Below are 57,671 nucleotides of genomic sequence, written 5' to 3'. Positions count from 1 at the left end.
CAAGCGGGTCGAGCTGGACGTGGTGGGCGCCAAGACGAGCGTCGCGGAGCTGGTCGGGGAGGAGCAGCCCGACCTGGTCCTGGTCAACGACGACGACCTGACCTACGCCAAGATCCGCCTGGACGAGCGGTCGCTGCGTACCCTGGTCGACGGCGGCATCGCCGGCTTCACCGAGTCGCTGCCCCGGGCCCTGTGCTGGTCGGCCGCGTGGGACATGACCCGCGACGGCGAGATGTCCACCCACGACTACGTCAAGCTGGTCGTCTCGGGCGTCGGCACGGTCAAGGACATCACGGTCCTGCAGGCCGTGCTCCGGCAGGCGCGGATGGCCGCGCAGCAGTACGCCGACCCGGCCTGGCGGGCCGAGGGCCTGTCGCTGCTGGCCGCCGAGCTGCGCGAGCTGCTCGCCACGGCGGCGCCCGGCTCGGACCACCAGCTCGCCTTCCTGCAGGCGTTCGCGCCCACGGCCACCTCCGAGGCCGACCTGGCGATCATCTCCGGCATCCTGGACGGCTCGGCCGTGCCCGAGGGCCTGACCGTCGACACCGACCTGCGCTGGACGCTCGTCCACGCGCTGGTGGTGGGCGGGCAGCTGGACGGCGCCGACATCGACGCCGAGCTGGCGCGCGACGCCACCGCCACCGGCGAGCGCTCCGCGGCGCTGTGCCGGGCGGCCATCCCGACGGCCGAGGGCAAGGCCGCCGCGTGGGCCTCGATCGTGGGCGGCAAGCTGGCCAACCACATCGCCCGTACGACGGTCAACGGCTTCCAGGACCCGCACCACCCGGAGCTGCTGGCCCCCTACCGGGAGAAGTACTTCGCGGAGATCGGCCGGATCTACCGGGAGTGGACCTTCGACCAGGCGCAGACGTTCACGGTCGGCTGCTTCCCCGCGCTGCTCATCGAGCCGGAGACCGTGCGGGCGGCGGAGTCCTACCTGGAGAAGGAGCAGCCGCCGCAGGCGCTGCGCCGGATGATCCTGGAGGGCGCCGACGGCGTCAGCCGCGCTCTGCGCAACCGCGCGAAGGACGCCTCCTAGCGCACAGCTCTTGAGAAGGGGTCTCCGGTGACGGAGGCCCCTTTTCGCGTTCCCGGACTCTTGACAGCGGCCTGCGGCGGCTTCATATTTTCAGCACTAACTTTATTTCTAAAGAAAGTCGTTCTCATCACATGGCAGGCACTGATCGCGGTGATCTCACAAGGACGGCGATCCTCGCGCTCCTCGGCACCGTCGGCCCGCTGAGCCGCACCGAGCTGGCGCGCGAGCTGGACCTGAGTCCGGCGACCGTCACGCAGCTCACGCGCGAGCTCATGGGTTACGGGATGCTCGAGGAGCTCGACCTCAAGCCGTCGCGCGGCGGGCGGCCCGCCCAGCGGCTCGGGCTGGTGGGCAGCGCGGGCCGCGCGCTCGGCGTGAAGGTGACGGCCGACCATCTGGTGCTGGTCGACGTGCGGCTCGACGGCGAGGTGCTGGGGGCCTGGGAGTGCGCGTTCGACCCGTCGTCCCCCGAGGCGCTGGACCGGCTGGCCGACGCCGTCGAGGCGGTGGTCTCGGGCAGCGGACACGGGCTGACGGCGCGTACGTCCGCCTCGGCCGGCCACGGACAGGCGCCGCCGCTCCTCGGGATCGGCGTCGGGGTGCCCGGCAGTGTGGAGGACCAAGCGGTCGGCACGGTCAACGCGCCGACCCTGGGGTGGCAGGCCATGCCGGTGGGCGAGCGGCTGCGGCGGCGGCTCAAGCTGCCCGTGCTGGTGGAGAACGACGTGAACGCGCTGGCGGCGGCCGAGCGGCTCTACGGCAGGGGGCGGACCCATCGGGACTTCCTGGTGCTGACCATCGGACGCGGCGTCGGCGCGGCGATCGTGGCCGACGGGCGGGTCTACCGGGGGGCCAGGGGCGGGGCCGGGGAGTTCGGGCACGTGCCGGTCGATCCGGCGGGGCCGGTGTGCGGGTGCGGGGCGCGCGGATGCCTGGAGGCGTACGTCGGCTCGGCGGGGCTGCTGGCGGCGGCCCGCGCCAAGAACGGCGGCTCGGCCGGGCCGCTGGCGGCGGCTCTCGCCAAGGACGGCGGCTCGGCCGGTCTTACCGGGCTGGGCGCGGCCGGGGCGGCGGGCGATCCGGCGGCGCGGGAGGTGTTCGCCGAGGCGGGGGCCGTGCTCGGGCGGGCCGCGGCGGGGCTGATCAACGTGGTCGATCCCGAGGTCGTGGTGGTGCTCGGCGAGGGGACGGCCGACTGGCCGCTCTGGCGGGTGGGCTTCGACCCGGCCGTCAGGGCGCAGCTGTATCCGGGGCGCAGGGACATCTCGATCGAGGTCGAGAGCTGGGACGACACCAGCTGGGCCCAGGGCGCGGCGGCCCTCGTCCTGGCCACCCCCTTCGACGCCGCCGGGGCCGCCGGGGAGCAGGGCCGCCTGGTACGGGCCCGCCTGATCGGGACGACGCCATGAGCCGGTTACAGAGGAGCGAGCGCATGACCCTCACCGCCGTCCGGCCACAGGCCGGGGGCACGCAGGAGCGGCGGGCGCCGCGGCGGCGATGGCGCTACGCCGGGACCGTGGCCGTGTTCCTGCTGCCCAGCCTGATCCCGCTGACGCTCTACACGCTGATCCCGATGGTCGCCTCCTTCTGGACGAGCCTCCACGAATGGGACCTCATCACCGAGATGCGCTGGGTCGGTCTCGGCAACTACGTCGAGCTGCTCGGCGACGCCGGGACGCGGGCCGCGTTCCTGCACACGCTGTACTTCATCGCCGGTTACCTGCCCCTCGTCTACCTGGGCGGACTGGGACTGGCTCTGCTGCTGAACAGGGCGATGCCAGGACGCGGGCTGCTGCGCGGCATCTACTTCCTGCCCGTCATCACCAGCTGGGTCGTCGTGGCGCTGATGTGGAAGTGGCTGCTCAACCCGGCCAGCGGGGTCGTCAACTGGGCGCTGGGGCTGTTCGGCGTCAGCGGGCCCGGCTGGTGGACCGACCCGGACTGGGCGATGCCGTCGATCATCTTCGCCTCGGCCTGGAAGGACCTGGGCTTCGTGATGATCATCCTGCTGGCGGGGCTGCAGGCCATCCCTCGGGAGTTCCAGGAGGCCGCCATGGTCGACGGGGCGGGCGCCGTCCGCCGGTTCAGGCACATCACGCTGCCGCTGCTGTCGCCGTCGTCGTTCTTCGTGGTGGTGATCTCGCTGATCAACGGCTTCCAGGTCTTCGACCAGGTGAAGATCATGACGGGTGGCGGGCCCGGCGGCGCGACGCAGGTCGTCGTGTCGCAGATCTACGACCTCACTTTCCGGTACGGCCGGGCGGGCGCGGCCTCGGCGCTGTCGTGGCTGCTGTTCGCCCTGGTGCTGCTCGTGACGATCGTGCAGATCCGGGGGCAGAGGCGGTGGGTGACCTATGGGTAAGGCGATCCGCTATCTGCTGGTGGGGCTCGGCGCGGTGGTCATGCTGTTCCCGTTCGCCTGGGCGGTGATCACCTCGATCACGCCGAGCGACGCCGTGCTGGCCGTACCGCCGGACTTCACGCCCGACAACGCGAGCCTGGACGCGTACGGCAAGCTGCTCGACACGCTGCCCTTCTGGCGGATCGTGGCCAACAGCGCCTGGATCGGGGCGGCCTCCACCACGCTGCAGCTCCTCACCAGCGCGATGGCCGCCTACGCCTTCGCCAGGCTGCCGTTCCCGGGACGCGGCGCGCTGTTCGCCGTCTACCTGGCGACGCTGATGATGCCGCTGCCCGTGCTGGTCGTGCCGCTGTTCATCGAGATGCGGACGTTCAACCTGGTCGACACGTACTTCGCGCTGCTGGCGCCGACGATCGCGTCGGCGTTCGGGGTGTTCCTGCTGCGGCAGGCCATCAACCAGGTGCCGAGGGAGTTCGACGAGGCGGCCGTGCTGGACGGCGCCGGACATTTCCGAATTTTTGTGTACGTGGTGCTGCCGCTGATCAGGCCGGCCCTGGCCACGTTCGCCATCTTCGGCTTCATGGCCAGCTGGAACAGCTATCTCTGGCCGCTGATCATCATCAAGTCGCCCGAGTTCATGACGCTTCCGCTGGGCCTGGCCACGCTGCACGGCCAGTTCACCACCGAGTGGGACGTGGTCATGGCGGGCTCGGTGATCAGCGTGGTGCCGATCCTCATCCTCTACGTCTTCGCGCAGAAGCACGTCATCGCCAGTGTCGCGCAGAGCGGGCTCAAGTAGTTGTGCACAAGTAAAGGAAGTCCCCCCATGTCACAGAAGATCAGGGTCGCCGCCTCTTTGGCGGCCGCCGCGCTGCTCGCCACCGCCTGCTCCCAGGGGTCGGCGACGAAGGCCCCGTCCGGCGAGGGCGGCAAGGTGACGCTGCGGTACTTCACGTTCTCGGCCGCGCCCGACCACGTGAAGGACCTGGACAAGATCGAGAAGGCCTTCGAGAAGGAGAACCCGAAGGTCGACGTGGTGGTGGAGACCGCGCCCTTCGACGAGTACTTCACCAAGCTCCAGACCAGCATCGCCGGCGGCACCGCGCCCGACACCTTCGAGCTCAACTACGAGAACTTCGTGACCTACGCCAGCGCGGGCTCCCTGCTCGACCTGGACACGGTGAAGGGCGACGGCGACCCGTCGGTGTACGCCAAGGAATCGCTCGAGGCGTTCAAGCGCGACGGCAAGCAGTACGCGCTGCCCGCCTCGTTCTCCACGGTCGTGCTCTTCTACAACAAGGACCTCTTCGACAAGGCCGGAGTGGCCCCGCCGACGGCCGACTGGACCTGGGCCGACGAGCAGGCCGCCGCCGCGAAGCTGACGGACAAGAAGAAGGGCGTCTTCGGCGACTTCCAGCCGGTGCAGTTCTTCGAGTTCTACAAGACGCTCAAGCAGGCGGGCGGCGAGTTCCTGTCGGCCGACGGCAAGAAGTCGACCTTCAACAGCCCGGCCGGGGTCAAGGCGGCGCAGTGGCTGGTCTCCAAGGTCGGCAAGACGATGCCGACCGAGGCGGAGATCGGCGGCACCGCCGACTACGACACCAACCTCTTCAAGTCCGGCAAGCTCGCCATGTGGCACAACGGCATCTGGCAGTTCGCCGGGCTGAAGGACGCCGCCTTCACCTGGGACGTGGTCGTCGAGCCCGGTGAGAGCGCCAAGGCCAGCGCCGTCTTCCACAACGCCGTCGCCGCCTCCTCCGGCACCAAGCACGGCAAGGAGGCCTGGGCCTGGGCCCGGTACCTGTCGTCGTCGAACACCGCGGCGACCACCCGCGTCGAGTCGTCGTGGGAGCTGCCGCCGGTCGCCGACCAGGCGGTGCTGTCCGGCTATCTCAAGGACCCCAAGCCCGCCAACCGCCAGGCGGTGTTCGACTCGTTGAAGTCGATCGCGCTGCCGCCGGTCATCAAGCGCCAGCAGGAGATGCAGGACGCCGTGACCAAGCAGCTGACCGAGGCCGCCGCCGGGCGCAAGCCGGTGGAGGAGGCGCTCAAGAGCGCCGCCGCCGAGGTCGACGCCCTGCTCGGCTGAGTTGCCCGCCCACTCATCTCAGGAGATCGGTTCCCGTGACCCTCGTGTCGCACAGCCTCGACGTGATCCAAAGGCTCCAGTCCCCCACCGGCGCCTATCCGGCGTCGCCCACCTTCTCCGCCTATCGCGGCTACTCGTGGCTGCGTGATGGGGCGTTCATCGCCGAGGGGGTGAGCAGGCACGGCGACGCCGCCGGTGCGGACGCCTTCCACGCCTGGTGCGCCAGGGTGATCGGCGACCGGGCGGGACAGGTCGACTCGCTCGTCTCGCGTGCGGGACGCGATGAACCGGTCTCGCCCGCCGAGATGCTGCCGACGCGGTTCACACTCGACGGCGTGGACGGGGACGTCGACTGGTGGGACTTCCAGCTCGACGGGTACGGCACGTGGCTGTGGGCGCTGCGCGAGCACTGCTTCCGGCACGGCCGGGCGGTCCCGGGGGTGGAGAAGGGAGTGCGGACGGCGGCCCGGTATCTCACCTCGTTCTGGGACATGCCGTGTTACGACTGGTGGGAGGAGCACGTCGAGCAGCGGCACGTGGCGACGCTGGGCGCGGTACACGCCGGGCTGCGGGCGGCCGTCGCGCTGGGCGTGCTGAGCGGGCCGGAGACAGAGGCGGCGGGGCGTGCGGTGGAGGGCATCGCGGCCCTGGTGGCCGCCGAGGGCGTCTCGGGCGCCGCCTCCGCCACCTCCGCTACCGCCTCCAACGGCGGGACGTCCGGCCTCGGGACGTCCGGCGGCGGGGCTTTGAAGTCCGGATATCTCACGAAATGGCTGGGCAGTGAGGCCGTGGACGCCAGTCTGCTCGCGTGCGTCGAGCCGTTCGGGCTCTACGCGGCCGATCATCCGGTCGGCGCGGCGACGGTGGCCGAGGTGGAGCGGCAGCTGGCCGTCGATGGGGGCGTGTACCGCTACCTGGCCGACACCTTCTACGGCGGCGGGCGCTGGGTGCTGCTGGCCGGGTTCCTCGGCTGGAACCACGCGCGGGCCGGGCGGCGCGCCGAGGCCCGGCGGTACCTGGACTGGATGGCGGCCCAGGCGACCGCCGAGGGTGACCTGCCCGAGCAGGTGTCCGACCGGCTGCTGGCGCCCGACCGGCTCCAGGAGTGGCTGGATCGCTGGGGCACCGTGGCCACGCCGCTTCTGTGGTCGCACGGGATGTACCTGATCCTCGCCGACGAGCTGAACGGGCTGAACGGGCTGGATGAGCAGGATGGGCTGAATGGGCTGGGGGTGCGGGCATGATCCGGCATCGGCCGTACGGGTCCGGGCATCCGTACGCCACGACCGAGGACCAGCGCGTGCCCGCCTGGCCGATGGACGGCGAGGCGGTGGAGCTACGGGTGCGAGCCTCGGCGAAGGTCGTCTCGGTGGTGTGCGAATGGGCCGCCGACGGTGCGGCGCCGATGGACCTGCCACTGGCCCAAGCCGGGGACCACACCGGTGACGCGGCCGAGGCGGTTGACGGCGGGCACCTGGCCAGCGCGGTTGACGGCGGGGACCTGGCAGGCGCGGTTGACGGCGGGCACCTGGCCGGCGCGCAGGCCAGGGCGGCGCGGGCCGCCGCCGGATCGTGGGTGACGCGCTCGCCCGTGTTGCGCGCCGGGCATCGGTACGCCTACCGATTCCGGGCCGCGCTGGACGGCGGTGGGAGCCGTACCAGCAGGTGGTTCGAGGTGACGGCGGCGGCCTGGGGCCGGACGGGCGGGAAGCTCGTCGTGCGCGGCGCCGACCGGGTGGTGCCGGGGAGCGTGCGGTGGCTGGTCGGCGGCGAGGGGGCGCGGCGGGTGCGGTTCGAGCTGGCGCTGGCCGACGGCGAGCACGTGGTGGGGTTCGGCGAGCGGTTCGACGCGGTGGACCAGCGCGGGCGGCGGCTGGACGCGGTGGTGTTCGAGCAGTACAAGGCGCAGGGGGCGCACGGCAGGACGTACCTGCCGATGCCGTTCGCGCTCGTGGTCGGCGGGGCGGCGAGCTGGGGGTTCCACGTCGAGACGTCCAGGCGGACCTGGTACGACGTCGGCGCGTCCACGCCGGACCGGCTGGTGGTGGAGGCGGAGGTGGGGCCGGACGGCGAGCCCTCGGTCCGGCTCTATGACGGCGCGACCCCGGCCGACGTGCTGCGGGACTTCCTGGACGAGGTGGGGCGGCCGACGGAGCTGCCCTCGTGGGTGTTCCGGCTGTGGGCCAGCGGCAACGAGTGGAACACGCAGGAACGCGTGATGGCCGAGATGGACCGGCACCGCGAGCACGACATCCCCGTCGGGGCGCTGGTCATCGAGGCGTGGAGCGACGAGACGACGTTCACGGCGTTCCGGGGGGCCGAATACGAGCCGTCGGAGGAACCGCACCGGCTGGCGGACTACGCCTTCCCACCGGACGGGCCGTGGCCGAACCCCAAGGGCATGGTGGATGAGCTGCACCAGCGGGATATCAAGGTGCTGCTCTGGCAGATCCCGCTGCAGAAGATGCGCCCGCACCCCCGGCACCAGGCGGCCGTGGACGCCCGGCAGCTGGTCGAGCGCGGCTACGGGGTCAGGGAGGCCGACGGCCGGCCGTACCGGAACCGGGGCTGGTGGTTCCCGCTGGCGCTCATGCCCGACCTGTCCTCGCCCGAGGTCCGCGACTGGTGGACGGCCAAGCGCGCCTACCTGGTGGACGAGGTGGGCGTGGACGGGTTCAAGACCGACGGCGGCGAGCACGCGTGGGGCCACGACCTGCGCTACGCCGACGGGCGCAGGGGCGACGACGGCAACGGCCTGTTCCCCGTGCATTACGCGCGGGCCTTCGGCGAGCTGCTGGAGCGCTACGGCAAGGCTCCGGTGACGTTCAGCCGGGCCGGGTTCGCCGGGTCCCAGCCGCACGGGGCGTTCTGGGCCGGGGACGAGGACTCGACCTGGGCGGCGTTCCGGTCGTCCATCAGGGCCGGGATCACCGCCTCGGCCTGCGGGATCGTCTATTGGGGCTGGGACCTGGCCGGGTTCTCCGGTGACCTGCCCGATGCCGAGCTCTATCTGCGGGCGGCCGGGGCGGCGGCGTTCATGCCGATCATGCAGTACCACTCGGAGTTCAACCACCACCGCCTGCCTCTCAGGGACCGCACGCCGTGGAACGTGGCCGAGCGGACCGGCGACGACCGGGTGCTGCCCGTCTTCAGGCGGCTGGCCAAGGTGCGTGAGCGGCTCGTGCCGTACCTGGTGGGACAGGCCCGCCAGGCGGTCGGCGGCGGGGCGCCGCTGATGCGCGGGCTGTTCTTCGACCACCCGGACGACCCGCGCGTCTGGGAGCATCCGCTGCAGTACAAGCTGGGCGACGCGCTGCTGGTGGCCCCGGTGACGGCGCCCGAGATCGCGGAGCAACCGGTCTACCTGCCCGAAGGCGACTGGGTCGACGTCTGGACCGGCCGCGCCCACCGCGGCGGGCGCGAGGTCACGCTGCCCGCGCCGCTCGACCGCCCGCCGGTCCTCTGTACGGCGGAGCACTGGCCTCACCTCTCACCCGTGTTCGCCACCTGATAGGAGCTCCCCCGTGATCCGGTTACGGTCGGGCGTCATCGTCGCGGTGATCGCCCTGCTGGCCTCCCTCGTGACCGTCCCCGCGTACGCGCTCGACGGCATCTTCCACAACCCGACCGGGATCGACGACCTCTACTCCAGCGAGCCGACCGAACGCGCTCCCCGTGACCCGATGGCCGGGGACGCCGTCCAGATCAACGCCACCACCTGGCCCATCGAGTCCGGCCAGACCGTCTGGGTGACCTGGACCAAGAACGGGACCGCCCAGACCCCGATCGGCGCCGCCTGGGACCACAACACCGGCAACAACAGCTACTGGAAGATCAACCTGGGCACCTTCGCCCGAGGCGACAAGATCTCCTACACGGTCAACGCGGACGTGAACGGGGGCGGGCAGAAGAGCACGGGCCCGTTCGCGTTCACGGTCACCTCGTGGAGCACGGTGACGAACGTGACCGGCTACACCAACAACAGCACGTCGGTAGATGTCACGACCGGTGACAGCGCGGGGAGCTTCACGCCGAAGATCCGCTTCGCCTTCCCGGCACTCGACCGCTTCCGCACGCAGATCGCCCCCAGCGGCCAGGGGCTGAACATTTCCGGAGTGTCCGGCTATACGGTGACGGATTCCGCGAGCACCCTCACCCTCTCCACCACGAACCTGGTGCTGAAGATCCAGAAGTCGCCCTACCGCCTGTCGGTCTACAAGGGCGACGGGACGACGCTGATCACCCGGCAGTACGACCCCGCCACGTTCAGGAACATCGGCTGGGCCAGCGACGGCGCCACCACGGTCACCAAGATCGAGGACCACTTCATGTCGCCGTCGGGCGAGCGGTTCGAGGGCTTCGGCGAGCGCTATGACCGCCTCGACCAGCGCGGCACCGACGTGCACAACTACGTCTACAACCAGTATCGCGACCAGGGCAGCACCCGGCGCACCTACCTGAGCGTGCCGTTCTTCCTGAACTCGGCCGGTTACGGGGTCTACCTCCCCAGCACCCGCTACGCGATCTTCAACCTCAACACCCATCTCAGCGACCTGGCGGGGTTCACCGTCGACACGAGCGGCGCGCTCGACTCGACGCTGGACTACCACTTCTTCGCCGGCACCCCCGCGGAGATCGTGGACGACTACACCGCGGTCAGCGGCCGGCCGCAGCTGCCGCCCAAGTGGGCGTTCGGCGTGTGGATGTCGGCCAACGAGTGGAACACCCAGGCCGAGGTGGAGAGCGAGCTGGACAAGGTCGGGACGTACAAGATCCCGCACACGGCGATGGTGCTGGAGCAGTGGAGCGACGAGGCCACGTTCTACCTGTGGCACGGCGCCACGTACGCGCCCAGCGCCGGCGGCGGGAAGCTCGCCTACGGTGACCTGACGTTCCCGGCGGGCGGCGAGTGGCAGAACCCGAAGGCCATGGTCGACAACGCCCACGGCAAGGGGATCAAGATGATCCTCTGGCAGATCCCGGTCTTCAAGGAGAACTTCGACACCAATCCCCCGACCGCGCCGCAGCAGCATCTCAACGACAAGAGCTACGCCCAGGCGCAGGGCTTTGTCGCGAAAAATCCGTCCAACGCGCCGTATCGGATTCCGACCGGACAGTGGTTCGGCGACAGCATGGTCCCCGATTTCACCAGCGCGGCGGCGACCACCTGGTGGATGAGCAAGCGTGACTACCTGATCAACGAGGTCGGCGTCGACGGCTTCAAGACCGACGGCAGCGAGGCGATCTTCGGCCGGGGCGTCACGTTCGCCGACGGCCGCAGGGGCGACGAGATGCACAACGCCTACCCGAACAGCTACACCAAGGCCTACAGCGACTACGTCAAGGCCGAGAGCGCGGACAACGTCATCTTCAGCCGGGCGGCCACGGCCGGCGGCCAGAAGAACTCGATCTTCTGGGCCGGTGACCAGAACTCCAGCTTCTCCGCCTTCCAGGAGGCGGTCAGGGCCCAGCTCAGCGCCGGGCAGTCCGGCGTGCCGTACACGGCCTGGGACCTGGCGGGCTTCACCGGCGACTTCCCCAGCGCCGAGCTCTATCTGCGGGCGGCGGCGCAGGCGACGTTCTCACCGGTCATGCAGTATCACTCGGAGAAGTCGAACCCGGGCACGTCCGAGGCCCGCACGCCGTGGAACGTCCAGGCGCGCAGCGGCGACACGACGGTCGTGCCGACCTTCCGGAAGTTCGCCAACGTCCGGATGAACCTGATCCCTTACCTGTACACCGAGGCCAAGGCCAGTTCGGCCACCGGGGCGCCGATGATGCGGGCGATGAGCTTCGCCTTCCCCGGCGACGCGACGGCCGCGGCGCAGGACCAGCAGTATCTGTTCGGCTCCCAGCTGCTCGTCGCGCCGGTGACCACGCAGGGCGCGACGACCAGGAACGTCTACCTGCCCGCGGGCGAGTGGTACGACCTGTGGAACGGCGGCCGCTTCACCGGCCCCGGCACCAAGTCCTACGCCACGGCCCTCGACACGATCCCGGTCTACGCCAGGCCGGGCGCGATCATCCCGCTCAACCTCAACACCGACTACGAGCTCGGCGGCGAGATCGGCAACAGCGTCACGAGCTATCCGAACCTGGTCTTCCGGATCTACCCGTCGGGCAACTCCTCGTACTCCTACTTCGAGGACTCGGCGAACGCCAACCGGACGATCAGCTCGGCCGAGAACTGGGCCGGACACTCGGTGACGCTCACCGTGCCCACGCTCACCACGACCAGCACGCTGCAGGTGGCGAGCACGAAGCCGACGACGGTGACCGGCGCGACCGCGCGGGCCACGCTGGCGGCGCTCCAGGCGGCGGCCGAGGGCTGGTGGTGGGACCCGGTGCGGCAGCTCACCTACGTCAAGCTGGCCGCAAGTGCCTCCAGCAGGACCGTCACGCTGAACGGCGTGCACAAGGCCGCGTACGAGGCGGAGTTCGGGACGGGCACCGGCACGACGACCAACACCGACCACGCGGGCTACACCGGCACCGGGTTCGTCGACAACTTCGCGAGCTCGGGTGACGCGGTGACCTTCCAGGTCAAGGCGGACGCGGCGGGCAGCCACCAGCTCAAGTTCCGCTACTCGACCACGGTGGCCGGCACCAGGACCGTCTACGTCGACGGCGTCTCGGCGGGCACGCTCACGCTGCCCGCGCAGGCGAACTGGGACACCTGGGGCACCGCCTCGCTCACCACGACCCTCACCGCGGGCGCGCACACCGTCAAGATCGCCTATGACGCGGCCAACACCGGCGGCATCAACCTCGACAACCTGGTGGTGGGCCGGCCATGAAACGTGCTCTCGTCCTCTTGACGGTTCTCCTGGGCACCTTCCTCGTCGCGGGCGAGGCGCGGGCGGCGGTCCAGCGGGTGCAGTTCACCAGCGGATCGGCCTATCTGATCGTCGAGTTCCTCGACGACGACCTCGTCCACTTCGAGCTGGCCTCCGGGACCAGCCCCGGCACCGGATCCGCGCTGTTCACCACGCCGCAGGTGGCGAAGAAGGACTACACCGGTCCGTCCTCGTTCAGTCAGAGCGGCAACACGCTGACCACGGCCTCGATGAAGGTCGAGGTCACGGCCGGCACGCTGTGCGTACGGGTCTCGGACCCGGTCAGGCAGTTGTACGAGGCGTGCCCGCGCAACCTGACCCAGGCGTGGAAGGGCCTGACGATCACCAAGGGCTCGATCCAGAACGCGTACGGGCTGGGCGAGCAGTTCTTCATGGGCGGCAGCTCCGACGGCGACTGGGTGGGACGCGGCCGGACCCCGGGAGGTCCGTACGGCAACGCCATGGCCTACGACACCGACAACGGGCCGGTGGGCAACGCGCAGATCCCCGTGCTGTTCGGGGTCGGCGCGTCGAACCTGAACTACGGGTTGCTGCTCGACCAGGTCTACAAGCAGGAGTGGAACCTGACCGGCGACCCGTGGACGGTCGACACCTGGGGCGACCAGCTCAGGTGGTACACGATGACCGGGCCGGACCTGCCCGACCTGCGCAAGGACTACATGGAGCTGACCGGCCGGCCGCCGGTGCCGCCGAAGAAGGCGTTCGGCATGTGGGTGTCGGAGTTCGGCTATGACAACTGGGCCGAGATCGACAGCCGGCTGAACGGGCTGCGGGCGGCGAAGTTCCCCGTGGATGGGTTCGTCCTGGATCTGCCCTGGTTCGGCGGGGTGACGGCCGGGTCCGACAACACCCGCATGGGCACGCTTTCCTGGGACACGGCCAACTTCCCCAACCCAGCGACCACTATTTCCGATTATCAGGCGAACAAGGGCATCGGCCTGATGACCATCGAGGAGTCGTACGTCGGCAAGAACCTCGCCGAGCACGCCGACCTCGCCACCCGCGGCTACCTCGTCAGGTCCGGCTGCGCGACCTGCTCGCCCGTCTACCTCACCTCCAACGACTGGTGGGGCCGCGGCGGCATGATCGACTGGACGCAGGACGCCGCGGCCGACTACTGGCAGACGACCAAGCGCCAGCCGCTCATCGACCAGGGCATCATGGGCCACTGGCTGGACCTGGGCGAACCCGAGATGTACGACGCGGCCGACTGGACGTCCGGCGTGCTGCCCGGCAAGCACGCCCACGCCGACTACCACAACGTCTACAACCTCAAGTGGGCCGAGAGCATCGCCAGGGGCTACGCGTCGAGCACCAAGCGGCCGTTCGTGCTGGCCCGCTCCGGCGCCGCCGGGATGCAGCGCTACGGCGTGGCCATGTGGTCGGCCGACATCGGCTCCAAGCTGACCGCGCTGGCCCAGCAGCAGAACGCCCAGCTGCACATGTCGATGTCCGGCATCGACTACTACGGCTCCGACATCGGCGGATTCCGCCGCGAGATGCTCGACTCCGACCTGAACGAGCTCTACACCCAGTGGTTCGCCGACGGCGCCTGGTTCGAGGTGCCGATCCGGCCGCACACCGAGAACCTGTGCAACTGCGCGCAGACCTCGCCGGACGCGATCGGGCACACGGCCAGCAACCTCGCCAACCTCCGGCAACGGTATGAGCTGGCGCCGTACTACTACTCCCTGGCCCACCGGGCCTACCTGTACGGCGAGCCGGTGGTGCCGCCGCTGGTGTACCAGTACCAGAACGACGCGAACGTCCGCGAAATGGGGCACGAGAAGCTCATCGGCCGCGACCTGCTCGTCGGCGTCGTAGCCGGTGCGAACGAGCGCAAACGGGACGTCTACCTGCCGGCGGGCTCCTGGTTCGACTACGCCACGGGCGAGAAGCTCACCAGCACCGGCCAGTGGTTCACCGACCGGCCGCTCTGGGTCGGCGGCGCGTTCCGGCTGCCGGCGTTCGCCAGGGCGGGGGCGATCATCCCGAAGATGTACGTGGACGACAAGACCATGAACGTCGTGGGCAAGCGGACCGACTCCACCACCAGGAACGAGCTGGTGGCCCGGGTCTACGCCGACCCGGCCGCCTCGAACTTCACCCTGTACGAGGACGACGGGGCGACGACCGGCTACCAGAGCGGCGCCGTACGCACGACGCTGTTGAGCCAGCAGCTCAGCGGCGGCACGGCGACCGTCACGGTGGCCGCGGCCGGCGGCACCTACACCGGCGCGCCCGCGAGCAGGACGAACGTGGTCGAGCTGGTCTCGGACACCCAGGCGTCCGCCGTCACGCTCAACGGCACCGCGCTCACCCAGCGCGCCACCAAGGCGGCCTTCGACGCCGCGACCAGCGGCTGGTACAACGCGGGCGGCAACCTGATCGTCGCCAAGTCGGCGAGCACGAGCGTCACGACCGCCAAGACGTTCGCGTTCACGCTCGGGCAGGCGCCGGCGTCGATGACGTTCAGGTGCGACAACGGCACGACCACCACGGGCCAGTCCGTCTACGCCGTGGGCAGCGTCCCGCAGCTCGGCGGCTGGTCGGTGGCGAGCGCGGTCAAACTGTCGCCGACCGCCTACCCGACCTGGACCGGAACGATCGGCAAGCTGCCGCCGAACACCGTCATCGAGTGGAAGTGCGTCAAGCGCCAGGAGACGAACTTCCCCGACACCGCCGACCAGTGGCAACCCGGTGGCAACAGCACCTTCACCAGCCCCGCCTCGGGAACGGGAGGCACTACCACAGGGGCGTTCTGAGCGCCGGATCCGGCGCGTCCATCGAGGTCGCGGTGTTAGCCTCGAAGACGTGCTCGGATCCGGGACCAGCCTCAACGATCGCTACACGCTGATCAGCCGCGTGGGCGGCGGCGGCATGGGCGAGGTCTGGCGGGCCACCGACACAGTGCTGGGCCGGACCGTCGCGGTCAAGGTGCTCATCCCCGCCCTGACCGAGGACCCGAAGTTCGCCCAGCGCTTCCAGAACGAGGCCAGGGCGATGGCCACGCTGCGGCATCCCGGCGTGGTCGACGTCTACGACTACGGCAGCTCCGAAGTCGACGGGCGCCAGGTGAGCTTCCTGGTGATGGAGTTCGTCGAGGGCGAGTCGCTCGACCGCGTCCTGCGCCGCGAGGCGCTCGACCCGGCGGCCACCATGCGGCTGGTCGCCGAGGTCGGCGACGCGCTGGCCGCCGCCCACGCGCAGGGCATCGTGCACCGCGACGTCAAACCGGCCAACCTGATGATCCGTCCCGACGGCAGCGTGGTGCTCACCGACTTCGGCATTGCCCACTCGGTCTCCGCGGTCCAGCTCACGGCCACCGGCGCCATGCTCTGCTCGGCCGGCTACTGCGCCCCCGAGATGGCCACGGCCAGCGACGTCACCCCGGCCGTCGACGTCTACGCGCTCGGCGTGGTCGCCTACCAGTGCCTGACCGGGCAGTTGCCGTTCGATGGCGACACTCCTGTCCAGATCATCTACAAGCACCTGCACGCCCCCGTCCCGGACCTACCCGCCGCCGTGCCGCCGGGGCCGCGCCAGGTCGTGACGCGAGCGCTGGAAAAGACCCCGGACCGGCGCTGGCCGACGGCCACGCTGATGGCCGAGGCGGCGAGGAAGGCCCATGACGCGCCTGACTCGCTGGGCTCATCGGCTCTGCCGCCCACGCCGGACTTGCCGGACCTGCCGCCCACGCCGGACCTGCCGCCGACGCCACGCGGCCGCCGCGCGCTGGCCGCCGCGCTGGCCGTGACCGTCGCGGTCCTGGTGACCCTGGCGGTCGCCGGGTCGGTGTGGATCCGCGACGACCAGGCGGCCGAGCAGAGCGGCAGCGTCCTGCCCCCCGTCACGACCGCCTCGAGCACACACTCGACCCCCGTCACGCCGAGCAAGAAGCCGCTGGCGCCTCCGTCGAAGCACTCCCCCACCGCGCGGCCGATCGTCTCCCGCACGCCGACCGCCACCGCCACGGCCACCGCCCGCCCGACCGTGACCGCCCCAACGGCCACCCCGACCTCCGACGACCCCGAGCCGACAGACAAGCCCACCACACCCGAGCCGACGGCGCCCACGATCGAGCCACCGGTCAGCCAGCCACCGACCGACACCATCCAGTGCATCAAGGCGCCCTGCCACACCTAGCCGCCCTCCCGACGGTCTCGACCGGACAGGCGACTATCCGGTCGTGAGTAGGGTGATCGGGTGGATACCCCTCGCGATCTGCTCGTAGCGCTGGCCCGCCGCTACGCCTTCTCCGACCTCGGGGCGCTGGCCTCATCCGAGGAGATCGCCGACGTGTGCGAGTTCGGCAGCCGGCTGCTCTCGCTGGACGCGGAGGACTTCGCGGTCGAGGCGAAGGCCGTACCCGCGGACCTGCGGCGGCGGGCACGGGCCTGCCACATGCCGCAGACCGCGCGCGAGCAGCCACGCGGCGCGCTGGAGTCACTGCGGCCCGCCTACGGGCTGCTGCTGGAGGTCATCGCCATCCGCTGGCAACGCCGCGAGCTGAGCCCGATGATCGCCGCCGTCCACATCGCCAGCGAATACCTGCCGCTGCTGGCCTACGAGCCGCATCTCGGCCATGCCGGCGACCCCGCGCGCTGGCCCGCGGGGCTGAGCGCGCCGGGCAGCAGGTTCGGCGTGATCGGCGACCGCGAGTGCGACCACACCAAGTCCGAGCAGTCGGCCACCAACCGGACCCTGCGGGTGGCGAGCGAGCCGCCCGAAGGCTGGCGCGCGTACTTCGACCGGCAGCACAGCCAGGTGGCGGGCGCGATGGCCGTCTGCGTCGCCACCTGCCGCAACCCGTGCACGGCGATGCACTGGATCGAACCGGAAGAACGCGCCGACCTGCACGTACGGGCCCGCACCGCGCTGGCGTTCGCGGAGACGCCGCTCGTACGCCTGCGGCACGCGGCGCCCGTCGGCCACGGCTTCGGCGTGCCCTCGCCGGAAGAGGTGCTCGACGCCTGGCAGCGCAGCCGGTCGGCGCTCGACAAGAACGAGATCGGCTCGGCCGCGCTCCAGGATGACGGGTTCCCGCTGCCCGGCCTGCCCGCGCTGTTCTCGGCCATCGGCCGCGCCCCCATCGTGCCCGCCACGCTGCTGGCGGGCGTCAGCGAGCATGTCGCCGGCCTGCTCCAACGCTGACCTCTGGGCCTGGGGTTGCCGTTGCCCCCTGGGCCTGGGGTGGCGGGGGCACCCTGGAAGCCTCCAGGCTGACCGCGTCGCCCGCCTCGCTTGCAAAGGCGGGGTGGGCGTCGCCTACCGCGGGGGCGCAGGCGACGCCCGTTCTACCGCCTGGCGGTGGCCTGCTCACCGAGCATGCCGATGCCGTACAGCAGTCCGCCCACCAGGTCGCCGGCGCTGAACGCCGTGGCCATCGACATGGCGGTCAGCCGGCACGTGGTGTCGGGCAGCCGCCGCCGGGCGTTCTCGCCGGTCACGATCTCCAGGGCCCGTCCGGCGACGTCCACGAAGATCACCACCGCCTCGTCGGCCTCCTCACCGAGCGCGGCGTGCAGCCGCTCGGCGAAGTGCCGCCGCCCACCGACCGGCGCGCCGAGGAAGGCGCTGAAGCGCAGGCCGCTGCGCCGCTCGGCGACGTGGAGCGCCTGCCTGATGTCGTCGGCCTGGGCCGAGGTCAGTCCGCGCATCGCCATCACCATCCCGCCGAAGCGCCGCCGACGCGCCTGCCGGGCTCGGCCGTCTCCGCCATCGCGACCCAGTCGGACTCGGGCGCCGGCGCCCAATGAGCGACCCGGTCGGCCAGCACCAGGCCCGAGGTGCTCACGCCGTGCTCACTCCCGGACGGACCGCCCAGCCACACCGGGCCCGTCTCCACCCTCCGCGCCGAACCCCGCCCCGGCACCATGACCGCCAGGCTGATCAGCACGAACAGAGCGAGCGAAACCCCCAAGAGAAAAGCCAGAATCTCCAGCGCGCTGTCCACACCCACGAACGTAATCCCGGTTCGGCTGTCCGGCCAGACCCGGTCGTGAGAGAGTCTGACTCAAGATCCCCCAGACAAGGTCAACTCAACTGTGGATGCGATCGGAAGGTATCCCGTCGAGCGCGTTCTGGGCTCGGGCGCGTTCGCGACGGTGTGGCTCTGCCGGGACGACCGGCTCGACTCCTATGTGGCGATCAAGGTGCTGGCCGACAACTGGTCCGCCGAACCGGCCGTACGCGAGCGGTTCGTCAAGGAGGCCCGGCTGCTGCGCCAGGCGGACTCGCCGCGCATCGTCCAGGTTTACGACATCGGCGAACTGCCGGATGGCCGCCCATACTTCGTCATGACTTATGCCGACATGGGGTCTTTGGCGGGGCGCGTCCTCGACGGCCCGCTGCCCATACCCGAGGCGCTCCGCGTCCTCGGCGAGATCGCCGAGGGCGTGACGGTCCTGCACCGGCTCGGCATCGTCCACCGCGACCTCAAGCCGTCGAACGTGCTGTTCCGCGCGCTTCCGGGGGGTGGCGAGCGCCTCATGGTGGCCGACCTCGGGGTCGCCCGCTCACTGGCCGACGCCACCAGCCACACCATCGCGGCGGGCTCGCCCGGCTACATGGCGCCGGAGCAGATGCGCCTGGACGGCGCCCCGAACGAGCGCGCCGACGTGCACGGGCTGGGCGCCATGGCCTACCACCTGCTCACGGGCCAACTGCCCGCCTCGGGCTCGGTACGGCTGGCACCGCACCGGTTGCGACCGGAGGTGCCGGTACGGGTGGGGGCGGCCATCATGAAGGCCATCGACCCCGACCCGGACCGCCGCTGGCCCAGCATCACCTCGTTCGCCGATGCCCTCAACACCCCGGACGACGCACCCCTGGGCGACGCGTTCCCGGAGTACGCGCCACCGGGCGACGGACTCCCGGAGAGGGCGCTCCTCGACGACGGACTCCCGGAGTACACACCTCTGGACGACGGACTCTCGGAGGAGGCGCTCCCGGTGGACGGGGCGGGCTCGGAGCGGCGTCCGGGAACCGCGGGCCTCAGACCTGCGGACGTTGAGACCGCCGCGTACAGAGGCACGGGCACTCGCGAGGACGCGGGCGGCCGTGCGGCCGCAGGTGCAGATGCGAATGCGAATGCTGATGCGGACGCAAGTGCAGGCGCATCCGCAGATGCAGGCCCAGGTACGGGCGCAGACCACGGTGATGGCGCGGGAGCGGGTGGCGGCGCAGGAGCGGGTGGCGGCGCGGGAGCGGGTGGCGGCGCGGGAGCGAGCGCAGGTGGCGGGGCCGGACCGGATAGTGGGGCCGGACCGGGTGGTAGCGCGGGACCGAGGGCAGGCGCGGGGGCAGGCGCAGACTCCGGTGGTGGCGCAGGACCAGGTGGTGGCATAGGCGCGGGCGTGGAGATGGGCGCGGGTGCTGGGCGGGGCAAAGCGGTGCTGGCTGGGGTGGGCGCCGTGACTGTCGCCCTGGCCGTGGTCGTCGCGGTGCTCATGCTGCGTCCCACCGACCGGTCGTTCACGACGTCCGGTTCGCGGTCCGGATCCGCGGCGCCGCTTGGATCCACAGGACCGTCCGCGTCCGTAGGGCCGTCCGGATCTCAGAGACCGGTCGGGACGCCGCGGGTGTCCGAGCCGCAGTCTCCGAAGGCGGGGATGGGGTTGCGGGCGGGTACGGACATCCCGCCTCAGTACCGGTCGCTGATCATCCAGGCGGGCACCTGGTGCCACGACGTCAAGGGCCTGTCGCCGGCGCTGGTCGCCGGAGTCGTCAAGGCGGCCAGCGGCTTCGACCCCGACCTGAGCGACCCGGCCGCCGACGAGTACGGCATCGCCAGGTGGACCCCCAGAGTCCTCCAGTACTGGCAGCCCAACGGGATCAACGACCCGATGCCGAAGCCGCCCTTCTCCCCCGAGTTGTCCCTGCCCGCGATGGGCCGCTTCTTCTGCGGGCTCGGTCCTCAGATCGCCGACGTGCCCGGGGATCCGGCCGCCAAGCTGGCCGCTCTCTACGTGTCCGGGGTGGTGCCGGTGAGGCGGGAGCAGGGCGTGCCGTCCAAGTGGAAGGCCCACGTACAGGAGGTCCTGAAATATCGGGATCAGTATCAGTCCTGACGGCCACCACCGACCATCACGCCAGCGCCAGCGGCCAGGACCGCGACAGCGACAGCAGGCCGCAGGTCGCGTACCGGACGAGTCGTCACGGGAGGAGGGCAGGTCGGCGTCCGTGACCAGGTCGAACCGGAGGGCCAGGTTGATCAGCGCCGTCCGCTGCCAGTCGGCCTTGCCGCCCTCGTCCGGCTGCTTGACCCTGAGCTTGGTTCCGGCCAGGTAGTCGATGTGGAAGTTCACCCCGCTTCTGGTCAGATCATGCCCCGCCAGCCGCTCGATCAGCTGCGGCACCGTCGGGACGACCGTGCTGGACGGGTCGTGCAGGCGTGCCTCGCAGAGCGCGACCAGGATGAGGAAGTACTTGGCCGTCCTGTCGAGCGGGAAGACGCCCCTCGTCGTCGCGCCCTGGCCGGGGATCGCCGCCGCCGTGCCGTACACGTGCTCGGGCGCGAACACCAGGAAGCCGGTGGTGCCGTGCTCGGCCGGCAGGATCACCCGCGAGAACTCGAACGGCACCGGCATCCCCGTCCGCAGCGGCGCCACCTTGACGAACTCGCCGCCGCCCTCCGGGTTCTCGACCACATAGGTACGTTCGGCGCTGAGATTGCTGATGAGCCAGTAGTCCTCGACCGCCTGGATGCGCCCGGCCAGCCGCGACACGGCTCGGTCGGCCACCACGATGTCGACCGGGACATCGTCGGCGCCGCGGCCGAACGTGGCGGTTTCGCCAGGCTTGAGGTCAGCTGCCACGGCCGTGTCGGTCTGGATGAGTACGGTACGCATGCGCATGGTTGTAGGTCCTTGTCGGCAATACGACCAGCTATAAGGTTCCAGGGGCTACCAGATCGCCGGTCGCCGCTCGCGCCAGAAGCCGCCCCTGGCCGACTCGATCTGGGCCGACAGTGAGATCAGTGTGCCTTCGGCGCCCAGGCGGCCCGCCAGCATGACGCCGATCGGCAGCCCGTCGGCGGTCCAGTGCAGGGGCAGGTTCACGGCGGGCTGGCCGGTCACGTTGTAGATCGCGGGGAAGGCGGCGAACCTCTTCATCCGCTCGAACGTCTCCTCGACGTCGTCCACGTCCTCGAACCAGCCCACCGGCCGCGGCGGCTGTGTGACGGTCGGCGTCAGCACCGCGTCATAAGCGTTGGTCACCGCGAGCGCCGCCCTGGTGGCCAGCTGCAGAGCGGCCTGGGCCCGCAGGAACGCCGGGGCGGAGGTGGCGAAGCCGTGCTCGCGCAGCCGCCTGGTGAGCGGCCGGAGCAGTTCGACCTGGTCCTCGGCCACGGGGTGCATGCAGGCGAAGGCGTACCACATGAGGGTGAACTCCGGCACGGTCTCCGGCCCGAACGGCGGCTCGATCTCGACGACCTCGTGGCCGAGCGCGGCCAGCGTCGCGGCGGCGGCCTCGTACGCGGCGAGCACGTCCGGATGGACGTCGGCGCCGGGCACGACCGGCCGGGCGTAGCGGGCGATGCGCAGCCGGCCCGGCTCGCGCCCGGCGCACTGCAGGAACGTGCCTTCGTGCGGCGGCGCGAGGTAGAGGTCGCCGGGGCTGTTGTGCGCCATCACGTCGAGCAGCGCGGCGGCGTCGGCGACGGTTCGGGCGAGGGGGCCGTTCGTCGACAGGCCCGCGAGGTCGGGGATGATCGGCGCGAAGCTGATCCGGCCACGGGTGGGTTTGATGCCGAACAGCCCGCACACCGACGCCGGGATGCGGATCGAACCGGCCCCGTCGCTGCCCTGCGCGGCCGGCGCCAGCCCGGCGGCCACGGCCGCGGCGGCGCCGCCGCTCGACCCGCCCGCGGAGGTACGCGGATCCCATGGCGAGCGGGCGGGCGGCGAGAGGGCGGTCTCGGTGTAACAGGGCAGGCCGAACTCCGGTGTCGCGGTCTTCCCCAGCATCACCGTGCCCGCGTCACGCAGGCGCTCGACCACCGTGTCGTCCACCGGCGCGACGAAACCCCGGTATGTCGACGACCCGAACATGATGGGCACGTCCTTCACCAGGTTAAGATCCTTTATGGGGATCGGCACTCCGGCGAGGGGTCCGTCTGGCAGCTCCTTGGCCAGGCGGTGCGCCTGTTCGAGGGCTCTCTCGGCGGTCACCGTCACATACGCACCCACCTGCGGATCGATTCGCTCGATCCGATCGAGGTAGTGCCGCGTGAGCTCGACCGGCGAAATCTCCTGGTCACGGATGGCTTGCGCCTGCTCGAGCGCCGAAAGCTCGTGAAGTTCTCGCACGCTACCGCACATTAGGCATCTCTAGAGAAGAACGTAATAGATACCCGGAAAACGGGCGTAGAACACGGTGAGCTGGGCCATAAAACTATGGACAAGGCAGCACTAGGAATCGACAAGAACCACGGGCTACGGTGAGTTACGTGGACTCCGACCATCAGCGAGAAGACGGTCACAACGCGTCACCCATCTGGGTGAGTGACCGACCCGAAGGCGAGCCGGCCCCCGCGAAGCAATCGGCGCCCACGTCAACGTACGCGCCCATCGAGCGCGCGTCGTTGCGCAGCCTGCTCCAACAGCCACGCTTCCGCCGCATGCGCAACCGCGCCCTGCTGGCGATCCCCGTTGGCGTGGTCGTGGGCATCCTCGTGGGCGACTGGCGGGTAGGCGTGACCGCGGGCGTGATCGCGGCCATCCTCGACACTGTCTACCGAGCGCGGTCCAACTCGACCGTGCCGGCCTGGCGCCGTGCCTCCATCGCGGAGCGCCGCACCGAGGCCCAACTACGCAAGCTCGAACGCAACGGTTATCGCACGCTCCACGCGCGGGCGATCCCGGACAGCGAAGCCCAGATCGACCACCTCGTGGTGGGTCCGACGGGCGTCTACGCGGTCGACTCCGAGAAGTGGGACAAACGGCTGCCCGTACGCGTCCAGATGGGCAAGAAGCTCTTCCATGGGCCGTTCGACATGAAGCCGCGTCTCACCGAGGCCAAGTGGGAGGCGTCGCGGGCCAGCGAGCTGATCAGCGAGGCCTACGGCAAGGAGATCTCTGTCGTGCCCTCGCTGGCCATCTACGGGCCACCCGTGCCGTGGAAGATCATGACGATCCGTGGCGTGGACGTCTACGAGGGCGCCCGTGCCCGCAAGTGGATCACCAAGCGGGAGCGGGCGCTGACCAAGGCCGAGATCGACCGTCTGCACGACATCGCGGCCCAGGTCCTGCCCGCCAGATACGGCGAGGACTGACCGACTGATCTCTGAAGGCACGCCCGCCGCAGTCCCGGCGGGCGTGCCTCTGGCATTCCGGGACCCACCCAGCTCGCCGCCGTACGCGTCCGAGCGATGGACAGTTGTCTCAGCAACCGGGCAAATGGTCGTACGATGTGAGGACTCGCAACGATGGGAGAAGTTCAATGCCCGCCCTCAGGTCTCGTACGGTCACCCACGGCAGGAACATGGTCGGCGCCCGCGCCCTCCTCCGGGCGACCGGCGTAGCCGGGAGTGATTTCGGCAAACCCATCATCGCCGTGGCCAACAGCTTCACGCAGTTCGTGCCGGGTCACGTTCATCTGCGCGACGTCGGCGACGTGGTGTCCGCCGCGATCCGCGAGGCGGGGGCGATCCCGCGCGAGTTCAACACGATCGCGGTCGACGACGGCATCGCGATGGGCCATGGCGGCATGCTCTATTCGCTGCCGTCGCGCGAGCTGATCGCCGACGCCGTCGAGTACATGGTCAACGCCCACTGCGCCGACGCCATGATCTGCGTCTCCAACTGTGACAAGATCACGCCGGGCATGCTGCTGGCCGCCTTCCGGCTCAACATCCCGACGATCTTCGTCTCGGGCGGGCCGATGGAGGCGGGCAAGACGCCCGGCCGCAAGCTCGACCTGATCGACCCGATGATCGCCGCCGCCGACAGCAGCGTCTCCGACGAGGACCTGCTGGAGATGGAGGAGAACGCCTGCCCGACCTGCGGGTCGTGCTCGGGCATGTTCACCGCCAACTCCATGAACTGCCTGGCCGAGGCGATCGGCCTCGCGCTGCCGGGCAACGGCACGATCCTGGCCACGCACAAGGCGCGCAAGAACCTGTTCGAGGACGCCGGGCGCCAGCTCGTGGAGATCACCCGCCGCTACTACGAGGACGGCGACGAGTCGGTGCTGCCGCGCTCGATCGCCACCAGCGAGGCCTTCGAGAACGCGATGGCGCTGGACGTGGCGATGGGCGGCTCGACCAACACGATCCTGCACATCCTGGCCGCGGCCCGCGAGGCCGAGGTCGACTTCGGGCTCAAGGAGATCAACGAGATCTCGCTGCGCGTGCCGTGCCTGTGCAAGGTGGCTCCGGCGACGAACAAGTACCACGTCGAGGACGTGCACCGCGCGGGCGGCATCCCGGCCATCCTGGGTGAGCTCGACCGCGCCGGGCTGCTCCACCGCGACGTGCCGACGGTCAACGGCGCCACGCTCGGCGAGACGATCGCCGCCTGGGACCCCCAGTCGCCCACGGTGCGGCCCGAGGCCCTGGAGCTGTGGCACGCGGCGCCGGGCAACGTCCGCACGGTCAAGCCATACTCGCAGGACAACCGCTGGGACGACCTCGACCTCGACCGGGCTGAGGGCTGCGTGCGTGACCTGGCGCACGCCTACAGCTCGGACGGCGGGCTCGCGGTGCTCTACGGCAACATCTCGCGTGACGGCGCCGTGGTGAAGACGGCCGGGGTCGACGAGTCGATCTGGAAGTTCACCGGGCCGGCGGTGGTGTTCGAGTCGCAGGAGGAGGCGGTCGAGGGCATCCTCGGCGACCGGGTCAAGGAGGGCGACGTGGTCGTCATCCGCTACGAGGGGCCGAAGGGCGGGCCGGGCATGCAGGAGATGCTCTACCCGACCTCGTTCCTCAAGGGCAGGGGCCTGGGCAAGGCGTGCGCGCTGGTCACCGACGGCCGCTTCTCCGGCGGCACGTCCGGGCTGTCGATCGGGCACGCCTCTCCGGAGGCGGCCGAGGGCGGCATGATCGCGCTGGTCGAGGACGGCGACACGATCGAGATCGACATCCCGAACCGGTTGCTGGAGCTCCGGGTCCCCGAGGCCGAGCTGGCGGCGCGCCGTACGCGCCTGCTCGCCGACCTGGGCGGCTACCGGCCCCGCGACCGCAACCGGCCCGTCAGCGCGGCTCTCCAGGCGTACGCGGCCATGACGACCTCGGCCTCCACGGGCGCCTCTCGCGACCTCTCCCAGCTGTCTCGATAAGTTTTCTTTACGGCAGGCACGGTGGGCCCCACCCGCCGTGCCTGCCGACGTCTGTCCAGGGGCACGCTCCTCCGGTTCACCGGCTGAGCGCCGTGACGTGCGTCTTGCCGGCCATGGCTTCCGTCAGTGATGGCGTGCGGCTTCACGTCGCGGCTTCCGTCAGTGGTGGCGTGGCGTCTGACGGGCCTTATTCGTTCGATACAGGGTGCTTACCAGCCGTACAGGCTTTCGAAAACTGTCGGTGGTCGTCTCTATTGTGGGGGTATGGCTACAGGCGTGAACTCCCACACTCGCCCGCTGACCACCGCCGAGATCGCTGCCCTCGCTCTGTCCCTCGCTCATCTGGGGTCCGGTCCGCAGGCCGTCACCGCCAGGCGCGGTCTGCAGCACGCGCTCGAGCATCTGGAGCTCGACGATGACGTCATCTCCACCACCCTCACGACGCTCACCGAGCCGCTGCCCGTGGACATCGCGTCGCGGGCCAGGCTCATCGCGGACGCCATCACCAGCAGGCTGATGATTCGTCTGCACTATCGGGATGCTTCAGGACATGTCACGGCTCGGGATGTCGAGCCGGTGACGTGCCTGGTGCATCGCGAATACTGGTATCTCGTCGGGGTCTGCCGGATGCGGCGGGCCATCCGGGCGTTCCGGTTCGACCGGATTCTCGCGGTCGAGCCGACGCTGACCCCGTCCCGGCCGCACCTGGCCGACCGGTTCCTGCCGTTCCAGCGACGCAAGCGGGCTCGCGCCGCCTAAGCAGCATCCTTCCCGAAGGCCGGGCGGGGCTCGCACTGCCTAGCGAGCACCCCGCCCGCAAGGCTGGGCGAGGCCCGCGTCACCTAAGACATGCCCCGCCGGAAGACCGGGTCGAGGCTCGACCCGTCGCGCCCCAGCTGTCGGCGCGGCGGGTCGGCCTAATGGCCTGCGGCACCGCGGGGCGGGCTTGGGCGGCCGGTGAACCCGGGCGTCAGCCGCAGCAACCCCCGCCGCAACAGCCGCCACCCGAGCGCGGAGCGGCGGCGCCGCCGGTCATCGCGACCGTGGAGAGCAACCTGACGGTGTCGTCGTGCCCCTCGGGGCACGCGGCCGCCTCGTCGGAGGCGGCCATCGGGCGGGTCACCTCGAAGGTCGACCCGCAGGCACGGCAGCGAAAGTCATAGCGCGGCATGCCCCAAGACTACGGCAAACGAGACTACGGCAAAGATCCGAAGGTCACCTGGGCGTAGTCGTAGACGGGCTCGTAGCCGATCGACCGGTAGACGGCGTTACTCGTCGGATTGGCCAGGTCGGCGAAGAGCACCACCTGCGCACAGCGCGTCTCCAGCGCGACCCTGCTGGCGAACGCGGTGACCGCGGCGCCGTACCCCCGTCTGCGACAGGACGGCGGCGTGTACACCGGCCCGATGCGGCAGACGCCGCCCGCCGCGGGCGACAGGGCGGCCATCGACACCGGGACCCCGTCCGCCTCCCACATGAACAGCTGCCGCCCGGCCAGCCGGTGCTCGACCTGCTGAACGGGATCCCCGCCCACGCCCAGACCCACCTCCTCGCCGAACGCCTGGAACCAGGCGACCAGCAGCGGAAAGTCGGCGACACCCGCCAGGCGGCCGTGGCCCGCCGTCTCGGGGACGATCAGGGTGCCGAGACGGTAGAGGCGCTCCGACAGTACGGAGCGGGGCTCGCCGAGCACCTCGGCGAGCGCGCCGGTCAGCTCCAGCGGGCCCAGGACCTCCGTGATCTCGCCCCGCCACGCAGTGACGAACGGCCCGATGGACTCGACCGGCATGCGGGCCAGGCCGATCGGATGCGGCGGTGTACGGAAGGCCGCCCCCCTTACTTCGCCGTCGGTGGTCCACCAGCCGAAGGAGGCGTCATCGGCCGGCATCCCGGCGCGAATGTTGGCCAGCACGGTCAGCGGCACCGTGTTGCCCACGGGGTCGGCGAGCAGGAACGCCTCGGCGGCGCTCGCGTACTCCTCGACGTCGGTGGTGAAGGTCCACATGCCCTGGAATCCTGCCAGGAGCCGTGAAGCACGACAAAGACATTTCAGGCCCGGATCCGAGGGATCCGGGCCCGAAGGTCAGGCAGCCGCTTCCAGGTAGGGCGCCCATTGGGGATCGCCGATGAGCGAGGCGCCGATGAGCCGCCAGTGAGCGCCCCGTGGCACCGCCGGGGCGACGCGCAGCGTCCACCCCAGCTCCTCCAGGAACTTGTCGGCCTTGCGGTGGTTGCACGGCGTGCACGAGGCGACGCAGTTCTCCCACGTGTGGGGGCCGCCCCTGGACCGGGGGACGACATGGTCAATGGTCTCGGCCCGCAGGCCGCAGTAGGCACAGCGGTAATCGTCGCGCCGCATGAGCGCGGCCCTGGTCAGGGGGATGCGAGACCGGTACGGAATACGGACATATCTGCGCAGCCGGACCACCGAGGGCACCTCCAGCGTGCACGTCGCGGAGCGCAGGACCGCGCCCCCGCCGTCACGGTGGACGATGTCGGCCTTCTCCCGCAGCACGAGCACGATGGCTCGATGCAGCGACAGAGTGGTGAGTGGCTCGTAAGTAGCGTTGAGCAGCAGGACTTGGCGCGTCATCGGGCCTCTCCCTGCTGCATGGGTATCAAGGGGGACATGCCGTGGCATGTCCCGGCTGTCGGCCCCTCCTGGGGCACTGGTGCTTCCGTCACGTGGACCTCCGCCGGACGGTCCAGCGGATGGTCACCACGGCACCGTCCTGTCACCAAGTCTGACGTTTACCGCGTGGTCCCCGCCACCCCATAACCCCCAGCCGGAATGACCAGAGGGACGCACGGTACGTTTTATGCCCACTTCACCAGGGCTTTACGCGCCCTGCTTGGCAGTAAGGTTCGGGCATGACGCGAGAGCCCTACCCCACAGCACGCCGCGAGGAACGCGCCGAAATTTTGCACGACACTCCCGTCGCGGACCCCTATCGCTGGCTTGAGGATCCCGACAGCCCGGAGACGCAGGGATGGCTGCTCGCGCAGGCCGACCTGTTCAAGCGGCAGAGCAAGCCGCAGCGGTTCGGGGACCGCATCGCCGAGCTGCTCAGGTCGGGGTCCGTGGGGGTGCCCGCCTGGCGCGGCGACCGCCACTTCTTCAGCCGCCGCACGCCGGACCAGGAGCACGCGGTCTACTACGTCTGCGAGAACGACGGGGCCGGCGGCACCGAACGGGTCCTGATCGACCCCATGGCCATCGACCCGTCGGGCCTGACCACGCTCGACGCCGTCCAGCCCGACAAGGAGGGCCGCCTGCTCGCCTACCAGATCTCGGTGGGCGGCAACGAGGAGTCGGTCCTCTACGTCATGGACGTGGCCACCGGTGCCCGCGTCGAGGGCCCGATCGACCGGTGCCGCTACTCCCCCATCGCGTGGCTGCCCGGCGGCGAGGCGTTCTACTACGTACGCCGGCTGCCGAGCACGGAGTTGCCGGAGGGCGAGTCGCAGTTCCACCGCCGCGTCTACCTGCACCGCGTCGGCACGTCCACCGAGGACGACGCGATGATCTTCGGCGAGGGCCTGAAGATGACCAACTACTACGGCGTCTCGGTCTCGCGTGACGGCCGCTGGCTCCAGGTCTCCGCCAGCGAGGGCACGGCGCCGCGCAACGACCTGTGGGTGGCCGACCTGACCGCGTCCTCGCCCGACAGGCCCGACCTCCAGGTCGTGCAGGAGGGCGTGGACGCCCAGACGGGGCTCTCGTTCGGCCGCGACGGCAGGCTGTACGTCCACACCGACCGCGACGCGCCGCGCGTCCGGATCTGCGTCACCGACCCGGAGACGCCCGGCTTCGACAGCTGGCGCGACCTGATCCCGGAGGACTCCGAAGCGGTGCTGTCCGACTTCGCGATCCTCGACGACCTCGAGCGCCCGGTCATGCTGGTGAGCTGGACCCGCCACGCGATCAGCGAGATCACGGTGCACGACCTGGCCACCGGCGAGCGGATCGGCGAGGTGCCGGCCCCCGGCCTCGGCTCGATCGGCGGCATCTCCGAGCGTCCCGAGGGCGGCCACGAGGCGTGGTTCGGCTACACCGACAACACCACGCCGCCGACCATCCAGCGTTACGACGCCAGGACCGGCGAGACCACGCTCTGGGCCGCCTCGCCGGGCGTGGTGGACGTGCCGCCGGTGCGCACGTCCCAGGTCGTCTACCGGTCCAAGGACGGCACCGACGTCCGCATGCTGGTCATCTCGCCGGTCGACGGCGACGGGCCGCGCCCGACCATCCTGTACGGCTACGGCGGCTTCGGGCTGTCCATGACCCCCGGCTACTCCGCCTCGGTGCTCGCCTGGGTGGAGGCGGGCGGCGTCTACGTGATCGCCAACCTGCGCGGCGGCGGCGAGGAGGGCGAGGACTGGCACCGCGCCGGCATGCTCGGCAACAAGCAGAACGTCTTCGACGACTTCCACGCCGCGGCCGAGCACCTCATCGCGACCGGTGTGACGACGTCCGAGCAGCTGGCGATCTCCGGCGGCTCCAACGGCGGGCTGCTGGTGGGCGCGGCGCTGACGCAGCGTCCCGAGCTGTACGCGGCCGTCGCCTGCTCGGCGCCGCTGCTGGACATGATCCGTTACGAGCAGTTCGGGCTGGGGGCGACCTGGAACGTCGAGTACGGCTCCGCCGCCGACCCCAAGGGGTTCGGCTGGTTGTCGGGCTATTCGCCGTATCACCAGGTTCGCGAGGGCGTGGCGTACCCCGCGACGCTGTTCACGGTCTTCCAGTCGGACACGCGCGTGCACCCGCTGCACGCCTGGAAGATGTGCGCGGCGCTGCAGCACGCGTCCACGGGTGCGGGGCCGATCGTGCTGCGCAACGAGACCGAGGTGGGCCATGGCGCCCGTTCGATCAGCAGGTCGGTCGATCTGTCGGCTGACACGCTGACGTTCCTGGCCCGGCACACCGGCCTGTAGCCGTAGGGGCAGTCAGCGGGGGAAGATGACCGTCCGGTGGCCGTCGAGCAGCACCCGCTGCTCGGCGTGCCACTTCACGGCCCGGGCCAGCGCCACGCACTCGACGTCCCGCCCGATCGCCACCAGGTCCGCCGGGGAGTGGCTGTGGTTCACCCGGGCCACCTCCTGCTCGATGATCGGCCCCTCGTCCAGGTTGGACGTGACATAGTGCGCCGTCGCGCCGATCAGCTTGACGCCCCGGTCATGCGCCTGGTGGTAGGGCCGGGCGCCCTTGAACGACGGCAGGAACGAGTGGTGGATGTTGATGGCCCGGCCCGCCAGCTTCTCGCAGAGGTCCTCCGACAGCACCTGCATGTAGCGCGCCAGCACCACCAGCTCCACCTGGTAGTGCTCGACCAGCGCGAGCACCTCCGCCTCCTGCCGGGGCTTGGTCTCGGGGGTGACGGGCAGGTGGTGGTAGTCGATGCCGTACGACTGCGTCAGGGGCCGCAGGTCGGGGTGGTTGGACGCGACGGCGACGATCTCGATGTCCAGGGCCTTGGCGCGCACCCGGTAGAGCAGATCGTTGAGGCAGTGGTCGAACTTGCTGACCATGATGAGCACCCGCGGCTTCCTGGCCACGTCGCGCAGCTTGATCTCCATGCCGAACTCCGGCGCCAGGGCGGCGAAGGCCGCGCGTAGCTCGTCCTCCGGCAGCGGCGCCGCGAACTGGACCCGCATGAAGAACCGCTGCGCCTCCCGGTCCCCGAACTGCTGGCTCTCGATGATGTTGCACCCGTGCCCGGCCAGCAGGCCAGAAACAGCGGCCACCACACCGGGCCGGTCAGGGCAGGACAGAGTCAGGATGTATTCGGCAGAGCTCATCATTTCACTCTCGCGGACAGGAGATCACAGGGTGGCTTCGGGTTGACCTGGGCAGACTACCTCTCAGCAGCGGACTCCACATCGCCGTACGGCCGACGGGCGGTGCGCGTGGAGCGCCTCTCCCGCTAGACCGCCCCGAATGGGATGGAGTGCCCGCCTTTGGATGCTTCCGTACTGATCGCGATCGCCTGTCTGCTCGCGTTCGTGTCCGGGATGAACGACGGCGGCGCCCTGCTCGCCACCGGGCTCAAACTGCCCGCGATCCGTCCGGCGGTCGGCACCCTCACCCTGGTGGTGCTGATGGCGTTGGTGCCGCTGGTGACCCATCAGGTCGCGCGGACGTTCGTGACCCGGCTGGCCACGTTCCAGGGTCCGGGCGCGAAGATCGCGATGACGGTCGCGGTGGCCGCCGCGCTGATCGTGGTCATGACACTGAGCGCGAAAGGCCTGCCGACCAGCCTCACCCTGGCCATCGTCGGCGGCCTCACCGGGGCCGGCCTGGGCTGGGGGCTGCCGGTCTCGGCCGGGTCGGTCGCCCAGGTGCTGGCCTTCGCCCTGGCCGCGCCCGTCGTGGGCGGGCTGCTGGGCTGGGTGGTGATCCGGCTGCTGCTCCTGGTGACGACCGGTCGGGGGCTCCCACGCTGGCACTGGGCGGGCTTCCTGCTGCAGACCATCGCCTACTCGGCCAACGACGGCCAGAAGGTGCTGGCCGTCCTGATGGTCGCGGGGGGCTTCTCGAACGCGCCGCTCATCTACACCTCGCTGGTGGCGGTGCTGTTCGGCTTCGGCACCGTGTACGGCCTGCCCAAGGCGGGACGCACGCTGGGCCGGGAGCTCATCGTCTTCCGCCCCCTGCACGGCGTGACGGCCGAACTGGCCTCGGGCCTCGCGGTGATCGGCAGCTCGGCCCTGGGTATGCCGGTGAGCATGACCCAGGCCATCGCGGGCGGGCTGATCGGCGCCGGGGTGGCACAGGGCGCCGGCCGGGTCCGCTGGCACGCCGCCGTCAAGATCGTCATCGCCTGGGTGCTGACGCTTCCGATGAGCGCGCTGGTGGCCGCGCTCGCGTCGTACGCGGTGAGGGAGGTGACGGCATGAAGCGGTCGCGACGGGCCAAGGCGCTATGAAGCGGTTGCGACGGGCCCAGGCGCTGCTGTCGGGACGCATGGACAGCGCGCTCACCGAGGCCCTGCTCGGCCAGCTGGCGGCGACCAAGGAGGGCGCGTGGCTGGCGATGGCCATGATCGGCGGGGAGGTGGGCAGGACGGGCGCGCACGAGAAGATGCGGGCGATCGAGCACCTCGGCGACCAGGAGCGGCGCACCCTGGTGGAGGAGCTCAAGTCCGCGCTGGTCACGCCGATCGACCGGGAGGACCTCTACCGCCTCTCCCGCTCGATCGACGACGTCCTGGACTCGCTGCGCGACTTCGTACGCGAGTCGCACCTCTATCGGGTCCCGGACCAGCTCCGCTTCGCCCCGCTGCTCGACCAGGTCATCGATGGCATCGACGCCCTGGAGAACGCCGTCCGCGACCTCGCCTCCCGCCCCTCGGCCGTGCTCCACGACGCGCTGGAGGCGAAGAAGACCGGCAGGTCCATCAGGCGCATGTACCAGTACGAGATCGCCCGCATCTTCTCGGGCGAGCTGACGTCCGACGCGATGAAGCAACGTGAGCTGGTGCGCCGCCTGGAGATCGTCGGCATGGCCATCGGCGAGGCCGCCGACGCCATCGCCGACGGCTCCATGAAACGCTGACCCGGTAGGTCCGTGAGGAGGACGCGTGGAGTCCCACCAGATCAGCAGCGACCGTCCCGCCGCGCGGGTGGTCTGCGTGGACGCCGAGGGCCGGGTGCTGCTCGTGCGCTGGCATGACCACGTCAGTGGCGAGGCGATCTGGGAGCCGCCAGGTGGCGGGATCGATCCCGGCGAGACGCCCCTGCAAGCGGCCGCCCGGGAGCTGACCGAGGAGACCGGCCTGCCGGGGTCGGCGGTGCGTGATCAGTGGGTACCCGTGCGCCGGGACTTCACCTGGCTCGGTGTGCGGTACGTGAAGACCGAGCCGTTCTACCTGGCCCGCTTCCCCAGGAAAGCCCCCGAGGTGGATCCCGGTGAGCTCACGGACGAGGAGACTCGGGCCTACCTCGGCTACCGGTGGTTCGCCGCCGACGAGCTGCCGTACGGCGTCGAGCCGCCCGAGCTGGCCGAGGTGATCGCCAAGCTGACGGGACCGGCCTGACAGCGTGCGGCCGCCCGTGACCGCGAGCGGCCTGACCCGCGCTCACACCTCCAGGGTGAGGCCGCCCGTGGCCACCGCCAGCTCGCCGTCATACGTCCGGGCGGCCGCCGCCAGCGCGGGCTCGGGCGGGGTGTCCGGCCACAGGTGGGTGAGCACCAGCCGGGCCACCCCGGCGCGGGCCGCCGTACGACCCGCGTCCAGGGCGCTCGACAGGTAGGGCGCGTCCTCGTCGGGCACCCGCTCGGGATAGGTCGCCTCCGCCAGCAGCACGTCGGCGTCCCGGGCCAGCTCGGCCAGCTCGGGGGCGGGCCCGGTGTCTCCCGTGTACGCGACCACCCGGCCGCCGCCGGTCAGCCGGAGCCCCGCGTTGGGCACATGATGCGGAAGCGACCAGCTGTCCAGACGGAAGGGCCCGATCTCGTACGGCTTGCCGGGAGCCAGGTCGTACGGCACGAAGCTGCCGGCCAGCATCCGAGCCTTGTCCAGCGCGAGCACGGCGGTGAGGGCCTCAGGCGGCGCGTACACCGGCAGCGCGGCCGGCGGCGCCTCCCCCAGGGCGCGGGCCCGCAGGAGGGGGTTCAGGTCGGCGCAGTGGTCGGGGTGGCCGTGCGTGACCAGCACCGCGTCGATCTCCTCGGCGGCCGTCGACACCAGCAGCCTGGGCAAAGTGGCGTAACCGGGATCGATCAGCACCCGGAACCCGTCATGCTCGACCAGATAGCCGCTGCACGCCTGCCCGGCCGCCGGCCATGCCCCGCAGCCGCCCAGCACCGTGATTCTCACCATGAACAGGGAAATATAGCGGGCTCAGGACGTGTGGCGGTGGCCGAGCTCCGTCAGCGTGGTCAGCATCAGCCCGCGCAGCAATTCCCCCGCCACCTTCTCGTGCTCGCCCTCCACCGGCAGCCCTTCACTCACCCGAGCCTGGTAGACCTCCCGCTCCCCCGGGTCGGTGTAGGGCTGCGCCGTCATCCCCACCACGACCGTCGCCCGGGTGCCGCCCCTGGGGAGCACCGCCACGGCATGCGTGCGCAGGCAGCTCTCGTCCGGCGCGCCGTACCAGCCGCACTTGACCCCGGCCTCCGGCGAGCCGAGCGCCTCGCGGGCGCCGAACGCCTGCTGACCCGTGACCTCGCGCATCCAGTCGAGGACCGTGCCCGCCACCGGGTCGCCGGCGGCGGCGGTCTGGGCGAGCGCCGCGTAGGCGATGGCGACCTCGTCGGCCGCCACCTCGACCGAGCCGAAGCGCGACGGATCCCCGTTGGGCGGCGCCCAGACGACGCCGGTGCGCTGGTAGATGTCGTCCAGGATGACCCGTGGCCCGACCGCGAGCCAGAGGTTGAGCGTGTCGGCGTTGGACGAGACGACCACCGCGGGCTCGGCGTGGCGGCGCCAGCGCTCGGCGTCGGGGATGTGCGCGGCCGCCACCCACGCGTACAGCGGCTTGAGCAGCGAGGCGCAGCGCAGCCGGGCCAGGCCGGAGCGGACGCTCACCGCGCGGGCGGGCGGGCCACCGTAGCCGCGCCTGATGCCCGCCGCCTGAGCGCTGGCTCCTTCCTGGAGGTCACGCAACAGCTCGTCGAAGGCCACGGGTCCAACCGTAGCCGTAGGAGGGGCTCTGCCAGCGCCCTTCGCGCCACTCCGCGTCCGGCGGGTCGCCAGGAAACCCTCCGGGCCCGTCTCAAGGACCGCGCCACCCCTGGATCAAGGACCGCGCCACCACCAGGACACCGCGATCGCGACGAACACCAGAGCCGGGACGCCGAGCGACACGAGCAGCCGCCTCCTCTTGGCGATCTCCGTGTCCGTCGCGAAGGCCGCCATGGCGCCCGCCATCGCGAACGCCACCGCCGACATCAGCACGTGGGCGAACCTGGACGACGAGGACGGGAGCACCTCACCCGCCACCCTCAAACCCATCAGCATGGCGGCCGTCACCCAGGCCACGCGGAAGCCCGGGCGCACCTCCACCCGGTTGAGCACCACAGCGGACAGGGCGAACGTGCCCACGGTGATCACCAGGAGGATGCCGAGCGCCGGAGGCAGGCAGTTCCACGCCTCACAGCCGACGGCCGTCCATCCGATGCGGGCGGTGGCCCACCAGAGAACGCCCAGGGCCGCGTAGACCGCCGCCGCCCTGGCCGCCCGTTGCTTCGGCATCCCTACATACTGGCCGATGCCCTACCTGACCGCGGATGCCCTCACGCTGACCGCCGCTCCACGGGACCGCCGATGCCCTACATGCTGGCCGACCGGAGACGGGCCGCCCGCTCGTCGTCGGCCGCCGCCTCGGCCGGGTGACCCAGGGCGCGATGGACGACGGCGCGGTTGTCGTAGAGGGTCGGCTGGTGCGGTTCGAGGGTGATGGCCCGCGTCAGGTCGGCCAGCGCGCCCACCCAGTCCCCCGACTCATAGCGCAGCACGCCGCGGTTGCCCCAGGCCGAGGCCAGCTCGGGAGCCGCGTCTACCGCCAGGTCCAGCGCCCGGCGGGCCTCGCCCAGCCGGCCGGCCGCGGTCTCCAGCTGGCCGAGCACGACCAGCAGGTACGGGTTGCCCGGCGACTGACCGAGCCCGGCCGTCACATCGGCCCTGGCCTCCTCGTCCCGCTCCAGCATGGCCAGCAGGCCCGCCCGGTTGATGTAGGCGTCGAGGTAGTCCGGGTCCAGCTCGATCACCCGGCCGAGGTCGATGAGGGCGCCGTCGAGGTCGTCGCGTACGACGCGCAGCTCGGCCCGGTTGTAGTACGCCTCGGGCAGCGGCGGCCCGGCCCGCATCGCCCACTCGTAGTCGGCCAGCGCCTCCCCGTGCCGCCCGAGCCGGTAGAGCAGGTTGCCGCGGTCGAGGTAGTAGTCGGGGAACATCGGGTCGATCGCGATGGCCGCGCCGTACTCCTCCAGCGCCTCCTTGACCCGCCCGAGCGTGGCCAGCAGCTGGGCGCGGTTGGCCAGCAGCACCATCCGGTGCACCGGGTGCCGCTCACCCAGCTCACGGGCCAGGTCGAGGGCGGAGTCCACCAGGGCGAGCGCGGCCTCGGGACGGCCCTGCCGCAGCTCGATCAGCGCGAGCCCGTTGCGGTCGAAGCCGAGTTTGAAGGCGCGTTCCATGGGGTCGGGCAGCAGGCTGGAGATGGCTATCGCCTGGTTGATCCAGCCGGTGGCCCGGCCCAGGTCGCGCTGGGCGGCGTCGGGGTGGCGGGCGTCGAGCATGGCGGTGCCGTACGCGCTGGCGGAGTGGACGGACGGATCCTGGCTGGAGCGGCGGGCGGCCTCCCACAGCACGCGGGCCTCGAGCGTCTGGCCGAGCGCGCCGAGCGCGGTCGCGGTGCGCTGCGCGAAGAGCCACCACCGCCGGCTGCCGGGCTCGGTGCGCGCGAGGCCGAGCTGGCCCAGCTCGACCAGCGCGTGCAGGAAGCCCTCCCTCGTGCAGCGGTCGACGAGCTCCCACAGCTCGTCGGCGTCGCGCGAGTCCTCGGGCGGCTCCGGCCCGCCGGAGTAGACCATGATCGTCAGGATGTCCGGCGGGATCCTGCGCATCAGCACGTCGAGCAGTTCGGCGTCGGTGGGGTCGGCGGCGTCGGCGTTGCACACCGCCAGCGCGCAGCCGGGCGGCACCACCGCACGGACGAACTCCGCGATCCCGTTGGCCAGCCGCAGTGAGCGGCGTGGCGCGGGCACCAGGATGCGCTCGTCATCGGACAGGCCCGCGTCCAGGGCCATCCTGCGGAGGGGCACCCGGTCGCACAGACCGGGTGCCACTGCTCGGATCTCGATGTCATGGGCCGCCACGAGCTCCTTGGAGCTGTCCAGGGCGGCTGGGACCAGGTGGTGCAGCAGCGCGGATCCGACGGTGTAGGGCCCCAGGGGCCGTCTGTGCCCGTCGATCACCGGCATCAGCAGATGTACCGCCTCCCATCGGTCGGGCGGGGCCCCCTGAGCCCTGAGATGGGATCTCCCCTCGATCACCCCTTATGTATGACGCTGGAGGTCCCGGCGAGCCTCGCGGTGCCAGGCTTGCGGACGGCGATGCGCTTCATGATGAACCTCTCACTTTTGGGTTTATACACCACTATCGGACACCTCAGCGAATATCAAGATTTCTGGCGAATAAGTGAGCGGTCAATCAATAAGAACCTCTTGTTTTTTGACTGCGATTAGTGGCCTATTGGGACCGAAACCAGCGGGCGATTGACACCGACCTCTTCTGTCCAGATTCCTCGACCAACGCGCACAAACAACGGCCGACGAGACCGTCCGATGGGCAACCGTCGTGAGAAAGGTTCTTCGCTCGGACGATGTTGGTGGCCTGCTCGATCAACCGATCGAGGCTGGGCTCCCTCGTCCCCTTGTGCGAACCCTCGTTCCACGGGCACGCCTCGGGGCGCGCGCAGGCGGTCTTGGCGGGGTACGACACGGCGCGCCGCTCCAGCTTCAGCGGATCGTCCCGCTTGATCTTCAGGTCGGCCAGCACCCTCCTGGCCCTCCTGGTCACCACGACCAGGGCCCGGTCGCCCACCTCTCGCGGCGAGCCCCTGGAGGGCACGGCCAGCAGCATCGCGACCGCCATCAGCCCGCCGCCCACGATCATGCTCAGGCCCACCTGCTCGTGGAACCAGATCACCGCGATCGCCGTCACCCAGAGGGGCTGCGACGACATCAGCACGGCGCTGGGGATGGCCGGCACGTGCGCCTGGCCGTACGAGCGGGCCAGGAAGCCCAGAGCGCACGAGACGACGGAGAGGTGGGCGAGTATCCCCCAGTCGGACAGGGTGGCGGGCACCTCGATCCCGTCGCGCACGGCCAGCACGCCGGCCATGGCGCCGATCGTGGCGAGCTGGATGACGGTGAGCGCGTAGGCGTCGAAGACCTTCTCGCCGCCTGAGAGCCGCGACAGGTACAGCGTGTGGCCGGAGTAGAGGGCGGCGGCCCCGAGCGTCACCCCGAGCGCGAGCAAGGAGATCTCCCGATCCTCTGTGCCGCGCATCAACGTGAATACGGTCATGCCGGCCAAGGCGAGTCCCACGCCCGCCCAGACCCGGCGGAGCACCTTGGCCCGAAACACCACCAGGGCCAGGATCGGGGTGATGACCACGTTGCACCCGACGGCGAACCCCGAGACCGCCGACGGGAGACTGTCGAGCGCGATGGCCTGAGCGCACTGCCCGACGCCGAACATGACCCCCAGGATGACCCCGTTGACCCAGGTCTCACGCGACAGGCGCCGGAGGCTGCGCGGCCGGAGCAGGTACAGGGTGAGCGCCGCGAGGAGGTAGCGCTCGGCGAGTAGATCCTCGACGGGTAACCGAAGGATGAGATCTTTCATCAGCGGGAACGCCGACCCCCAAGCGGCGCTGACGAACAACAGGAGCACGGCTCCCAGGAGGGGCCGGGGAGCGGGCACAACGGCCATGCCAAAAAGCATCTCACTACAATCAGCAGCCATCGGTGTACAGGCAGCAGCCGGTGATGTTCCTCTACCACCGAGAGGAACGGGCCTCACCCGCGGGTGCGTACATCCCTATCCGCAGGAGTCCCCAGGGCCCCATTTCCGTCACATCCGCTCGCCTGAGCCGACAGCGCGACTACGGAGTGTGCCTGCCCGCGCACTTCGGCCCGGGCAGGCACAGGGGTTATGGCTCTACGATTCGAGCGCGTCGGCCGACTCGGCGACCCGCCGGCGGTCACCCTCCTCCGGCACCAGGCGCTTCTCGCCATAGACGACGACGAGGTCGCCGACCTGCCGCCGGGCGATCTCCCGCCAGCCGTGGCGCTCGTACAGCGCCAGGGCGGCCCCCTGGTTGAGCGTCGTGTCTCCGCGGACGACGTGGAATCCCAGCTCCACCGCCCGTTCCTCCAAGGCCCGCAGCATGGTGGCGCCGAACCCGCGCCGCTGGAAGCCCGGATGGACCCGCAGGCGGCACACCTCGGCCGTCTCCGAGTCGATGGGTCTCAGGCCGCCCATGGCCACGACCCGCGAGCCGAACTCGCCGACGAGGAAGTCACCGCCGCACGCCAGGTAGAGCTCCTGGATGCGGGGGAAGTCGTCGTCGTAGTAAACACCGTCGCCCGGCGCCAGTCCCACCTCGGCGAGAGAGATCCGGTGCAGGGCGAGGATGGTGTCGAGGTCAGACCAACGATAACGTCGGATCTTCAGCTTCAAGCACTCCCTTCCCCGGTGGCCAGTTCAGAAGGACGCAGTTCCTCCTGGAACGCGGCCAGGTCGGGATGATTCGCGTCGCGCGCCTTGATCGCCTGTGCGAGCGCGACAGCCGGGCGCATGATGAAATCGGTGCGGTATTCGGGGCCGAGCAGGCGCATCGCCTCCTTGCCCATGGCGATGGCCTCCCCGACGTCCCCCTCGATCAGGCGGCACTGTGCGCGATCCAGCCTGATCAGCGTCTGGTCGATGATGTGATCCTGGTATTTGTCGAGTGCCTGGTCGAGCACCACCTCGGCTTCGAGGGTCTGTCCGAGCTTCGTGAGCACGTCGCCCTGGTAGAAGTAGAGCTGCCGTTCGGTGTAGCCGAAGGCCATGTCCTCGCGTTCGTGCGACTTCATGTGCGAGAAGGCGTTCCTGGCCCGCGCCAGAGCGCGTTTGGCCTGGTCGACGACCTCCTTCTTGCTGTCGACGCCCGAGATCATGGCCAGTGCGCGGGCCTCGACGACCGGCGCCATGGCCTGCGCGGCGCAGGGTGTCTGGCCGGCCAGGTCACGGCTCTTCTTGGCCAGGTTGAGCGCCTCGCGGGCGTCGCCGTAGTAGAGCGGGACGAGCGCCTCGCGGGCCGTCACCCAGGCACGCAGCGCGCGGTCGCCGGTCTCGTCGGCGGCCGTGCGGCCAGTGCGGAAGAAGGAGCGGGCCAGCCGATGGTCGCCGAGGTTGATCATGATCATGCCGCTCAGCCCGGCCAGCTGCGCGGCCATGCGGCACAGGCGCTCCTGCAGGTCGATGGGCTGGCGGCAGGACATGGCGCTGTGCACGGCGCTGAGTTCGAGCAGCACGTCGCACAGCAGCCGCAGCGGCGCGGTGGTGGTGTATTGGCGCCCGAAGGCCAGCGTGGCCTCCTCCCACTGATCGAGCATGGCGGGAGAGACGGTGGCCGAGACGAGCATGGCGTCCATCCGCCGCCTGATGCCCTCGCAGGCGCCCAGCACCTCGCCCTCGAACTTGGCGGTCTGGGTGCTGTTGGACAGCAGCCTCAGCAGGGTGCGGCGCAGGATGTTCTCGTCCTCCTCGTCGGAGGGGGCCGGCGTCGTCTTCTCCGACGACACCAGCAGGTCGCGCTGCTGGCTCGCGGCGGGGAGCCGCTCCTTGACCTCGGCGCCGACCACCCCGGGCATCCGGTGGCCGTGGCCGCAGATGCACGGGCCCTCGTAGCCGAGGGCGCCCGGCTCGACCCGGTAGACCGTGCAGAGGTAGTGGAGATATTCGGGGCCCGGCCGTTTGAGCCCGCTCTCGTAGGCGGACAGCAGGGTTTCGCCGATGCCGGGCTGCGTCTTGCCGTCACGCTCGAACAGGGCTCTGACCTGCTCGATGACGTCGGCCAGGGCGATGCCGTGCGAGAGGCGATGGCTCTTGATCTTGGTCGTGCCGAACTGGGGTCCACAGTGCTCGTGGATCTCCTCAGCGATCTGAGCGGAGGTGCGCCCGGTCGCGAGCCCTCTGGCCCGGATCCGCCGCGCCATCTCCGTCTCTCTGTGCTGCCTGCCGGACATCCCGGCCCCTCTCACGCATGTCCCGTCGGTCCGAAACTGCTAACCGAGCGTAGCGATAAGGTCGCGCTGCGCCTACCAATGACTATGGCCTATTGCTGACAGCTTGGAAACGCCTTCTTGGAGGTTCTGGTTAAGGATCGTCCTCCGGCGGACTGTTTCTTATCACCCATGAGTGAGAACCGGCTCCCCGTGAGCAGAAACCCCTCGTTGCGCACTCCGTTGACTTGAGTCATCTTTGGCCCACCAGCAACGATTCAAGGGAGGGACGAAAGGTGGGGGACGACAACTTCGGACACCTGGAGCGCTTGGTGTCGGAACTCGACGCTCGTGGGTTGCTCGCACGAGTGGTTCGGACCCAAAACGGGCGGGTGTTCGTCCGGGTGATCAATCCGAACGCGACGAGCCTTACCGAGAGCGTCACCTGCCGGCCTACTGCGGTCGCCGAGCTTCCGGACTGGTGGTACTGCTGGTCCTGGGGTGAGCGCATGCATACGGCCGACGACCCGGCTGGTGCGGCGACCAAGGTCGCACGCGTACTCGCCGCCGTGGGCGAATGATGACGCGGTGGTCCGGGTGGAGCGCAGCCACCACGGCTCACCGCATCCATGGCGGCTTCTCGGAGCCGGCGGGGTGGTCGGTGCGGAGGGCCTCCTGCACACCGCAGGGGCTCTGGCCATCCCGCCGGTTCCGCTTCTCGCGGGACTCGTGCTTGTACGGCCAGCCAGCCGTACACAGGAGATGCCCTCCAGGTCCGCCTGGAGGGTGTTCGGGGGACCCCTCCCGGAAACGGCTTGGGACATGCTTCCGGGTGTGTGTCCCAGCCGAGCCGTACGTCACCGGAGCGTCAGGCCTCGCCCTCCGCGGCCCAAGGGGCCTGATGTCCCCGTCTTCCCCGGCGTGATGTGACTGCGGCCGGTTCGGTCGGCGGTATCTTTTTGAGCGTTCCGCTCGAAAAGTCCGTCGACCGAACCGCTTCCGGAAGGGGATCCAACCAGTGTTCCTGCTGGCACCGCCTACCACTCCTCCACCGAGTCCCCTGGACCCGTTGAAGATGATCAGCGATGTGGGTGAGGTCTGTGGGCAGGACAAGGTCATCTGCGGGTTCCTCCAAACCTTGATCCCGGTGGGTTTCCTCGCGCCGCTCATCGCCACGCTCATCACGGTCGTCCTGATCCTGACGCTCGCCCTCGTCGTGCGGAACGTCGCCAAGCGCCTGATCACCCGGGTGGTCGGCCGCGCCGCCACCGGCGGCTCGATCACCGGCCGCTTCCGCAGGACCGGAGCCGCGACCGAGGGCATCGACGCCCTGCTCCACGAGCGCCGCAAGCAACGCGCCGAGACGATGGGCTCGGTGCTGCAGCACATCGCCTCGATCGTCATCATGGGCACCGCCGTGCTGACCGTGCTCGACCGGCTGACGATCCCCATCGCTCCCCTGCTCACCAGCGTCGGCATCCTCGGCGTGGCGATCGGCTTCGGCGCGCAGGAGCTGGTCAAGGACTTCATCGCGGGCATGTTCATGCTGCTGGAAGACCAGTACGGCGTGGGCGACGTGATCGACTCGGGCGCCGCGGTCGGCACCGTCGAGGCGGTCACCCTGCGCGTCACCAGGCTGCGTGACGCCGACGGCCGCGTCTGGTACATCCGCAACGGCACCATCACCCGCATCGGCAACGAGTCGCAGGGCTGGTCGCGGGCCTACCTCGACGTCCCCGTCGCCTGGAACACCGACGTCACCACGGTCCGGGCCATTCTGGAGCACGTGGCCGAGGAGATCTGGGCCGACACCGACTTCCGCGAGACGCTCATCGTGGAGGAACCCTCCGTGTTCGGCGTGGAGCAGCTGTCCGACAGCTCGGTGGTGTTCCGGATCTCCGCCAAGACGATGCCGTCCAAGCAGGCGCAGGTCGCGCGGGAGCTCAGGCTCCAGGTCAAGTCCGCGCTAGACGCCGCGGGCATCCCCATGGTCGCCACCGCATAGGCTTGTACGGTGACTGAAACCTCCTTTTACGAGGCCGTCGGCGGCGAGGAGACCTTCCGGCGACTCGTACACCGCTTCTATGAGGGGATCGCGCAGGATCCGCTGCTGCTCCCGCTCTACCCGGAGGAAGACCTCACCGGGGCCGAAGACCGGTTGCGGGGGTTCCTCATTCAATACTGGGGCGGCCCCACGACCTACAGCCAGGAGCGCGGGCATCCGCGGCTGCGGATGCGGCACAACCCGTTCGTCATCGGCGAGGCCGAGCGTGACGCCTGGCTGCGGCACATGCGTGACGCGGTCGAGTCGCTGGAGTTGCCGCAGGAGCAGGAGACCAAACTCTGGGACTACCTGGTCTACGCGGCGCACAGCATGGTGAACTCTCCGACATAGCGGGCATGACCGCCCCATGGACATCCCCTGGTGGCGTGATGCCGTCGTCTACGAGATCTATGTTCGCAGCTTCGCCGACGCCTCAGGAGATGGCGTCGGCGATCTGGCCGGAGTGCGTGAGCGCCTGTCATACCTGGCGGAGCTCGGCGTCGACGCGATCTGGCTGACCCCCTTCTATCCCTCACCGATGGCCGACGGCGGCTACGACGTGGCCGACTATCGCGGCGTCGACCCGCTGTTCGGGACGCTGGACGACTTCGAGTCACTGGTCGCGGACGCGCACCGGCTCGGGCTGAAGGTCCTCGTGGACGTGGTGCCCAACCACAGCTCCTCGGAGCACCCCTGGTTCCAGGCCGCGCTGCGCGGCGAGCACCGCGACCGCTACATCTTCCGCGCCGAGCCGAACAACTGGCAGTCCACCTTCAGCGGACCGGCCTGGACGAAGCTGCCGGACGGGCAGTATTACCTGCACCTGTTCGCCCCCGGCCAGCCGGACTTCAACTGGCGCAACCCCGAGATCCACCAGGAGTTCCTCGACATCCTGCGCTTCTGGCTCGACCGGGGGGTCGACGGGTTCCGCATCGACGTGGCGATGGGCCTGTACAAGGCGTGGGGGCTGCCCGACATCCAGGACCAGTCGTTCAAGTCGGTCTCCCCGATCTGGGGCCAGCCGGAGGTGCACGAGGTCTACCGGTCCTGGCGCAAGCTGCTCGACGGCTATCCCGGCGAGCGCATGGCGGTGGGCGAGGTGTGGACGGACAGCTCCGAGGATCTGGCGCTCTACGTGCGCCCCGACGAGTTGCAGCAGAGCTTCAACTTCGCCTGGCTCCAGGCGCCCTGGTCGCCGACCGCGTTCAAGAAGGTCATCGACGACACGCTGGCCGCGGTCCCGTTCGCCACGTGGGTGCTGTCCAACCACGATGTCGTACGGCACCGCACCCGCTACGACACCGCCGATCCGGGCACCGGACTGATGCGGGCCAAGGCGGCATTGCTCACCATGCTGGCCCTCCCCGGGTCGGCATATCTCTACCAGGGGGAGGAACTTGGCCTCCCCGAGGTGAAGGATCTTCCCCCGGAGGCGCGGCAGGACCCGGTCTTCATCCAGTCGAAGGGCGAACTGGTCGGCCGCGACGGCTGCCGGGTGCCGCTGCCGTGGTCGGCCGACGGCGGATCGTACGGGTTCTCCCCCGACGGGGTGGCGCCGTGGCTGCCGCAGCCGGCCGCGTTCGCGGCGCTCAGCGCGGCGACCCAGGCCGCCGATCCGGGATCGACCCTGTCCTTCTACCGCCGGGCCCTGGCCTGCCGCCGTGAGCTGGTGGCGTCGCTGCCCTACACGCTGGAGTGGCTGGACTCCCCGGAAGGCGCGCTCTTCTTCACCCGCGGGTCCTTGATCTGCGCCCTCAACTGCGGCACCGAGCCGGTGCGGCTGCCGTCGCACGGCGGGGTTCTGCTGCCCAGCGGGCCGCTCGACGGCGACCTGCTGCCGCCCGACACCGCCGTCTGGCTACGTACGTCACCCTGACGGGCGGGCCTCCTCCGGCTCCGCGGTGGCGTGGCGTTCGCCGCGGGTGGGGATGACGGGCAGCGAGATCAGCGCGCACGCCAGCCCCGCCGCGAATCCGGCCCAGTAGCCCGTGGCCGTGATCAGCAGCCCGGCCAGCGGCGTGACGCCGAGGGAGACGACGTTCTGGATGGTGTTGTGGGTGCCCAGCACCCGTCCCGCCCATCCGGGGCCGGCGAGCTCGCCCGCCGAGAGGTAGGCGAGCCCGTTCCCCGCCACAGTGATCACCGCGGCCAGCGCCAGCATGGCCGGGCCGAGCCAGGACGCGGTGACCGTGCCCAGCACCAGCAGGGCCAGCACGGCCAGCGAGCCGAACGTCAGCAGCCGCAGCGGCGCCATCCGCAGGCCGCTCCGGTCGGACCAGCGGCCGACCGCGATGCGCACCGCCGCGCCGCCGATGGCCGCCACGCCGAAGAGCTGTCCCGCCCGTACGCCGTCCCAGCCGTAGACGCCGACCAGGCAGGCCACGCCGTACGTGCTGACGACGATCTGGGGCACCACGTGCAGCGCGCTGGTCGCGTGCACCCGCCAGAGCGCGGGCTGCCGGTACGGCGAGGCGGCCGGTGCCGTACGGGCGCCCGAGATCGCGTGCGGCGGCTCGGCCAGGAAGAGGGCGGCCAGGACGGCGGCGAGCAGGCTGACTCCGGCGCAGACGATGAACACGCCCGCGATGCCGTGGGCCCGCGCGATCGGCGGCAGGACGAACGCGGCGACGGCCATGCCGAGGGTGTAGGAGACCTGGCGCAGGCCCATCGCGACGCCGCGCTCCGGCGGCTCGAACCAGCGCAGCACGATCCGGCCGCCGCCGACCATGGCCGCCGACCCCGCCGCCCCGGCCAGGGCGAGCAGCGGGACCACCGCCCAGATCTCGGTCACGAAGGCCAGGGCGGCGAACAGCACGGCGGCCAGCCCGACGCCGACGCCGAGCACCAGCCGCTCGCCCCGCCGGTCGGCCAGCATGCCCCAGGCGACCAGGGACAGCAGGATGCCGAAGCCGGGAGCGTTGCCGATGACCCCGGCGACCGGCAGCGAGACACCGAAATATCGCTGGATATCCGGCATGACGAGCGGCAGCCCGAACAGCCCCAGCGTGACGCAGGCGTGCGCGTTGACCCCCAGACCAAGCATCAGCCAGCGCTTCATGCCGACATGAACCGCCGCAGGTAGCCGAGTTCGTCGGAGGTGAGCCTGCGTGGCGCGGCACGTTCGACGTCGTAGGCGACGATCACCGAGGTGGCCCGGACGAACAGCTCCTCGTCGTCGCGGATCTCGTACTCCAGCGTGAAGCGGACCGGCCTGATCTCGGTCACCCAGGTCTCCACCCGGACCGGCTCGGGGCGGAAGCCGAGCGGGCGCAGGTAGTCGATCTCGTGCCGGGAGACGACGAGGCCGTTGAAGGGGGCGTCACCCGCCTTGTACGGATCGATGTGGAGCATCCCCAGCCGGGCGTCCTCCAGATAGTCGAAGAAGCGGACGTTGTTCACATGCCCAAGTGAGTCGATGTCCGCAAATCTCACCATTCGGGGGAAGATATGCCGTTGGGCCAGGGAATGTTCAACCACGCAGGCCACCGTACCCGTCTCGGTCAGGTGGCCTTGCTCCGGGCCGTACAGGCCAGCACGGTCAGGACCGAGATCACGACCGTGCAGCCGAGCGCCCACCGGTAGCCGGTGACGAGCTGTTCGACCGCGAGACCGGAGACCGCCGAGAGCGTGCCGGCGAAGACCCGGTCGTGCAGGGCGGCGGGCAGCGGCGCGGTGATGATGGACAGCGTCAGCGCGGTGCCCACGACCACGCCGGTGTTCTGCAGCATGAGCCGCATCGCGTTGACGATGCCCAGCCGGTTCGAGGGCAGTCCGTCCAGGATCGCGGTGGTGTTGGAGGGCAGGAACACCCCGGAGCCGAGTCCGATGAGCACCAGCGCGAGCGCGACCGTGGCGTACGGGACGCTCGACGAGATCGTGCAGAGCAGGAGTAACAGCCCGGCGGTGGTGGTGGCGGCCCCGGCGACCGCGAGCGTGCGCGGGCTCATTCGGCGCTGCAGCAGGCCCGAGCCCGCCGAGCCGATCATCCCCGCGGCGGCCAGCGGCAGCACCTTCAGCCCGGCCCGCACCGGGTCGTCCCCGCGCACGGCCTGGAAGTAGAGCGCCAGGAGGAACACCAGCCCGACGCGCGCGACGGAGTTGAGGAAGGACGCCAGCGTGCCGAAGGCGAAGCCTCGGTCCCGGAACAGGCCGATGTCCACGACCGGATGGGTGGCCCTGAGCTCCCTGACCACGAACAGCGGCAGCCCCAGCGCGAAGGCGGCCAGCCCGGCGAGGATCAGCGGGTGGGCCCAGCCGAGCCTGGTCACCTCCGACAGCGCGAGCAGCAGCCCGCCCAGGGTGACCAGGACGAGCACGTTGCCCGGCAGGTCGAGACCGCGATCGCGGCCGGCGGGCTCGACCCGTCGCAGCACGATCGCGCCCCACACCAGGCAGGCCAGGCCGAGCGGCACGTTGTACCAGAACACCCAGCGCCAGCCGAGCTGCTCGGCCAGGAAGCCGCCGAGCGTGGGCCCGGCGAGCTGGGCGATCGAGAACGAGGCGACATAGACGCCCATCCCCTCGCCGAGCCGCGAGCGGGGGAAGGCGTCCGTGACCAGGGCGGCGCTGTTGGTCAGCAGCATGGCGGCGCCGGCGGCCTGTAAGACCCGCAGGGCGACGATCGTCCAGGCGTCCGGCGACAGTCCGGCCAGCAGCGCCGCGAGCGTGTAGGTGCCCAGCCCGCAGAGGTAGAGCACGCGCCGCCCGAACATGTCGGCCAGCCGGCCGAAGACCACCATGAGCACGGTGTTGGTCAGCTGGAAGCCGAGCAGGATCCAGCTCGCGGCCGTGGCGTCGGCGTGGGTGCTCCTGGCGATCTCGGGCAGGGCGACGTTGATCGCGCTGCCGCCGAGCCCGGTGAGGACGCTGGCCAGGCTCACCACCGACAGGGTGCGCCAGGCGTGCCGGACCTGCTCCCGTTCCTCGACTACCGTCACCACGGGGCCTGTCCTTTCTAGATTTCAATACTAGAATCTAGTTCGCATCGGCAGGCAGTCAAGGAGGTGCGGCATGAGCGGGATCGTCGAGGGTCGCGTGGTGATCGTCACGGGCGCGGCCAGGGGCATCGGGCGCGGTCACGCGCTCGAGTTCGCCCGGCAGGGCGCGAAGGTCGTGGTCAACGACCTGGGCGCGGAGGTCGACGGCACGGGCTCGTCGGACGCCGCCGCCGCGGTGGTCGAGGAGATCGAGGCGCTGGGCGGGGAGGCGATCGTCAACGGCGAGGACGTCTCCGACTTCGACGGGGCGGCCCGGCTGATCCAGGCGGCCGTCGACCGCTTCGGCGACCTGCACGCGCTGGTCAACAACGCGGGCATCCTGCGCGACCGGATGCTGGTCAACATGACGGCCGAGGAGTGGGACGCGGTCATCAGGGTGCACCTGCGCGGGACGTTCGCGCCGCTGCGGCACGCGGCGGCCTACTGGCGGGCCAAGGCGAAGGCCGGGGAGCGGGTGGACGCGCGGATCATCAACACCACCTCGTCCTCCGGCATCTACGGCAACCCGGGGCAGGGCAACTATGGCGCCGCGAAGGCCGGCATCGCGGGCCTGACGGTCATCGCGGCCAAGGAGCTGGAGCGCTACGGCGTGACCGTGAACGCGATCGCCCCGGCGGCGCTCACCCGTATGACGGAGAACCTCGTCCCGACCGGCGCCGGCTCATCGAGCGCCGACCCCGACGACATCGCGCCGCTGGTGGTCTGGCTGTCCAGCGCCGAGGCCAGGGGGATCACCGGGCGGGTGTTCAACGTACGGGCGGGGGTGATCAGCGTGGCCGAGGGCTGGCACGCCGGTCCGGCCGTCGACAAGGGCGGCCGGTGGGACCCGGCCGAGCTGGGCGCGGTCATCCCGGCCCTGGTCGACAAGGCCCCGGCCAACGCGCTGACCAACGGCCAGATCCCTGGACGGGAGAGCTGACCGGTGCGCGTCGCGAGGTCGGGGTGATCAGCCCTCTGCCAGCACCCTGAGCGGGTCGAGGCGGCGGATCAGCGTCATCGCCGCCTCGATCACCTCGCGGGCGGCGTCCTCGGTGTCACTGGTGGCGACCTCGCGGGCCGCCTCGCCGATGATGCTGGTCAGCGCGGCGACGGTGAACCGGTCGAGCGGGTCGGCGCCCGCACCGAGCAGCACGGCGTTCTGGCGCACCCACTCCCGGCCCCGGGTGCGGCGGACCAGCTCGAAGCCCGGCGGCCCGTCGCCGTCGATGAACAGCCGGACCAGGTCGCGCCGCTCCCACGCGCCCGCGAGGTAGGCCCGCGCCCCGGCGATGAGCAGCTCGACGGGGTCGTGGACGCCTGCCTGCTTGGCCCGCGACACGCTGGCGGCCGCGGCCTCCTCGTGCGCCGCCTGGTGGTCCTCGTAGAGGGCGAGGAACAGCTCGGTCTTGCCGCCGAAGTGGTGGTAGAGGCTGCCTACGCTGGAGCCCGCGCGGGCCACGACCTCGGAGACGTTCGACTCGGCGAAACCATGCTCGCTGAAGACCTCGCGAGCCGCCGTCAGCATGCTCTGGCGGGTCTGGGCCGTACGGCTCCACTCCCACGACGACTTCCGTGCCATGGGTCCTATCGTACCGGGGCGAATTCTAGAATTAGATTCTTGACAGAAACGCGCCTCGGCTGGCTTCCTAGAGGAACGTTCTAGAAATTGGGGAGGCGGTCATGGACTTCTCGCTCAGCGCCGAGGAGCGTCAGATCCGCGACACCGTACGCTCCTTCGTCGAGAAGGAGATCATGCCGCTGGAGCCGGAGGTGCTGCGCAACGAGCGCGAGGGCCGCCCGGCGCTCGCCCCGGAGGTCCTCCGCGACCTGCGGGCCAGGGCGCGGAAGATGGGCTTCTGGGGGATCAACACCCCCGAGGAGTACGGCGGAGCCGCGCTGGGCCCGGTCATGTCCGCGATCATCGTCATGGAGCTGGGCAGGACCTTCGCCCCGTTCATGTTCGGCGGCAGCGCCGACAACATCCTCTACGCGGGCACCCCCGAGCAGCAGGCGCGTTACCTGCTCCCGACGATCGAGGGCGAGCGCCGCTCCTGCTTCGCGATCACCGAGCCGGGGGCGGGCTCCGACGCGCGCAACATCCGCACCCGGGCGGTCCGCGACGGCGCCGAGTGGATCGTCAACGGCGAGAAGACGTTCATCACCGGCGGCAGCGAGGCCGACTTCGTCATGGTGTTCGCCGTGGCCGAGCCGTACGGCGTGACCTGTTTCCTGGTCGACCGCGACATGGGCTGGACGTCCGAGCCGATCCCGACCATGGGCGAGTGGGGTCCGGCGGCGCTGGTGTTCCAGGACGTCCGGGTGCCCGAGGAGAACATCCTCGGCGAGCTGGGCAAGGGCTTCGAGCTGGCCATGCAGTGGATCGGCCAGGGCCGCTACATGATCCCGGCGCGGGCCATCGGCTCGGCCGAGCGCATGCTGGGGATGGCCATCGACTACGCCAAGATCCGCAAGTCGATGGGGCAGACGATCTCCGAGTACCAGGCGATCCAGTGGATGATCGCCGACTCGCAGGTGGAGATCGAGGCGGCCAAGTGGCTGACCCTGTACGCGGCCTGGCGGGTGCAGGAGGGCCTGGACGCCCGGCACGCCGCCTCGATCGCCAAGCTCAACGGCGCGGTCATGGCCAACCAGGTCGTGGACCGGGTGCTGCAGATCCACGGCGGCATGGGCTACACCAAGGAGCTGCCGATCGAACGCTGGTATCGCGAGCTGCGCCTGCTGCGCATCTTCGAGGGCACCGACGAGATCCAGCGCCGTACGATCGCCCGCAATCTGATCAAGGGCCACGCCCGTCTGGGCACCATCGGGGAGTGACATGTCGGTCGAGGCGCTGTTCAACCCGGGATCCATCGCGCTGGTCGGCGCCACCGACAAGTCGGGGTGGTCGATCAGCACACTGCTCAACCTGCGTACGTACGGCTTCGCCGGGCCCGTGCACCTGGTCAATCCGCGTGGCGGGACCGTGCACGGCGCGCCCGCTCACCGGAGCCTGGCCGAGGTGCCCGCGCCGGTCGATCTGGCCTATGTCATGGTGCCGACGGCGGCGGTGCTGGGGGTGCTGCGGGAGGGGGCCAAGCTGGGGATCCGGTGTTATGTGATCCTGACGGCGGGCTTCGGGGAGGCGGGTGTCGAGGGCGCACGGCTGGAGTCGGAAATTTCGGCTTTTGCTGCGGAAAATGATCTGACGATCCTGGGGCCGAACGGGAACGGCTACATCAACGCCGCCGCCGGCATCACCCCGTACGGACTGCCCATCCCCCAGCCGCTGCTGCGCGGATCGGTGGGCGTGGTGCTGCAGAGCGGCGCGCTGGCCAGCTCCGTGCTCGGCTTCGCGCAGGCCCGCAACGTCGGCATCAGCCTGCTGACCTCGATGGGCAACGAGTCGGTCGTGAGCGTCACCGACGTGGTCGACCATCTCGTGGACGATCCCGCCACGAAGGTGATCGCGCTGTTCCTGGAGACGATCCGCGATCCGGCCGAGTTCTCCCGCGTCGCCAGGCGGGCGCTGCTGGCGGGCAAGCCGATCGTGGCGCTGAAGATCGGCCGCAGCCGGCTCGCCTCCCACACGGCGCAGGCCCACACCGGCGCGCTGGTCGGGGACGACGACGTCATCGACGCCGCCCTGCGGCAGCTCGGCGTGATCCGGGTCCGGTCCCTGGAGGACCTGGTCATCACGGCGGGGCTGCTCGCCTCCGTGGGACCGCTGCCCGGGCGGCGCGTCGGCGTCGTCACGCCGTCGGGCGGCGCGTCGGAGATCATCGCCGACCGGGCCGAGGACGAGGGTCTGGAGCTGCCGCCGTTCGCGCCGTCGACGGTGGCGCGACTGGCGGAGATCGTCCCGTCCTTCGGCACCGTGCAGAACCCGCTGGACGTGACCGGTTATGTGCTGATCGACCGGACGCTGCTGGGCCGGGCTCTGGAAGCGGTGACGACCGATCCGGGGATCGACCTGGTCATGCTGCTGTCGGAGCCGCCTCGGGTCGCGCCGCCCGATCCCGCTCCGGTCTTCGCGCTGTACGCGGCCAGCGCCCGGCGGATCGCCGAGTCGCCGGTGCCGGTCGTGGTGGTGAGCAACGTGCTGACGGACATCACGGAGTTCGGGCGGGCGGTGCAGGGGGAGACCGGGTTTCCGTACGTGGTGGGCGGGATCGAGCATGGGATGTCCGCGATCGGCGCGGCCGTGCGCTGGTCAGCGGCCCACACCCGCGCCCTCGCTCTCGCGGACCCGGTCTCGGGCGGAGCGGCTGCCGTCGCGAGTGAGGAGGCGGCCTTGACGGGCGCGCCTGCCCCGGCCATCTCGCGTGCGGAGGCGGCCTTGGTCGGGGCGGTCGGGGTGTGGGGGGAGCATCGCGCCGCTGCCCTGCTGACCTCGGCGGGGGTGCCCGTGGTGCCGTCGGAGCTGGTGGGCGATGAGGTGGCGGCGGTCGCGGCGGCTGAGCGGTTCGGGTTCCCAGTGGTGCTCAAGACCGCTGCCGAGGGTTTGGGCCACAAGAGCGACGTCGGCGGCGTACGGCTCGGGCTCTCCTCTCCCGACGAGGTACGGCTGGCCTACCGCGACGTGGTCGCCGCGCTGGGCGGGGAGGCGGCCGCCCTGGTGCAGCCGCAGCGCGACGGCGGGGTGGAGTTGCTGGTGGGCGTCGTGCGAGATCCCGCCTGGGGCCTGACTCTGGCCGTGGGACTGGGCGGGATCTGGGTGGAGGTGCTGCGCGACACGGCCCTGCGGATCCTGCCGGTGGACGCCCGTTCGGTACGGGAGGCGCTGACGGAGTTGCGCGGGGCCGCGTTGCTGCGTGGCGTCAGGGGCGGCGAGCCCGCCGACCTCGACGCGGTGGCCGAGGTGGTGGCGCGGGTGGCGGCGTTCGCGGAGTCACTGGGTGACCGCCTGGAGTCGCTGGAGATCAACCCGCTGCTGGTCAGGGGGTCCCGCGTGGAGGCTCTGGACGCGCTGGTGACGTGGCGCCCCTGACGGGACCGCAGGCGCCCGTCAGGGCAGGCGGATGGCACCGCAGGGGTCCCTGAGCACGCCCAGCCAGATGGTCTTGACCACGTCGCCTCGGCCGGATGGCACCGCGAGGGATCCCTCACCGCGGCCGGATGAGACCGCGAGGGCCCCTTACAGCGGGTGGTTCGACAGGGTCGAGTCCGTCATGGCAGCCGGTTCGACAGGACCAACGTGGCAGCGGTGGCGAACATGCCGCCGTTGCCCAGCACCACGCTCACCTCCGCCCCCGGCACCTGGGCGGCGGCCTCTCCGCGGAGCTGCCGGACCGCCTCCTGGATGGCGAACATCCCGTACATCCCGGTATGCGTGTACGAGAGACCGCCCCCGTTGGTGTTGAGCGGCAGCCGACCGCCCGGCGACGTGTGCCCCTCGGCGATGAACGCCCCCGCCTCTCCCCGCCCGGCGAAGCCCAGATCCTCCAGCCCGTAGATCGGCACATGCGCGAACGCGTCGTACACCATCAGATGGTCCACATCCTCATGCGAGATCTTGGCCTCGGCGAAGGCCGACTCCCCCGACAGGCGGAACGCCTTGGACGTGGTGAAGTCCTCCATCTGCGAGATGATCGGCGAGTCGGCCGCCTCGCCCGAGCCGAGCAGGTGCACCGGGTCGCGCCTGGTCCGATCCTCGGAGGTGACGATCAGCGCGCCGCCCCCGTCCGTCACCAGGCAGCATTCCAGCAGGTGGAACGGGTAGGCCACCAGCCGAGACGCCAGCACGTCCTCGACCGTGATCAGTTCCCGGTACATCGCGCGCGGATTGAGGTGCGCCCACCGCCGCTGCGCGACCGCCACCTCGGCGAGCTGCTCGTGCGTGAGCCCGGTCTCCTTTATGTACCGCAGCGCCGTCAGGGTGAACAGCGTCGGCGGCCCCGCCACCCCGTACGGCAGCTCGAACTGCCCCAGCAGCGAGTCGGCCCCCAGCCCGAACCGCGCCGCGCCGACCCGGGACCGTCCCGACTCGCCGTGGGTGATCAACACGATGTGGCAGAGCCCGGCGCGGATCGCCGCGGCCGCATGCCGTACATGGAACAGGAACGACGACCCGCCCACGCCGGTCCCGTCGAGCCAGGCGGGTGTGACGCCGAGTGTGTGGGAGGCCGGGCGTGGGATGGTGGTTGATCACGTACGATTGACGTGCTCCTCGCCCTGAAGAGGCGGGGATTCCCGTGCTGCTTACGCAGCAGTCCATGCCGCGTAAGCGCCATGAGCTGTGGAACAGGATGCTTGACGCTTCACTAACCCGCCTACCGGCAAGTCTCCACGTCCTGTCACCGCCCGTCCGGCGGCCTCGTCGTACCGATGAATCCAGGAAGCGATCTCACGGCCAGCTTGGTTATCGCTTGCCAGTTCGATCACGGAAACCTTACCGTGCGTAATTGAGCCGTCGCAAGCAGTTCCGATCACTGCACGCTCACGCCCCAGAGGGCACTCACACGCGCCCCCCACACCATCCGACCTGAAGACGGGAGCACCGGCCCGCATCACGGCAGAAGGTCGCGCGGCCGCTGACCCGCACCCACTCCACGTCGGCGGAGCCGCAGTGCGGGCAGCCGGGCCGTGGATAGAAGTAGTGCCGCGCGCACGCCATGCAGCGCTGGATCCTGAGCTCTCCGGCCGCCGTGCCGTCCCAGAAGGGCTGCGTCTCCGGCGTGGGCCTCGGTACGGGCTTCATCGGCATCCCCAATCTAGTTCTAGAATGACACTCTAGATTTAGATTCGGGCGAACCTCAAGGGCTGGGGATCCCGTTGCCGTTGCGACCGCGGCCGTCGAGCACGTCGTCCAGTGTCGATCGGGGCTCCGCGCCGCGAGGTCCCGCCTGGGCGAGCTGGATCAGCACGCCGTGCGCCTCCTTGGGGTGCAGGAACACCTCACGCCAGCGCTGGTCGCGGACGTTCAGGCCGTGGAGCCGGTAGCCGCGCTCGGTCAGCCTGGCCACGGCGGCGTCGAGGTCGTTGACGTGGAAGTTCAGGTGGTGGACGCCGCCTCTGCCACGGGTCAGCTCGAAGAAGCTGTCGAAGAAGTCCGACCCGGCCAGCGGCTCCATCAGCTCGACCTTGCCGCCGCCCTCATAGGTGAGCTGCAGGGTGCGGTAGCCACTCGAACGGTTGTCGCCACCACCGCCCAGATGGCGTCCCCCGAGCAGGTCGCGATAGATCGGCAGCAGGTCCCGGATGCGGGGCGCCGCCACGGCCGTGTGGTCGAAGGTCACCTCTAGCCCGTCCAGTTCGAGGTCCACACTGACTCCCTTCCTAGAATTCGATTCTAGATCTTAGCGGAGCATCCCGCACTCTTGACGTGGGGCGTTGTGAGGAGCAGCATTTCAGAAATGGATTCTAGAGCTACCTTCTAGAACTCATGACGGGGGCCTGTACGACGAGAGAGGCGAGTCATGAGGCTGTCCTACGTCCGCGAACTCGACGAGTACCCCACCGGCGCCCGACGCATGAAAATCCTCACGATGGCCGTGCTCGCCATCCTCATCGGTTCCTATGAGGCGCAGATCGCGCCTGTGGTCCCGCTGCTGCTCAAGGACCTGCACATGACGCTGGCCACCTACGGCGCCGTGTCGGGCGCCGCGGCCATCGCCGGGGCGATCGCCTCCATCCTGGGCGGACGGCTCACCGACCGGCTCGGCCGGGTACGGCTGCTGGTGCCCCTGATGATGCTGACCGCCGCGTGCTGCTTCGTCATGACACTCGTGCACAGCCCGCGCGATCTGCTGCTGGCCCGCATCCTGCTGGCGTTCGTGGACGGCGTGGCCATGGCCAGCACCGCGCCTCTGGTACGAGACTTCTCGCCGCGGCTCGGCCGGGCACAGGCGTTCGGCTTCTGGACCTGGGGACCGGTCGGCGCCAACTTCCTGGCCGCGGCCATCGCGGGCTGGACGCTGCCGATCTTCAACGACTCGTGGCGCTCGCAGTTCGTCATCATGGGCTGCTTCTCGCTGGTGATCTCGTTCGTCATCGCCTTCAACATCGCCGACCTCTCCCCCGAACTGCGGGCCAGGATCCAGCACACCGAACAGGCCGCCACCCAGGTGGTCGACCTGAGCCAGCCGGCCCGCCTCCGCTCGCTGTTCGCCAGGCGCAACATCTGGGCGCACGTGGTGGGCATCTCACTCTGGCTGGTGCTCTACATCACGCTGTCGTTGTTCGGGCAGACGATGCTCGTCGGGGCGCTCGGCATCAGCACCGCCCAGGCGTCCACCATCATGGCGGCGTTCTGGAGCCTGAACCTGATCACGCTGATCATCACCGGTCGCCTCTCGGACCGGACCCAGCTGCGCAAACCGTTCTCGCTGGGCGGCACGATCGCCGCTGTACTCGTCACCGCCTACCTCGCCGTCTCACTCGGGCAGGAAGGCGTCTCGACGGGCACGCTCATGCTGGTGGGCGCACTGCTCGGCGGCTCGCTCGGGGTGGCGTACGCACCCTGGATGGCCAACTACTCGGAGGACGCGGAGGACGCCGACCCGCGCCTGCAGGGCACGGCCTGGGGGCTGTTCGGGTTCCTCACCAAGGGCATCGCCGTGATCGGGCTGGTCATCATCCCGCGGGTGGTCGAAGCCACGAACTGGCAGACCTGGCTGTTCATCTCGCTCGGCTGCCTGATCTTGTTCATCCCGGCAATCGTCCTGTTCAACGGCCCATGGCGCCGCCCCGCCCGCACCCCTGTAACCGTCGCCCTGGGGGAGGCCGAAGGCTGACCGCCCTAGGGGAGGCCGAAGGCTGACCGCCCTAGGGGAGGCCGAAGGCTGACCGCCCTGGGCGGGCCGGAGGCAGGGATGACCGAGCTCGGGAGGGGCGACGGCACGACCGTCCTGGGCGGGCTGAAGAGACGACCGAGCTCAGGAGCACCGAAGTCTGGCCGCCCTCGGCGGGCCAAGGGACAACCGCCCTGGGGCCGCAGGGATGGCCGCGTTCGGGGAGGCCCAAGATGGCCGTCCCCGGGGCGAAGGGTGGCCGAGTAGGGGAGGCCGAAGACGACCGAGTTGTCGCCGCGCTCTCAGGATGCCGGTGTCTGCCGCCTCGTAGACGGCTGCCGTCGCATCCACGGGGTCGGGGTAGCACCCAGACGGCCAACTGTGCGCACGTCACGGCGCTCAGCCACCTCCACCGGAGGAGCGTGCCCCTGGACAGACCCCAGCCACGCACACAGGGTGGGGCCCACCGGGCCTGCCGTAAAAGTCTTTCCTAGCGCTGCGCGCTTGCCCTGCTGGGGTGAAAATCGGGGTGTGGTTGCCCGCCGACGTCGATCGCTTCATGGCGCCGCA

49 protein-coding genes (1 of these 49 running past the window's edge) are annotated in these 57,671 nt (G+C 70.4%); 28 read left to right on the top strand and 21 right to left on the bottom strand.

Annotated elements, in window-relative coordinates; translation table 11 throughout:
- The 11 genes from pepN to AB0B61_RS48565 form a co-directional block, all read left to right on the top strand.
- Positions 1-1,039: the end of an aminopeptidase N gene (gene pepN / locus AB0B61_RS48615; protein WP_358447740.1), read on the top strand. 1,520 nt of this gene lie to the left of the window's left edge; 1,039 of the gene's 2,559 nt are visible here — the last part of the coding sequence; its start codon lies off the left edge, out of view; the stop codon is at positions 1,037-1,039.
- Between the two features lie 131 nt (positions 1,040-1,170).
- Positions 1,171-2,448, top strand: coding sequence for an ROK family transcriptional regulator (locus AB0B61_RS48610; RefSeq protein WP_358447738.1), 1,278 nt, complete (start codon positions 1,171-1,173; stop codon positions 2,446-2,448).
- 23 nt (positions 2,449-2,471) lie between these two features.
- Complete coding sequence (locus tag AB0B61_RS48605; RefSeq protein ID WP_358447736.1) at positions 2,472-3,401, top strand: sugar ABC transporter permease; 930 nt, start codon at positions 2,472-2,474, stop codon at positions 3,399-3,401.
- On the top strand, positions 3,394-4,200 hold the full coding sequence (locus AB0B61_RS48600; RefSeq protein ID WP_358447734.1) for a carbohydrate ABC transporter permease: 807 nt from the start codon (positions 3,394-3,396) through the stop codon (positions 4,198-4,200). The genes AB0B61_RS48605 and AB0B61_RS48600 overlap by 8 nt, the downstream gene beginning before the upstream one ends.
- Before the next feature lie 27 nt (positions 4,201-4,227).
- Positions 4,228-5,490 carry a sugar ABC transporter substrate-binding protein gene (locus tag AB0B61_RS48595; protein WP_358447732.1) on the top strand — a complete coding sequence of 421 codons (1,263 nt, stop codon included), beginning with the start codon at positions 4,228-4,230 and terminating at the stop codon, positions 5,488-5,490.
- A gap of 35 nt (positions 5,491-5,525) precedes the next feature.
- Positions 5,526-6,734 (top strand): glycoside hydrolase family 15 protein, encoded by a 1,209-nt coding sequence (locus AB0B61_RS48590; RefSeq protein WP_358447730.1) that lies wholly within the window; start codon positions 5,526-5,528, stop codon positions 6,732-6,734.
- Entirely contained in the window at positions 6,731-9,001 is a 2,271-nt protein-coding gene (locus tag AB0B61_RS48585; RefSeq protein WP_358447728.1) for a TIM-barrel domain-containing protein, read from the top strand. Before AB0B61_RS48590 ends, AB0B61_RS48585 begins: the two co-directional genes overlap by 4 nt.
- A 13-nt stretch (positions 9,002-9,014) precedes the next feature.
- On the top strand, positions 9,015-12,287 hold the full coding sequence (locus tag AB0B61_RS48580) for a TIM-barrel domain-containing protein (protein ID WP_358447726.1): 3,273 nt from the start codon (positions 9,015-9,017) through the stop codon (positions 12,285-12,287).
- 17 nt (positions 12,288-12,304) lie between these two features.
- A complete protein-coding gene (locus tag AB0B61_RS48575; RefSeq protein WP_358447724.1) occupies positions 12,305-15,112 on the top strand; it encodes a TIM-barrel domain-containing protein in 2,808 nt (935 codons plus the stop codon).
- A 49-nt stretch (positions 15,113-15,161) separates the two neighbouring features.
- Positions 15,162-16,493, top strand: coding sequence for a serine/threonine-protein kinase (locus tag AB0B61_RS48570; protein WP_358447722.1), 1,332 nt, complete (start codon positions 15,162-15,164; stop codon positions 16,491-16,493).
- Between the two features lie 60 nt (positions 16,494-16,553).
- Entirely contained in the window at positions 16,554-17,501 is a 948-nt protein-coding gene (locus AB0B61_RS48565) for a hypothetical protein (protein WP_358447720.1), read from the top strand.
- A gap of 143 nt (positions 17,502-17,644) precedes the next feature.
- Here AB0B61_RS48565 and AB0B61_RS48560 read toward each other — a convergent pair whose 3' ends face one another.
- A complete protein-coding gene (locus tag AB0B61_RS48560) occupies positions 17,645-18,007 on the bottom strand; it encodes a DUF5130 family protein (RefSeq protein ID WP_358447718.1) in 363 nt (120 codons plus the stop codon).
- Between the two features lie 5 nt (positions 18,008-18,012).
- Positions 18,013-18,309: a hypothetical protein gene (locus AB0B61_RS48555; RefSeq protein ID WP_358447717.1), complete on the bottom strand. Its 297-nt coding sequence runs from the start codon at positions 18,307-18,309 to the stop codon at positions 18,013-18,015.
- 85 nt (positions 18,310-18,394) lie between these two features.
- Here AB0B61_RS48555 and AB0B61_RS48550 point away from each other — a divergent pair, with 85 nt between their 5' ends.
- Both AB0B61_RS48550 and AB0B61_RS48545 read left to right on the top strand, forming a co-directional pair.
- Positions 18,395-20,419, top strand: a complete 2,025-nt coding sequence (locus AB0B61_RS48550; RefSeq protein ID WP_358447715.1) for a serine/threonine-protein kinase — start codon at positions 18,395-18,397, stop codon at positions 20,417-20,419.
- 346 nt (positions 20,420-20,765) lie between these two features.
- Complete coding sequence (locus AB0B61_RS48545) at positions 20,766-21,002, top strand: hypothetical protein (protein ID WP_358447713.1); 237 nt, start codon at positions 20,766-20,768, stop codon at positions 21,000-21,002.
- 251 nt (positions 21,003-21,253) lie between these two features.
- On the opposite strand, the gene AB0B61_RS48540 is transcribed toward AB0B61_RS48545, so the two are convergent.
- Positions 21,254-22,660 carry an amidase gene (locus AB0B61_RS48540; RefSeq protein WP_358447711.1) on the bottom strand — a complete coding sequence of 469 codons (1,407 nt, stop codon included), beginning with the start codon at positions 22,658-22,660 and terminating at the stop codon, positions 21,254-21,256.
- A 311-nt stretch (positions 22,661-22,971) separates the two neighbouring features.
- On the opposite strand from AB0B61_RS48540, the gene AB0B61_RS48535 reads away from it, so the two are divergent.
- The 3 genes from AB0B61_RS48535 to AB0B61_RS48525 all read left to right on the top strand — a co-directional run bounded on the left by AB0B61_RS48535 (position 22,972) and on the right by AB0B61_RS48525 (position 26,390).
- The gene (locus AB0B61_RS48535; protein WP_225292551.1) at positions 22,972-23,625 is read left to right on the top strand and encodes a nuclease-related domain-containing protein; all 654 of its coding nucleotides are present in this window, start codon (positions 22,972-22,974) and stop codon (positions 23,623-23,625) included.
- 167 nt (positions 23,626-23,792) lie between these two features.
- Positions 23,793-25,631, top strand: coding sequence for a dihydroxy-acid dehydratase (gene ilvD, locus AB0B61_RS48530; RefSeq protein WP_358447709.1), 1,839 nt, complete (start codon positions 23,793-23,795; stop codon positions 25,629-25,631).
- A 264-nt stretch (positions 25,632-25,895) separates the two neighbouring features.
- Positions 25,896-26,390 (top strand): WYL domain-containing protein, encoded by a 495-nt coding sequence (locus tag AB0B61_RS48525; protein ID WP_358447707.1) that lies wholly within the window; start codon positions 25,896-25,898, stop codon positions 26,388-26,390.
- 211 nt (positions 26,391-26,601) lie between these two features.
- Here AB0B61_RS48525 and AB0B61_RS48520 read toward each other — a convergent pair whose 3' ends face one another.
- The 3 genes from AB0B61_RS48520 to AB0B61_RS48510 all read right to left on the bottom strand — a co-directional run bounded on the left by AB0B61_RS48520 (position 26,602) and on the right by AB0B61_RS48510 (position 28,224).
- Entirely contained in the window at positions 26,602-26,802 is a 201-nt protein-coding gene (locus AB0B61_RS48520; RefSeq protein WP_358447705.1) for a zinc ribbon domain-containing protein, read from the bottom strand.
- A 24-nt stretch (positions 26,803-26,826) separates the two neighbouring features.
- Positions 26,827-27,636 (bottom strand): GNAT family N-acetyltransferase, encoded by an 810-nt coding sequence (locus AB0B61_RS48515; protein WP_358447703.1) that lies wholly within the window; start codon positions 27,634-27,636, stop codon positions 26,827-26,829.
- A 78-nt stretch (positions 27,637-27,714) separates the two neighbouring features.
- Positions 27,715-28,224: an HNH endonuclease gene (locus tag AB0B61_RS48510; protein ID WP_358447701.1), complete on the bottom strand. Its 510-nt coding sequence runs from the start codon at positions 28,222-28,224 to the stop codon at positions 27,715-27,717.
- A 278-nt stretch (positions 28,225-28,502) separates the two neighbouring features.
- Here AB0B61_RS48510 and AB0B61_RS48505 point away from each other — a divergent pair, with 278 nt between their 5' ends.
- Positions 28,503-30,566 carry a prolyl oligopeptidase family serine peptidase gene (locus tag AB0B61_RS48505; RefSeq protein ID WP_358447700.1) on the top strand — a complete coding sequence of 688 codons (2,064 nt, stop codon included), beginning with the start codon at positions 28,503-28,505 and terminating at the stop codon, positions 30,564-30,566.
- 12 nt (positions 30,567-30,578) lie between these two features.
- On the opposite strand, the gene purU is transcribed toward AB0B61_RS48505, so the two are convergent.
- A complete protein-coding gene (gene purU / locus AB0B61_RS48500) occupies positions 30,579-31,430 on the bottom strand; it encodes a formyltetrahydrofolate deformylase (protein ID WP_225292544.1) in 852 nt (283 codons plus the stop codon).
- Between the two features lie 159 nt (positions 31,431-31,589).
- Between purU and AB0B61_RS48495 the strand changes: the two genes are divergently transcribed.
- From AB0B61_RS48495 to AB0B61_RS48485, 3 genes are read left to right on the top strand one after another with little or no spacing between them, the layout of a single operon-like run.
- Complete coding sequence (locus AB0B61_RS48495; RefSeq protein ID WP_358447698.1) at positions 31,590-32,528, top strand: inorganic phosphate transporter; 939 nt, start codon at positions 31,590-31,592, stop codon at positions 32,526-32,528.
- A 25-nt stretch (positions 32,529-32,553) separates the two neighbouring features.
- Positions 32,554-33,186 (top strand): DUF47 family protein, encoded by a 633-nt coding sequence (locus AB0B61_RS48490; protein ID WP_358447696.1) that lies wholly within the window; start codon positions 32,554-32,556, stop codon positions 33,184-33,186.
- 25 nt (positions 33,187-33,211) lie between these two features.
- A complete protein-coding gene (locus tag AB0B61_RS48485; RefSeq protein ID WP_358447694.1) occupies positions 33,212-33,667 on the top strand; it encodes an NUDIX domain-containing protein in 456 nt (151 codons plus the stop codon).
- A gap of 42 nt (positions 33,668-33,709) precedes the next feature.
- Here AB0B61_RS48485 and AB0B61_RS48480 read toward each other — a convergent pair whose 3' ends face one another.
- The 7 genes from AB0B61_RS48480 to AB0B61_RS48450 form a co-directional block, all read right to left on the bottom strand.
- The gene (locus AB0B61_RS48480; protein ID WP_358447693.1) at positions 33,710-34,453 is read right to left on the bottom strand and encodes an MBL fold metallo-hydrolase; all 744 of its coding nucleotides are present in this window, start codon (positions 34,451-34,453) and stop codon (positions 33,710-33,712) included.
- A 21-nt stretch (positions 34,454-34,474) separates the two neighbouring features.
- On the bottom strand, positions 34,475-35,257 hold the full coding sequence (locus AB0B61_RS48475) for a hypothetical protein (RefSeq protein WP_358447691.1): 783 nt from the start codon (positions 35,255-35,257) through the stop codon (positions 34,475-34,477).
- Positions 35,258-35,371: 114 nt separating this feature from the next.
- Positions 35,372-35,827, bottom strand: a complete 456-nt coding sequence (locus tag AB0B61_RS48470) for a hypothetical protein (RefSeq protein ID WP_358447689.1) — start codon at positions 35,825-35,827, stop codon at positions 35,372-35,374.
- A gap of 77 nt (positions 35,828-35,904) precedes the next feature.
- Positions 35,905-37,557 (bottom strand): tetratricopeptide repeat protein, encoded by a 1,653-nt coding sequence (locus tag AB0B61_RS48465; protein WP_358447687.1) that lies wholly within the window; start codon positions 37,555-37,557, stop codon positions 35,905-35,907.
- A 268-nt stretch (positions 37,558-37,825) separates the two neighbouring features.
- Entirely contained in the window at positions 37,826-39,073 is a 1,248-nt protein-coding gene (locus AB0B61_RS48460; protein ID WP_358447685.1) for a DMT family transporter, read from the bottom strand.
- A gap of 228 nt (positions 39,074-39,301) precedes the next feature.
- A complete protein-coding gene (locus AB0B61_RS48455) occupies positions 39,302-39,823 on the bottom strand; it encodes a GNAT family N-acetyltransferase (protein ID WP_358447683.1) in 522 nt (173 codons plus the stop codon).
- The gene (locus tag AB0B61_RS48450; protein ID WP_358447681.1) at positions 39,820-41,376 is read right to left on the bottom strand and encodes an XRE family transcriptional regulator; all 1,557 of its coding nucleotides are present in this window, start codon (positions 41,374-41,376) and stop codon (positions 39,820-39,822) included. Before AB0B61_RS48450 ends, AB0B61_RS48455 begins: the two co-directional genes overlap by 4 nt.
- Positions 41,377-41,648: 272 nt before the next feature.
- Between AB0B61_RS48450 and AB0B61_RS48445 the strand changes: the two genes are divergently transcribed.
- From AB0B61_RS48445 to AB0B61_RS48430, 4 genes are all read left to right on the top strand, one after another.
- A complete protein-coding gene (locus AB0B61_RS48445; protein ID WP_357644622.1) occupies positions 41,649-41,933 on the top strand; it encodes a hypothetical protein in 285 nt (94 codons plus the stop codon).
- Between the two features lie 494 nt (positions 41,934-42,427).
- The gene (locus tag AB0B61_RS48440; protein ID WP_358447680.1) at positions 42,428-43,357 is read left to right on the top strand and encodes a mechanosensitive ion channel family protein; all 930 of its coding nucleotides are present in this window, start codon (positions 42,428-42,430) and stop codon (positions 43,355-43,357) included.
- A 9-nt stretch (positions 43,358-43,366) separates the two neighbouring features.
- Positions 43,367-43,747, top strand: a complete 381-nt coding sequence (locus tag AB0B61_RS48435) for a globin (RefSeq protein WP_357953563.1) — start codon at positions 43,367-43,369, stop codon at positions 43,745-43,747.
- Positions 43,748-43,763: 16 nt separating this feature from the next.
- Complete coding sequence (locus tag AB0B61_RS48430) at positions 43,764-45,272, top strand: alpha-amylase family glycosyl hydrolase (protein WP_358447678.1); 1,509 nt, start codon at positions 43,764-43,766, stop codon at positions 45,270-45,272.
- Here the strand turns inward: AB0B61_RS48430 and AB0B61_RS48425 are convergent.
- The 3 genes from AB0B61_RS48425 to AB0B61_RS48415 all read right to left on the bottom strand — a co-directional run bounded on the left by AB0B61_RS48425 (position 45,264) and on the right by AB0B61_RS48415 (position 48,336).
- Positions 45,264-46,454: an MFS transporter gene (locus AB0B61_RS48425; protein ID WP_358447676.1), complete on the bottom strand. Its 1,191-nt coding sequence runs from the start codon at positions 46,452-46,454 to the stop codon at positions 45,264-45,266. The two genes, AB0B61_RS48430 and AB0B61_RS48425, sit on opposite strands and share 9 nt — an antisense overlap.
- A complete protein-coding gene (locus tag AB0B61_RS48420; RefSeq protein WP_357644612.1) occupies positions 46,451-46,831 on the bottom strand; it encodes a thioesterase family protein in 381 nt (126 codons plus the stop codon). The genes AB0B61_RS48425 and AB0B61_RS48420 overlap by 4 nt, the downstream gene beginning before the upstream one ends.
- Before the next feature lie 65 nt (positions 46,832-46,896).
- The gene (locus AB0B61_RS48415; RefSeq protein ID WP_358447674.1) at positions 46,897-48,336 is read right to left on the bottom strand and encodes an MFS transporter; all 1,440 of its coding nucleotides are present in this window, start codon (positions 48,334-48,336) and stop codon (positions 46,897-46,899) included.
- A 70-nt stretch (positions 48,337-48,406) separates the two neighbouring features.
- Here AB0B61_RS48415 and AB0B61_RS48410 point away from each other — a divergent pair, with 70 nt between their 5' ends.
- The gene (locus AB0B61_RS48410; RefSeq protein WP_358447672.1) at positions 48,407-49,312 is read left to right on the top strand and encodes an SDR family oxidoreductase; all 906 of its coding nucleotides are present in this window, start codon (positions 48,407-48,409) and stop codon (positions 49,310-49,312) included.
- A 27-nt stretch (positions 49,313-49,339) separates the two neighbouring features.
- Here AB0B61_RS48410 and AB0B61_RS48405 read toward each other — a convergent pair whose 3' ends face one another.
- Positions 49,340-49,951, bottom strand: coding sequence for a helix-turn-helix domain-containing protein (locus AB0B61_RS48405; protein WP_358447670.1), 612 nt, complete (start codon positions 49,949-49,951; stop codon positions 49,340-49,342).
- Between the two features lie 101 nt (positions 49,952-50,052).
- Here AB0B61_RS48405 and AB0B61_RS48400 point away from each other — a divergent pair, with 101 nt between their 5' ends.
- On the top strand, positions 50,053-51,207 hold the full coding sequence (locus AB0B61_RS48400) for an acyl-CoA dehydrogenase family protein (protein WP_358447669.1): 1,155 nt from the start codon (positions 50,053-50,055) through the stop codon (positions 51,205-51,207).
- A gap of 1 nt (position 51,208) precedes the next feature.
- Positions 51,209-53,359: an acetate--CoA ligase family protein gene (locus AB0B61_RS48395; protein ID WP_358447668.1), complete on the top strand. Its 2,151-nt coding sequence runs from the start codon at positions 51,209-51,211 to the stop codon at positions 53,357-53,359.
- 179 nt (positions 53,360-53,538) lie between these two features.
- Here the strand turns inward: AB0B61_RS48395 and AB0B61_RS48390 are convergent, their stop codons facing one another.
- The 3 genes from AB0B61_RS48390 to AB0B61_RS48380 form a co-directional block, all read right to left on the bottom strand.
- A complete protein-coding gene (locus AB0B61_RS48390) occupies positions 53,539-54,447 on the bottom strand; it encodes a thiolase (RefSeq protein WP_358447667.1) in 909 nt (302 codons plus the stop codon).
- Positions 54,448-54,826: 379 nt separating this feature from the next.
- Entirely contained in the window at positions 54,827-55,069 is a 243-nt protein-coding gene (locus AB0B61_RS48385) for a zinc ribbon domain-containing protein (RefSeq protein WP_358447665.1), read from the bottom strand.
- A gap of 55 nt (positions 55,070-55,124) precedes the next feature.
- Positions 55,125-55,634 (bottom strand): VOC family protein, encoded by a 510-nt coding sequence (locus AB0B61_RS48380; protein WP_358447663.1) that lies wholly within the window; start codon positions 55,632-55,634, stop codon positions 55,125-55,127.
- Between the two features lie 153 nt (positions 55,635-55,787).
- Here AB0B61_RS48380 and AB0B61_RS48375 point away from each other — a divergent pair, with 153 nt between their 5' ends.
- Entirely contained in the window at positions 55,788-57,104 is a 1,317-nt protein-coding gene (locus AB0B61_RS48375; RefSeq protein ID WP_358447662.1) for an MFS transporter, read from the top strand.
- Positions 57,105-57,671: the final 567 nt, after the last annotated feature.

Origin of the sequence: Nonomuraea sp. NPDC049158 (genome assembly GCF_040648335.1) — a bacterium.
In the GTDB taxonomy this organism is placed as follows: Bacteria; Actinomycetota; Actinomycetes; order Streptosporangiales; family Streptosporangiaceae; genus Nonomuraea.
The sequence above is the reverse complement of the archived record's forward strand: the minus strand, read 5'-3'. Positions and strand labels throughout refer to the sequence as shown.

Bases quoted from the DNA above. Each gene is read 5' to 3' on its own strand.
- AB0B61_RS48610 (WP_358447738.1), top strand. From the start codon at position 1,171: ATGGCAGGCACTGATCGCGGTGATCTCACAAGGACGGCGATCCTCGCG.
- AB0B61_RS48605 (WP_358447736.1), top strand. From the start codon at position 2,472: ATGACCCTCACCGCCGTCCGGCCACAGGCCGGGGGCACGCAGGAGCGG.
- AB0B61_RS48600 (WP_358447734.1), top strand. From the start codon at position 3,394: ATGGGTAAGGCGATCCGCTATCTGCTGGTGGGGCTCGGCGCGGTGGTC.
- AB0B61_RS48595 (WP_358447732.1), top strand. From the start codon at position 4,228: ATGTCACAGAAGATCAGGGTCGCCGCCTCTTTGGCGGCCGCCGCGCTG.
- AB0B61_RS48585 (WP_358447728.1), top strand. From the start codon at position 6,731: ATGATCCGGCATCGGCCGTACGGGTCCGGGCATCCGTACGCCACGACC.
- AB0B61_RS48560 (WP_358447718.1), bottom strand. From the start codon at position 18,007: ATGCGCGGACTGACCTCGGCCCAGGCCGACGACATCAGGCAGGCGCTC.
- AB0B61_RS48545 (WP_358447713.1), top strand. From the start codon at position 20,766: ATGAGGAAGTACTTGGCCGTCCTGTCGAGCGGGAAGACGCCCCTCGTC.
- AB0B61_RS48535 (WP_225292551.1), top strand. From the start codon at position 22,972: ATGCGCAACCGCGCCCTGCTGGCGATCCCCGTTGGCGTGGTCGTGGGC.
- ilvD (WP_358447709.1), top strand. From the start codon at position 23,793: ATGCCCGCCCTCAGGTCTCGTACGGTCACCCACGGCAGGAACATGGTC.
- AB0B61_RS48525 (WP_358447707.1), top strand. From the start codon at position 25,896: ATGGCTACAGGCGTGAACTCCCACACTCGCCCGCTGACCACCGCCGAG.
- AB0B61_RS48520 (WP_358447705.1), bottom strand. From the start codon at position 26,802: ATGCCGCGCTATGACTTTCGCTGCCGTGCCTGCGGGTCGACCTTCGAG.
- AB0B61_RS48515 (WP_358447703.1), bottom strand. From the start codon at position 27,636: ATGTGGACCTTCACCACCGACGTCGAGGAGTACGCGAGCGCCGCCGAG.
- AB0B61_RS48510 (WP_358447701.1), bottom strand. From the start codon at position 28,224: ATGACGCGCCAAGTCCTGCTGCTCAACGCTACTTACGAGCCACTCACC.
- AB0B61_RS48505 (WP_358447700.1), top strand. From the start codon at position 28,503: ATGACGCGAGAGCCCTACCCCACAGCACGCCGCGAGGAACGCGCCGAA.
- purU (WP_225292544.1), bottom strand. From the start codon at position 31,430: ATGAGCTCTGCCGAATACATCCTGACTCTGTCCTGCCCTGACCGGCCC.
- AB0B61_RS48490 (WP_358447696.1), top strand. From the start codon at position 32,554: ATGAAGCGGTTGCGACGGGCCCAGGCGCTGCTGTCGGGACGCATGGAC.
- AB0B61_RS48480 (WP_358447693.1), bottom strand. From the start codon at position 34,453: ATGGTGAGAATCACGGTGCTGGGCGGCTGCGGGGCATGGCCGGCGGCC.
- AB0B61_RS48470 (WP_358447689.1), bottom strand. From the start codon at position 35,827: ATGCCGAAGCAACGGGCGGCCAGGGCGGCGGCGGTCTACGCGGCCCTG.
- AB0B61_RS48465 (WP_358447687.1), bottom strand. From the start codon at position 37,557: ATGCCGGTGATCGACGGGCACAGACGGCCCCTGGGGCCCTACACCGTC.
- AB0B61_RS48460 (WP_358447685.1), bottom strand. From the start codon at position 39,073: ATGGCCGTTGTGCCCGCTCCCCGGCCCCTCCTGGGAGCCGTGCTCCTG.
- AB0B61_RS48450 (WP_358447681.1), bottom strand. From the start codon at position 41,376: ATGTCCGGCAGGCAGCACAGAGAGACGGAGATGGCGCGGCGGATCCGG.
- AB0B61_RS48440 (WP_358447680.1), top strand. From the start codon at position 42,428: ATGATCAGCGATGTGGGTGAGGTCTGTGGGCAGGACAAGGTCATCTGC.
- AB0B61_RS48430 (WP_358447678.1), top strand. From the start codon at position 43,764: ATGGACATCCCCTGGTGGCGTGATGCCGTCGTCTACGAGATCTATGTT.
- AB0B61_RS48425 (WP_358447676.1), bottom strand. From the start codon at position 46,454: ATGAAGCGCTGGCTGATGCTTGGTCTGGGGGTCAACGCGCACGCCTGC.
- AB0B61_RS48420 (WP_357644612.1), bottom strand. From the start codon at position 46,831: ATGGTGAGATTTGCGGACATCGACTCACTTGGGCATGTGAACAACGTC.
- AB0B61_RS48410 (WP_358447672.1), top strand. From the start codon at position 48,407: ATGAGCGGGATCGTCGAGGGTCGCGTGGTGATCGTCACGGGCGCGGCC.
- AB0B61_RS48405 (WP_358447670.1), bottom strand. From the start codon at position 49,951: ATGGCACGGAAGTCGTCGTGGGAGTGGAGCCGTACGGCCCAGACCCGC.
- AB0B61_RS48400 (WP_358447669.1), top strand. From the start codon at position 50,053: ATGGACTTCTCGCTCAGCGCCGAGGAGCGTCAGATCCGCGACACCGTA.
- AB0B61_RS48395 (WP_358447668.1), top strand. From the start codon at position 51,209: ATGTCGGTCGAGGCGCTGTTCAACCCGGGATCCATCGCGCTGGTCGGC.
- AB0B61_RS48385 (WP_358447665.1), bottom strand. From the start codon at position 55,069: ATGAAGCCCGTACCGAGGCCCACGCCGGAGACGCAGCCCTTCTGGGAC.
- AB0B61_RS48375 (WP_358447662.1), top strand. From the start codon at position 55,788: ATGAGGCTGTCCTACGTCCGCGAACTCGACGAGTACCCCACCGGCGCC.